General features: G+C 52.0%; 60 protein-coding genes, 1 tRNA gene, 1 other RNA gene and 1 riboswitch (1 of these 63 cut by a window edge). Of the genes, 19 read left to right on the forward strand and 43 right to left on the reverse strand.

Features of this window, described 5'->3' with window-relative positions:
• Positions 1–167: 167 nt before the first annotated feature.
• Positions 168–469: RNase P RNA component class A (gene rnpB / locus BLP45_RS12755), an RNA gene on the reverse strand.
• A gap of 181 nt (positions 470–650) precedes the next feature.
• Here rnpB and BLP45_RS12760 point away from each other — a divergent pair.
• Positions 651–1124, forward strand: coding sequence for an LEA/WHy family protein (locus BLP45_RS12760; RefSeq protein ID WP_090372875.1), 474 nt, complete (start codon positions 651–653; stop codon positions 1122–1124).
• Between the two features lie 98 nt (positions 1125–1222).
• Here the strand turns inward: BLP45_RS12760 and pyrE are convergent, their stop codons facing one another.
• Positions 1223–1864 (reverse strand): orotate phosphoribosyltransferase, encoded by a 642-nt coding sequence (gene pyrE, locus BLP45_RS12765; protein WP_090372876.1) that lies wholly within the window; start codon positions 1862–1864, stop codon positions 1223–1225.
• Between the two features lie 26 nt (positions 1865–1890).
• Here pyrE and BLP45_RS12770 point away from each other — a divergent pair, with 26 nt between their 5' ends.
• Entirely contained in the window at positions 1891–2682 is a 792-nt protein-coding gene (locus BLP45_RS12770; protein ID WP_090372877.1) for an exodeoxyribonuclease III, read from the forward strand.
• 50 nt (positions 2683–2732) lie between these two features.
• Positions 2733–4151: an AmpG family muropeptide MFS transporter gene (locus BLP45_RS12775; RefSeq protein ID WP_090372878.1), complete on the forward strand. Its 1419-nt coding sequence runs from the start codon at positions 2733–2735 to the stop codon at positions 4149–4151.
• Here BLP45_RS12775 and metW read toward each other — a convergent pair whose 3' ends face one another.
• The 9 genes from metW to BLP45_RS12820 all read right to left on the reverse strand — a co-directional run bounded on the left by metW (position 4152) and on the right by BLP45_RS12820 (position 12788).
• Positions 4152–4763: a methionine biosynthesis protein MetW gene (gene metW / locus BLP45_RS12780; protein WP_090372879.1), complete on the reverse strand. Its 612-nt coding sequence runs from the start codon at positions 4761–4763 to the stop codon at positions 4152–4154.
• A gap of 280 nt (positions 4764–5043) precedes the next feature.
• Positions 5044–5739, reverse strand: coding sequence for a HugZ family pyridoxamine 5'-phosphate oxidase (locus BLP45_RS12785; RefSeq protein ID WP_090372880.1), 696 nt, complete (start codon positions 5737–5739; stop codon positions 5044–5046).
• A 140-nt stretch (positions 5740–5879) separates the two neighbouring features.
• Positions 5880–7007, reverse strand: a complete 1128-nt coding sequence (locus BLP45_RS12790) for a homoserine O-succinyltransferase MetX (protein ID WP_090372881.1) — start codon at positions 7005–7007, stop codon at positions 5880–5882.
• 342 nt (positions 7008–7349) lie between these two features.
• Positions 7350–9077 (reverse strand): phosphoenolpyruvate--protein phosphotransferase, encoded by a 1728-nt coding sequence (gene ptsP, locus BLP45_RS12795; protein ID WP_090372882.1) that lies wholly within the window; start codon positions 9075–9077, stop codon positions 7350–7352.
• Positions 9074–9343, reverse strand: a complete 270-nt coding sequence (locus BLP45_RS12800) for an HPr family phosphocarrier protein (protein ID WP_090372883.1) — start codon at positions 9341–9343, stop codon at positions 9074–9076. Before BLP45_RS12800 ends, ptsP begins: the two co-directional genes overlap by 4 nt.
• The gene (locus tag BLP45_RS12805; protein WP_090372884.1) at positions 9333–9737 is read right to left on the reverse strand and encodes a PTS sugar transporter subunit IIA; all 405 of its coding nucleotides are present in this window, start codon (positions 9735–9737) and stop codon (positions 9333–9335) included. The genes BLP45_RS12800 and BLP45_RS12805 overlap by 11 nt, the downstream gene beginning before the upstream one ends.
• 30 nt (positions 9738–9767) lie before the next feature.
• Positions 9768–10712 carry a glutathione synthase gene (gene gshB, locus BLP45_RS12810; RefSeq protein ID WP_090372885.1) on the reverse strand — a complete coding sequence of 315 codons (945 nt, stop codon included), beginning with the start codon at positions 10710–10712 and terminating at the stop codon, positions 9768–9770.
• A 13-nt stretch (positions 10713–10725) separates the two neighbouring features.
• Positions 10726–11040 carry a glutamate--cysteine ligase gene (locus tag BLP45_RS12815; RefSeq protein WP_143002446.1) on the reverse strand — a complete coding sequence of 105 codons (315 nt, stop codon included), beginning with the start codon at positions 11038–11040 and terminating at the stop codon, positions 10726–10728.
• A 170-nt stretch (positions 11041–11210) separates the two neighbouring features.
• Complete coding sequence (locus tag BLP45_RS12820; protein WP_090372887.1) at positions 11211–12788, reverse strand: AAA family ATPase; 1578 nt, start codon at positions 12786–12788, stop codon at positions 11211–11213.
• A gap of 291 nt (positions 12789–13079) precedes the next feature.
• Positions 13080–13180, forward strand: a riboswitch (glycine riboswitch).
• Positions 13181–13182: 2 nt separating this feature from the next.
• Here BLP45_RS12820 and gcvT point away from each other — a divergent pair.
• The 8 genes from gcvT to BLP45_RS12865 all read left to right on the forward strand — a co-directional run bounded on the left by gcvT (position 13183) and on the right by BLP45_RS12865 (position 20670).
• Positions 13183–14313 (forward strand): glycine cleavage system aminomethyltransferase GcvT, encoded by a 1131-nt coding sequence (gcvT, locus tag BLP45_RS12830; RefSeq protein WP_090372889.1) that lies wholly within the window; start codon positions 13183–13185, stop codon positions 14311–14313.
• A 43-nt stretch (positions 14314–14356) separates the two neighbouring features.
• The gene (gene gcvH, locus BLP45_RS12835; RefSeq protein WP_090372890.1) at positions 14357–14746 is read left to right on the forward strand and encodes a glycine cleavage system protein GcvH; all 390 of its coding nucleotides are present in this window, start codon (positions 14357–14359) and stop codon (positions 14744–14746) included.
• Between the two features lie 104 nt (positions 14747–14850).
• Positions 14851–16254 carry an aminomethyl-transferring glycine dehydrogenase subunit GcvPA gene (gene gcvPA, locus BLP45_RS12840; RefSeq protein WP_090372891.1) on the forward strand — a complete coding sequence of 468 codons (1404 nt, stop codon included), beginning with the start codon at positions 14851–14853 and terminating at the stop codon, positions 16252–16254.
• An 11-nt stretch (positions 16255–16265) separates the two neighbouring features.
• The gene (gene tpx, locus BLP45_RS12845) at positions 16266–16760 is read left to right on the forward strand and encodes a thiol peroxidase (protein WP_090372892.1); all 495 of its coding nucleotides are present in this window, start codon (positions 16266–16268) and stop codon (positions 16758–16760) included.
• 115 nt (positions 16761–16875) lie between these two features.
• On the forward strand, positions 16876–18324 hold the full coding sequence (gene gcvPB / locus BLP45_RS12850; RefSeq protein WP_090372893.1) for an aminomethyl-transferring glycine dehydrogenase subunit GcvPB: 1449 nt from the start codon (positions 16876–16878) through the stop codon (positions 18322–18324).
• Between the two features lie 51 nt (positions 18325–18375).
• Complete coding sequence (locus tag BLP45_RS12855; protein WP_090372894.1) at positions 18376–19314, forward strand: carbohydrate kinase family protein; 939 nt, start codon at positions 18376–18378, stop codon at positions 19312–19314.
• Between the two features lie 11 nt (positions 19315–19325).
• Positions 19326–19787, forward strand: coding sequence for an outer membrane lipoprotein (locus BLP45_RS12860; protein ID WP_090372895.1), 462 nt, complete (start codon positions 19326–19328; stop codon positions 19785–19787).
• Positions 19788–19854: 67 nt separating this feature from the next.
• Positions 19855–20670 carry a lysophospholipid acyltransferase family protein gene (locus BLP45_RS12865; RefSeq protein WP_090372896.1) on the forward strand — a complete coding sequence of 272 codons (816 nt, stop codon included), beginning with the start codon at positions 19855–19857 and terminating at the stop codon, positions 20668–20670.
• On the opposite strand, the gene BLP45_RS12870 is transcribed toward BLP45_RS12865, so the two are convergent.
• Positions 20591–21418 carry a symmetrical bis(5'-nucleosyl)-tetraphosphatase gene (locus BLP45_RS12870; RefSeq protein ID WP_090372897.1) on the reverse strand — a complete coding sequence of 276 codons (828 nt, stop codon included), beginning with the start codon at positions 21416–21418 and terminating at the stop codon, positions 20591–20593. The two genes, BLP45_RS12865 and BLP45_RS12870, sit on opposite strands and share 80 nt — an antisense overlap.
• A 254-nt stretch (positions 21419–21672) precedes the next feature.
• Positions 21673–22218: a c-type cytochrome gene (locus BLP45_RS12875; protein WP_090372898.1), complete on the reverse strand. Its 546-nt coding sequence runs from the start codon at positions 22216–22218 to the stop codon at positions 21673–21675.
• A 147-nt stretch (positions 22219–22365) separates the two neighbouring features.
• On the opposite strand from BLP45_RS12875, the gene BLP45_RS12880 reads away from it, so the two are divergent.
• A tRNA-Arg gene (locus BLP45_RS12880) sits at positions 22366–22442 on the forward strand.
• 117 nt (positions 22443–22559) lie between these two features.
• Here BLP45_RS12880 and BLP45_RS12885 read toward each other — a convergent pair.
• From BLP45_RS12885 to BLP45_RS12965, 14 genes are all read right to left on the reverse strand, one after another.
• Positions 22560–23123, reverse strand: a complete 564-nt coding sequence (locus BLP45_RS12885) for a GNAT family N-acetyltransferase (RefSeq protein WP_090372899.1) — start codon at positions 23121–23123, stop codon at positions 22560–22562.
• A 551-nt stretch (positions 23124–23674) separates the two neighbouring features.
• Positions 23675–24259 carry a hypothetical protein gene (locus tag BLP45_RS12890; RefSeq protein WP_090372900.1) on the reverse strand — a complete coding sequence of 195 codons (585 nt, stop codon included), beginning with the start codon at positions 24257–24259 and terminating at the stop codon, positions 23675–23677.
• 14 nt (positions 24260–24273) lie between these two features.
• A complete protein-coding gene (locus tag BLP45_RS12895) occupies positions 24274–24711 on the reverse strand; it encodes a retropepsin-like aspartic protease (protein ID WP_176754750.1) in 438 nt (145 codons plus the stop codon).
• Positions 24711–25772: a hypothetical protein gene (locus tag BLP45_RS12900; RefSeq protein WP_143002447.1), complete on the reverse strand. Its 1062-nt coding sequence runs from the start codon at positions 25770–25772 to the stop codon at positions 24711–24713. Before BLP45_RS12900 ends, BLP45_RS12895 begins: the two co-directional genes overlap by 1 nt.
• Before the next feature lie 271 nt (positions 25773–26043).
• Positions 26044–27327, reverse strand: a complete 1284-nt coding sequence (locus BLP45_RS12905; protein ID WP_090372903.1) for a phage major capsid protein — start codon at positions 27325–27327, stop codon at positions 26044–26046.
• Positions 27328–27631: 304 nt separating this feature from the next.
• Entirely contained in the window at positions 27632–27949 is a 318-nt protein-coding gene (locus BLP45_RS12915; protein ID WP_090372905.1) for a hypothetical protein, read from the reverse strand.
• A complete protein-coding gene (locus tag BLP45_RS12920; protein ID WP_090372906.1) occupies positions 27946–28383 on the reverse strand; it encodes a hypothetical protein in 438 nt (145 codons plus the stop codon). The genes BLP45_RS12915 and BLP45_RS12920 overlap by 4 nt, the downstream gene beginning before the upstream one ends.
• On the reverse strand, positions 28380–28922 hold the full coding sequence (locus BLP45_RS12925; protein WP_090372907.1) for a hypothetical protein: 543 nt from the start codon (positions 28920–28922) through the stop codon (positions 28380–28382). The genes BLP45_RS12920 and BLP45_RS12925 overlap by 4 nt, the downstream gene beginning before the upstream one ends.
• Complete coding sequence (locus BLP45_RS12930) at positions 28919–29230, reverse strand: hypothetical protein (RefSeq protein WP_090372908.1); 312 nt, start codon at positions 29228–29230, stop codon at positions 28919–28921. The genes BLP45_RS12925 and BLP45_RS12930 overlap by 4 nt, the downstream gene beginning before the upstream one ends.
• Complete coding sequence (locus tag BLP45_RS12935; protein WP_090372909.1) at positions 29227–29736, reverse strand: hypothetical protein; 510 nt, start codon at positions 29734–29736, stop codon at positions 29227–29229. Before BLP45_RS12935 ends, BLP45_RS12930 begins: the two co-directional genes overlap by 4 nt.
• Before the next feature lie 592 nt (positions 29737–30328).
• Positions 30329–30937, reverse strand: coding sequence for a hypothetical protein (locus BLP45_RS12945; RefSeq protein ID WP_090372911.1), 609 nt, complete (start codon positions 30935–30937; stop codon positions 30329–30331).
• Between the two features lie 3 nt (positions 30938–30940).
• Positions 30941–32236, reverse strand: coding sequence for a tyrosine-type recombinase/integrase (locus BLP45_RS12950; protein ID WP_090372912.1), 1296 nt, complete (start codon positions 32234–32236; stop codon positions 30941–30943).
• Between the two features lie 696 nt (positions 32237–32932).
• The gene (locus BLP45_RS12960; protein ID WP_090372913.1) at positions 32933–33139 is read right to left on the reverse strand and encodes a KTSC domain-containing protein; all 207 of its coding nucleotides are present in this window, start codon (positions 33137–33139) and stop codon (positions 32933–32935) included.
• A 109-nt stretch (positions 33140–33248) separates the two neighbouring features.
• Entirely contained in the window at positions 33249–35147 is a 1899-nt protein-coding gene (locus tag BLP45_RS12965) for a potassium transporter Kup (protein WP_090372914.1), read from the reverse strand.
• Between the two features lie 505 nt (positions 35148–35652).
• Here BLP45_RS12965 and BLP45_RS12970 point away from each other — a divergent pair.
• Both BLP45_RS12970 and BLP45_RS12975 read left to right on the forward strand, forming a co-directional pair.
• Entirely contained in the window at positions 35653–36162 is a 510-nt protein-coding gene (locus BLP45_RS12970) for a PRC-barrel domain-containing protein (protein ID WP_090372932.1), read from the forward strand.
• Between the two features lie 281 nt (positions 36163–36443).
• On the forward strand, positions 36444–38966 hold the full coding sequence (locus BLP45_RS12975; RefSeq protein ID WP_090372915.1) for an NAD-dependent epimerase/dehydratase family protein: 2523 nt from the start codon (positions 36444–36446) through the stop codon (positions 38964–38966).
• Positions 38967–39066: 100 nt separating this feature from the next.
• On the opposite strand, the gene sixA is transcribed toward BLP45_RS12975, so the two are convergent.
• The 3 genes from sixA to rsmI form a co-directional block, all read right to left on the reverse strand.
• The gene (gene sixA / locus BLP45_RS12980; RefSeq protein ID WP_090372916.1) at positions 39067–39525 is read right to left on the reverse strand and encodes a phosphohistidine phosphatase SixA; all 459 of its coding nucleotides are present in this window, start codon (positions 39523–39525) and stop codon (positions 39067–39069) included.
• A gap of 262 nt (positions 39526–39787) precedes the next feature.
• Positions 39788–40027 carry a thioredoxin gene (locus BLP45_RS12985; RefSeq protein WP_090372917.1) on the reverse strand — a complete coding sequence of 80 codons (240 nt, stop codon included), beginning with the start codon at positions 40025–40027 and terminating at the stop codon, positions 39788–39790.
• Between the two features lie 212 nt (positions 40028–40239).
• The gene (rsmI, locus tag BLP45_RS12990; protein ID WP_090372933.1) at positions 40240–41091 is read right to left on the reverse strand and encodes a 16S rRNA (cytidine(1402)-2'-O)-methyltransferase; all 852 of its coding nucleotides are present in this window, start codon (positions 41089–41091) and stop codon (positions 40240–40242) included.
• A gap of 125 nt (positions 41092–41216) precedes the next feature.
• Between rsmI and BLP45_RS12995 the strand changes: the two genes are divergently transcribed.
• The 3 genes from BLP45_RS12995 (at position 41217) to BLP45_RS13005 (ending at position 43992) form a co-directional block, all read left to right on the forward strand.
• The gene (locus BLP45_RS12995; protein WP_090372918.1) at positions 41217–41555 is read left to right on the forward strand and encodes a YraN family protein; all 339 of its coding nucleotides are present in this window, start codon (positions 41217–41219) and stop codon (positions 41553–41555) included.
• A 254-nt stretch (positions 41556–41809) separates the two neighbouring features.
• Entirely contained in the window at positions 41810–42397 is a 588-nt protein-coding gene (locus BLP45_RS13000; protein ID WP_090372919.1) for a BON domain-containing protein, read from the forward strand.
• Positions 42398–42624: 227 nt separating this feature from the next.
• On the forward strand, positions 42625–43992 hold the full coding sequence (locus tag BLP45_RS13005; RefSeq protein ID WP_090372920.1) for an FAD-binding oxidoreductase: 1368 nt from the start codon (positions 42625–42627) through the stop codon (positions 43990–43992).
• A 90-nt stretch (positions 43993–44082) separates the two neighbouring features.
• Here the strand turns inward: BLP45_RS13005 and BLP45_RS13010 are convergent, their stop codons facing one another.
• The 4 genes from BLP45_RS13010 to BLP45_RS13025 form a co-directional block, all read right to left on the reverse strand.
• Positions 44083–44682, reverse strand: a complete 600-nt coding sequence (locus BLP45_RS13010; RefSeq protein WP_090372921.1) for an SCO family protein — start codon at positions 44680–44682, stop codon at positions 44083–44085.
• A 7-nt stretch (positions 44683–44689) separates the two neighbouring features.
• Positions 44690–45586: a heme o synthase gene (cyoE, locus tag BLP45_RS13015; RefSeq protein WP_090372922.1), complete on the reverse strand. Its 897-nt coding sequence runs from the start codon at positions 45584–45586 to the stop codon at positions 44690–44692.
• A gap of 127 nt (positions 45587–45713) precedes the next feature.
• The gene (locus BLP45_RS13020; RefSeq protein ID WP_256327827.1) at positions 45714–46262 is read right to left on the reverse strand and encodes an SCO family protein; all 549 of its coding nucleotides are present in this window, start codon (positions 46260–46262) and stop codon (positions 45714–45716) included.
• 37 nt (positions 46263–46299) lie between these two features.
• The gene (locus BLP45_RS13025; protein WP_256327828.1) at positions 46300–47022 is read right to left on the reverse strand and encodes an SURF1 family protein; all 723 of its coding nucleotides are present in this window, start codon (positions 47020–47022) and stop codon (positions 46300–46302) included.
• A gap of 61 nt (positions 47023–47083) precedes the next feature.
• Here BLP45_RS13025 and BLP45_RS13030 point away from each other — a divergent pair, with 61 nt between their 5' ends.
• Positions 47084–47272, forward strand: a complete 189-nt coding sequence (locus BLP45_RS13030; protein WP_090372923.1) for a twin transmembrane helix small protein — start codon at positions 47084–47086, stop codon at positions 47270–47272.
• A gap of 22 nt (positions 47273–47294) precedes the next feature.
• Here BLP45_RS13030 and BLP45_RS13035 read toward each other — a convergent pair whose 3' ends face one another.
• The 5 genes from BLP45_RS13035 to coxB form a co-directional block, all read right to left on the reverse strand.
• A complete protein-coding gene (locus BLP45_RS13035) occupies positions 47295–48152 on the reverse strand; it encodes a cytochrome c oxidase subunit 3 (protein ID WP_090372924.1) in 858 nt (285 codons plus the stop codon).
• Between the two features lie 31 nt (positions 48153–48183).
• Positions 48184–48354 carry a DUF2970 domain-containing protein gene (locus BLP45_RS13040; RefSeq protein ID WP_090372936.1) on the reverse strand — a complete coding sequence of 57 codons (171 nt, stop codon included), beginning with the start codon at positions 48352–48354 and terminating at the stop codon, positions 48184–48186.
• A 38-nt stretch (positions 48355–48392) separates the two neighbouring features.
• Entirely contained in the window at positions 48393–48950 is a 558-nt protein-coding gene (locus BLP45_RS13045) for a cytochrome c oxidase assembly protein (protein ID WP_090372925.1), read from the reverse strand.
• Between the two features lie 124 nt (positions 48951–49074).
• Positions 49075–50655, reverse strand: a complete 1581-nt coding sequence (gene ctaD / locus BLP45_RS13050) for a cytochrome c oxidase subunit I (protein WP_090372926.1) — start codon at positions 50653–50655, stop codon at positions 49075–49077.
• A gap of 16 nt (positions 50656–50671) precedes the next feature.
• A complete protein-coding gene (gene coxB, locus BLP45_RS13055) occupies positions 50672–51805 on the reverse strand; it encodes a cytochrome c oxidase subunit II (protein WP_090372927.1) in 1134 nt (377 codons plus the stop codon).
• 1139 nt (positions 51806–52944) lie between these two features.
• Here coxB and BLP45_RS13060 point away from each other — a divergent pair.
• On the forward strand, positions 52945–53517 hold the full coding sequence (locus tag BLP45_RS13060) for a peroxiredoxin family protein (RefSeq protein WP_090372928.1): 573 nt from the start codon (positions 52945–52947) through the stop codon (positions 53515–53517).
• On the opposite strand, the gene BLP45_RS14665 is transcribed toward BLP45_RS13060, so the two are convergent.
• From BLP45_RS14665 to lolA, 4 genes are all read right to left on the reverse strand, one after another.
• Positions 53514–53654, reverse strand: a complete 141-nt coding sequence (locus tag BLP45_RS14665; RefSeq protein ID WP_176754751.1) for a hypothetical protein — start codon at positions 53652–53654, stop codon at positions 53514–53516. The two genes, BLP45_RS13060 and BLP45_RS14665, sit on opposite strands and share 4 nt — an antisense overlap.
• An 80-nt stretch (positions 53655–53734) precedes the next feature.
• Positions 53735–55093: a serine--tRNA ligase gene (gene serS, locus BLP45_RS13065; RefSeq protein ID WP_090372929.1), complete on the reverse strand. Its 1359-nt coding sequence runs from the start codon at positions 55091–55093 to the stop codon at positions 53735–53737.
• Entirely contained in the window at positions 55094–56407 is a 1314-nt protein-coding gene (locus BLP45_RS13070; protein WP_090372930.1) for a replication-associated recombination protein A, read from the reverse strand.
• Positions 56400–56851, reverse strand: partial view of an outer membrane lipoprotein periplasmic chaperone LolA gene (gene lolA / locus BLP45_RS13075; RefSeq protein ID WP_090372931.1) — the 3' portion only. 172 nt of this gene lie beyond the right edge of the window; 452 of the gene's 624 nt are visible here — the last part of the coding sequence; its start codon lies off the right edge, out of view; its stop codon occupies positions 56400–56402. Before lolA ends, BLP45_RS13070 begins: the two co-directional genes overlap by 8 nt.

The following is a 56851-nucleotide window of genomic DNA, read 5'->3' on the forward strand; positions in this document are numbered from 1 at the left end:
CAAGTGGGACAACGATCTCATGGAGCAACTCAAAAAGCCCAATGAGCATTCAACCCCGGCAATGGATCACTAACAACAATCCAGCAGGATCTACCTCCGCGCGGCTTCAACATCACGTTGAAGTCGCGTTTTTCTGTGCAGAGACTTTAGGGGGGAATGCGAAAATAAAAAGAAGCTAGCCGATAAGCCGGGTTCTGTCGTGGACAGTCATTCCTCTAGGCGCACGGTTACCCGCGCGCTCAAGCAACCTACCCGCAGGCTCAGCGAGCAGCATTATCGCCTGCCTATTTGGTCTTGCTCCGGATGGAGGTTACCGCGTTTCACCGTAACTTAATACGCTCGTCTCTGTGGCCCTATTCCTCGCCTCACGGCGGCCGGCCATTAACCGGCATCCTGCTCTGTGGAGCCCGGACTTTCCTCTCCCTGCTTCCATTACTGGAAGGCAAGCAGCGACTGTCTAGCCAGCTTCAATAGAGATGGTATCACCAAATCGGGCGAAAAATGCAATTTTGGGTGCTGTATTCTTACTCCTTCTTCCAGAAGGACAGGCTGCTGGCAAATTTCCTGCTTTTTGCGAAACATGAAACAAGAAGATCCTCGATTAGAAATATTCAAGTTATGATTTGGGATTCGTAAAATCGGTGGATTGTATGAAACGTCGCATATTGCTTATCCTAACGTTGGCTGTCATCCTTTCCGGATGTGCCGTCCTTGGATTGCGCGAGCCGCTTCGCGTCGCAGTGGCTGGAATCGAACCATTGGAAGGGAAAGGCATGGAGGCACGCTTCGCGGTGCATCTTAGAATTCAGAACCACGATGACAAACCGATCAATTACGATGGCATTGCCCTTGATCTGGATTTACGCGGAACAGGCTTCGCAAGTGGAGTAAGCAATCAGGGGGGCACTATTCCGCGATTTGGAGAAACGATAATCACGGTACCGGTAACAGTTCCCGCGACGGCAATCCTTCGTCATGCCTTTGGACTAGCCACCGGCGATCGTACCAAGGCCGATTACCGGTTGCGCGGCAAACTTGGTGGTCAGGGATTGGCTATCGGGCGGCAATTCGATTCGCAAGGAGAAATTACGTTGCCAACCATACCGCCGGAGAAGATGGACTGATTTCGATCGTTTTCGCTTGAACGGTATGGCCGGATATCGGATCAGCGGCCTTGCCATGGTACGAATCAACTATGATTCCTTCTTATGGTTTCCCTGAATCATGCAACACCATATTGTGCACGGTAGCTTTCTATCGCGTGAAGATCGCGTCTTAGATTCTTCCTATCGCGCAGGTAACTTGTAATGTCGTCCAGGTTGATAATACTGGCGACCTGAATTCCATACGCATGATGAACCTCCTGGGTAGCGGAACGCTCTCCATTACCTCTCTCCATGCGGTCAAGGGCGATGACGACTCCACAAGGTACAGCGTCCCAGGCGCGAATATGATTGACAGATTCGCGCACCGAAACACCGGCGGAAATGACATCGTCCACGATCAGCACGCGTCCGGCAAGCGGCGCACCAACCAGATTCCCGCCTTCGCCATGATCTTTTACTTCTTTACGGTTGAAACAGAAAGGATAATTATATCCGCTCTCGGCCAGAGCAATGGCGATAGTGCTAACCAGTGGAATACCTTTGTAGGCTGGACCAAATAGCATGTCAAACGGAAGCTCGGCGGCGAGAATGGCTTTGGCGTAAAATTGCCCCAGCTTTCGGAGAGAGGCGCCGTCATTGAACAAGCCCGCATTGAAAAAATACGGCGACATTCGCCCCGCTTTGGTTTTAAATTCGCCGAAGCATAGTACATTACAGCTGATTGCAAACTTAATGAACTCTTGCCGGAAATCGGGCATCGTTATGACAAACCGGAAAAATAAACGTGAGAATTATAACGCTTAACCTGAATGGCGTACGCTCTGCCGCCAGCAAGGGTTTTTTCCGGTGGCTCCCAACTCAGCAGGCGGACGTCGTATGCGTGCAAGAACTGAAAGCGCAAGCAATCGACATTACGGGAGAAATGGCGTCACCTGATGGCTACAACGGTTATTTCCATTGCGCTGAAAAGAAGGGATACAGCGGGGTAGGTATTTACAGCCGGCACAAGCCTGACAATATTACTGAAGGTTTGGGTATTGCGGAAATCGATGCGGAAGGACGCTTTCTACGCGCGGACTTTGGCTTACTGACCGTGATATCGATCTATTTTCCTTCCGGTTCCAGCGGGGAACACCGGCAAGCTGCAAAATTCTTCTTCCTGGAGCGATTCTTTCCCATGCTCGAAAAACTCGCGAGCTGCGGCAGGGAGATCATATTGTGCGGTGACTGGAATATTGCTCATAAGGAGATTGACCTGAAGAACTGGCGCTCCAACCAGAAAAATTCGGGGTTTCTGCCGGAAGAGCGCACCTGGCTTACTGGAGTTTTCGACCAGCTTGAATTTGTCGATGTCTTCCGGCGAATCAGCCAGGAGCCTGAGCAATACACATGGTGGTCCAATCGAGGGCAAGCCTGGGCCAAGAACGTGGGCTGGCGCATTGACTATCAGATTGCTACACCGAAGATTGCTGACAAAGCGACGGCGGTTTCAATTTATAAGGCGGAACGTTTCTCTGATCATTCGCCACTGACTATCGACTATGATTTCAGCATATGCCCTGAATATGGTGATTGACCGCTCACCTTGCGGCGTTATCCTCCAGCCTAAATGCCGGATCTAGAATAATGCCCGCTGCCCTGTCCGGCTGGCTGCATGCTTTTCGCGTTTACACCCATCCACGCGTGCTGGGAATGCTCTCCCTGGGCTTCTCCGCGGGGCTGCCACTGTTATTGATATTGGGTACCCTCTCATTCTGGTTGCGGGAAGCAGGTATCGACCGTTCCACTATCGGCCACTTAAGCTGGATCGGGTTAGCTTATGGCTTTAAGTGGATGTGGTCTCCGCTGGTGGATCGCTTATCGTTGCCGTTATTAACCCGATTACTGGGCCGCCGGCGCGCGTGGTTGTTGCTGTCCCAAATCGTTATAGCCATCGCTCTAACCGGTATGGCCACCACCGATCCGATCGAGAACCTGTCATATATGGTTTTTTTTGCTCTCGCCGTCGCTTTCGCTTCCGCCACCCAGGATATAGCGCTGGATGCCTATCGAATTGAAGCCGTAGCGCCGAGGCTTCAAGGGGCCATGGCGGCGACCTACCAGGGAGGGTATCGTGTAGCGATGATTCTTGCTTCGGCTGGCGTACTGTGGATAGCTGCGGCTGTAGACCCTTCGGAGGCTACTTATGACTATGCGCCCTGGCGTACCGCTTACCTGGCAATGGCCGCCTGCATGGCGGTAGGTATTATTACCACCCTTATCATTCGCGAGCCGGACGTTCCTGTCACCCGCCTTATCTCGGAAAATGAAGACTATGCCCGGAAAGCCATTGCCCATTGGAATTTGAACGCGCGCATCACGCAAATGCTGGCTTGGCTATATGGAGCGCTAGTAGCGCCTTTTCGGGATTTTATTGTGCGCCATGGACGGCAGGCCTTGTTGATTCTGGCATTAATCGCTACGTATCGCATCTCGGATGTTGTAATGGGAGTGATGAGCAACCCTTTTTATGTGGACATGGGCTACACCAAGGACGAGGTGGCAACTGTGTCTAAGGTTTACGGGGTCATCATGACGATTGCAGGGGCGGCCATAGGCGGAGTACTCACGGCAAAAATCGGCATCATGCGTACGCTGTTTCTGGGAGCGGTATTGTCGGCCGCAACGAATCTGCTGTTTGTCTGGCTGACCGGGCGCGGACACGACGTGACCGGGTTAATATTCACCATCTCTGCCGACAATCTATCAGCCGGTATCGCTTCTTCCGCTTTTATAGCTTATCTTTCCAGTTTGACAAATTCCGCCTACTCAGCCACACAGTATGCATTGTTCAGTTCGGTAATGCTGTTATTGCCGAAATTCATCGCCGGCTTCAGCGGTAATTTCGTTGACTCTTATGGCTACGCTAGTTTTTTTACCGGTACCGCATTACTTGGTTTACCGGTATTAGTGCTGGTATGGCTGGCCGGCCAAGCGAAATTTGAGACCGGGAATTCTACACCGGATAGCAATTCCCCCCGGACCTCAAGTGATGCTGATAAATGATCATTTCTGCTGTTCAAACCGATAAAAAGCCAACATTCCCATCAAGTTAGGAAAGAATTTGACCTGATGGTTCCCATTCATCACCCTGCGTTCGAGAATGCGTGCGCCGTGCTGGCGGCAAAATTCTTCAAAATCACCAAGCGTACAGTTATGAATATTCGGCGTATCAAACCACTGATAGGGCAGGGTCTCCGAAACAGGCATGTGGCCGGAGACAACCTGTAAACGATTTTTCCAGTAACCAAAATTGGGAAACGAGACGATGCCCTCTTTGCTTACCCGCAGCATTTCCTTGACGATGTTCTCGGTATTTTTCACTGCCTGCAATGTTTGCGAGAGAACAACATAATCGAATGATCCCGATTCGAAATTTAGCAGTCCCGATTCCAGATCGCTTTGAATCACGTTTACCCCATTATTGAAACATGCCAGAACATTGGCGTCATCAATTTCCACGCCATAACCACGGACATTACGTGCATCCCGCAAGAAACGCAGCAGGGAGCCGTCTCCGCAACCGAGATCGAGTACTTTCGCACCGGGCTTTACCCATGCCGCAATCGCGGCGAAATCAGGCCGGGAACCGGAGGATGGCATTGTAGACGTGCTCATTGTTCCTAAATTCCGGAGGTGGACGAACTGGAGTGTGCGTTTTTTGGGGCGCAAAGCCAGTGCAGTCCGTTCTGCCGCAAACTGGCGGAAAAGGTGAAGGTCAGGTGGCGCAAGAAACTTTTTCGGGTCATGGTACCGAGTTGAAAAATGAGTTGAGAAGGATATTAGCCCGCGGATTCAGGATTATTGCTAGTATATCCTGAGGATATGTTTACGCGCCAAACCGCCAAAGGAGAATCGGCGTCATAAGCGTCTAACCGTGGTGATATAAACTCTCACCTTATCCCGCTTCCTGGGCCATTTTCACGAGCGCACGTCGAGCCTGTTGCGCATCAAGTACCATTTCCTCAAAATGAAAACGCAAATGTTGGCCGTCCGCGCGCACATCGAAACCGTCGCAGTCGATGCCCAGCATTTCCACATCCAGCGCCTCGCATTGGTGGAAGTGCTGACAATAGCGGCGCATCGTATCGCAATGGTCAGAGTTCATATGTGCAATGACAGCGGCCTCCTGCTCAATCAACGGATAGCATGGCACCAAATAGCTGTTTGCCGCGACCCAGTGAATCTTACCGAAGCCGCCGATATAACGCAGTGTCTGCGGCATGATGCGATAGAAAGAGAAATCGCGCATGGTTAAATAGCATGCTGCTTCCGGAAAATGACGTAGATAACGTGCACCAAGACGGGGCTTATCCATCACCTGCCTCGCCTCCCCGACCATGCTGACACGCCCTTGCGACTGGATATCCACGTTGTTCTGGTCGTACGCGATGAGGCTGACGCGGCAATCATACTTGATGTTCCTGGTGTGTTCCGCCAACGTGCTGATAAGGATGAGCAGGCTACCATCGTGGTCCACGAGATAAGGCGCAATCGAGCCGAACGGATGACCATTGAATTTTCTCGATAAGGTGCTTAAGACACCATAACGATGACTACGTAATAGTTGGCGGGAAGCGCGCGCGTTGCTCATAAGATGGCAATAAGGCCGCCTTTGAAATGTAATCTGAATCTGCGGTTGGGGCGGGTTGGAGGGCGCGATTTCTGCTGTATGGGGCAAGCTGCAGCAACGCGAATGTGAAGCTTTCTGGGACTCACAGCCAGTAATTGTACCTATACGACAATATTATCCATATACGCTCGCACCAAGTCATGATAATGATGGTCTCCCATCAAGAAGGAGTCATGGCCATGGCTGGAACTGATTTCCGCATAGCTGACATTCATTTCATTATCCAGCAATGCTTTAACAATGGCGCGTGAGCGCTCCGGCGAAAAACGCCAATCGGTGGTGAACGACAGCACCAGGAAATTTGCTCTGGCGGCACGGAAAGCGGCGCTCAAGTCGTTATTGTGCTTGTGGGCGGGGTCAAAATAATCCAAGGCCTTGGTCATTAACAAATACGTGTTGGCATCGAATTGGTCAACAAATTTATCCCCCTGGTAACGTAAATATGATTCGATTTCGAATTCCACGTCGAAACCGAATGCCAGCGCTCCATTACGCAATTCTCGTCCGAATTTCGCTGCCATCGAGTCGTCCGACAAATAGGTGATATGCCCCAGCATCCGGGCAAGCCGTAAACCTCGTCTCGGCACTACTCCATGAGAATAATAATCTCCACCGTGGAAATCCTGATCGGTAATAATAGCTTGGCGCGCTACGTCATTAAATGCGATATTCTGCGCTGTTAGCTTGGCGGCTGCGGCGATGACGAGCGCATTCCGCACCTTTCCCGGGAAATCGAGTGTCCATTGCAACGCTTGCATCCCACCAAGACTGCCACCCCCCACTGCGGCAAATTGTTCGATACCGAGATGATCCGCCAGCCGTACCTGGGTTTCCACCCAGTCTTCCACTGTTACCATCGGAAAGTCCGCGCCGTAGCATTTTCCGGTCTTTGTATTGATGCTCGCGGGTCCGGTAGAACCATGACAACCGCCAAGGTTATTCACCCCCATCACAAAAAACTTGCGTGTATCAATGGATTTGCCGGCACCAATCATATTATTCCACCATCCAGCGCTCTTGGGGCTGTCAGCATAAAAGCCCGCCAGATGATGGTTACCGGAGAGTGCATGACATATCAGCACGGCATTGGATTTGGCAGCATTGAGTTCGCCGTAGGTTTCATATACCAACTCGTAGTTTTCGAGCACGGCGCCGCTCCTCAAATGCAGCGGTGCATCGAAGCGAACACGTTGCGGAGCCACAATATCAATCAAGCTGGAATCTTGCATTAACGTAAAGTAATCGAAAAAAACTGCTCACGACTTAAATGACCTGCAAAAACAGGTCTTGTTGTAATGATGCTATACAAATAATTATCGAGTGTTTTCTCCACATCCTTGCGGGTCAGTCACTCGATCGCTTTGATGCTTGATGCGAGCCTTGATCGGTAATTATAGTCAAACAAGCCTCTAAAAATTCAAGTTTTATGAACACCATCTTATAGCTAACCCGCTCCTCCATGCTGTCGTAAACTTGATTACTCCCGGAAAACGCTACTTGCATACAAATTCATTCCGCATCAGCTTTTATTTTCGCTTCATCTGGAATATTTTCAGGTGCTCCCGATAAAATCAGCTATTCAGCTTCGTTAATAATGCGTGAATTTTTCCTGGGTCATCGGCTTTAAGGATTTTTTGCGTGAGCGGTATGATATGTGGCAAATTACTTCTCAGCACCTCTCGTTTCACAGTCAGCAATTGTGCCGGGTGCATGGAAAACAGCCGCAATCCGAAACCTAGCAGTAGCCGGGTAAACAATGTGTCTCCCGCAATTTCGCCGCAGACCGCCACCGATATTCCGGTTCGGTTGGCGCTCCGAATGATGTGTGCGACAAGCCGCAACACCGCGGGATGCAGTGAATCGTAAAGATGCGCCACGGAATCGTCCGCACGGTCGATGGCAAGCGTGTACTGGATGAGGTCATTGGTACCGATAGACAAAAAATCCAGCTTGCGCATGAAAATATCGAGACATAGCGCCGCGGCAGGAATCTCTATCATGCCCCCTATTTGTAATTTCTCATCGAATGGAATATTTTCCTGGCGCAAACTTTGCTTCGCGCTGTCAATCAAGCTCAACGTTTGAATAATTTCGGAAACACTGGAAAGCATTGGCACCAGAATACGAATCTGACCATAGTGGGAAGCGCGCAGGATCGCGCGCAACTGGGTATTGAACATGTGCGGCTCGGCCAGACACAGGCGGATGGCACGCAATCCCAGCGCCGGGTTGGCAGCGACGCGCTTGGCGCTATCAAGATTTTTGTCGGCGCCCAGATCGAAGGTGCGTATCGTCACCGGCAGGCCCCGCATTTTCCGAGCCACGCTACGGTAAGCTTCGAATTGTTCATCCTCGTCAGGCAAACTGCTACGATTGAGAAACAGGAATTCGCTGCGGAACAGGCCAATACCTGTTGCACCGTTCTCTTTCACCTGTTCGATGTCCTGAGGTAGCTCGATATTGGCCTGCAATTCTATCGCGGTACCATCGAGCGTCTTGGCAGCGATCGTTTTGATGCGTTTCAGTTTCTGCTTTTCCAGCTCAAACTGACTCTGGCGCAACCGGTATTCCGACAGAACCTGCTTGTCAGGATCAACAATTACTACGCCCTGATTGCCGTCCACGATCAGAATATCATTGTCGCGGATCAGCCGGCGTGCATGATGGAGCGCCACGATGGAAGGAATGTTGAGACTGCGTGCGACGATAGCGGTGTGAGAAGTTAAACCGCCCAAGTCAGTGAGGAATGCGGTAAACCGGTGTTGCTTGTATTGAATGACATCGGCGGGACTTAAATCATGGGCTACCAGTATGCTGTCGCCGTCACGCTTTAACGAGGTTGGAATGTAGCCTGGATGGCCCAGCAAGACTTTCAATACCCGTTCCACCACCTGGATCACATCGGTCTTGCGCTCGCGCAAATAGGGATCCTCGATCTCCTCAAACTGCGCCATCAATACATCCATCTGCTGGGTAATCGCCCATTCGGCATTACATTGGCTTTGGGCGATATATGCTTTGGCTGCAGTGGAAAGTGTGGGATCATCCAGAATCATCCGATGCAAATCGAGGAACGCTCCATATTCTGCAGCTGCCGGACCGCTGACGACAGAGGCATGCAGCGTCTCAATCTCTTCGCGGACCATTGTGAAAGCAGTGTCGAGCCTGGATATTTCATTATCGACTTGATCCTGCGGCACGATATGATGCGCTACCTCCAGCGCCGCATGGGAAGCGAGATATGCATGCCCTATCGCGATACCGCCGGAAACGCCGACGCCGTGCAATGCAAAGCTCATTCACTTTCCCCGAAGCGATTCCCGATCAAGTTTACCAGCGCCTGCATCGCCTCGGCTTCATCGGCACCGGTTGTTTCGATACCCAGGATGACTCCCTTGCTTGCAGCCAGCATCATCACTCCCATGATACTTTTCGCGTTGACTTTGCGATCATTTCGCGATAACCATACCTCGCTCTGAAATTGACCGGCCAACTGGGTGAGCCTTGCTGAAGCACGCGCATGCAATCCCAATTTGTTGAGGATTTCAACCTCCTTATATTGCATTATGCAACCTTGAATCAATGCGTATGACCCCTTCTCTGCCACCGGTCAATGCTTTATCCCCTGCCACCGCGAGGGACTCGTTGCGGTAGGTAAGCGCTCGCACCAGCATCGGCAAATTGACTCCAGCGAGACATTCCACCCTGCCCGGATTGACTAACCGGCTGGCGATATTGCACGGGGTTGCCCCACAAATGTCGCTTAATACCAGTACGCCGTTACCGCAATCGAGTTGCCCGACCAATTCCAGCGCTTTCGGCATAACAACATCGGGATCATCGTGAATGGAGATGCTCAGTTGCATCAAATGCTGCGATTTCGTCCCCATGACATGGTTGGCGCAATGAATAAGGCTGTCGCCCAGGTTGCCGTGAGAGATAATCAAAATTCCAATCATGTAATGCTCTGCTATTCAATAAATGGTGAATTAAATATGCTTTTCCAGCGCATCCACCATCATTCCAGCTACGTTGAAACCAGTCTGATCAGTGATTTCACGCATGCAGGTTGGACTGGTAACATTGATTTCGGTTAGATAGTCCCCAATCACGTCCAGTCCAACCAACATTAAGCCATCGTTATATAGCGCGGGTCCCAATGCTTCCGCGATTTCACGGTCGCGCGTCGTTAACGGCTGTGCTACACCGGTACCTCCCGCCGTGAGATTGCCGCGCGATTCACCTGGCATCGGAATACGAGCCAGCGTGTAAGGTACCGCCTCGCCGGCTATCAGCAGAATACGTTTATCACCTTGACTGATTTCGGGGATGTGGCGCTGAGCCATCACCGTGCGCGTTCCGTAATGCGTGAGAGTTTCCAGGATTACGCTGATATTGTGATCCGCGCTGTGAATGCGAAAAACGCTGGCTCCGCCCATGCCGTCGAGCGGCTTCAGCACAATGTCGCCATGCTCGCCGAGAAAATTGCGAATCAGATATTCCTGCCTCGTCACCAGAGTAGGGGCGGTAAATTGTGGAAACTTCGCTATGGCGAGCTTCTCGTTATGATCCCGGATCCCTCGTGGGCTATTCATGACACGGGCACCCTGATTTTCCGCCAATTCCAGCAGATAAGTACTATAAACATACTCCATGTCAAAGGGAGGGTCCTTCCGCATCAGCACGGCGTCAAATTCTTGCAGCGGCGTTTCCTCAGGTTCTTCTACTCGATACCAGGAATGCTCATCTGCCTGGCCGACTAACTCCAGCGTACGGGCGAATCCGACCGTTTTGCCACCTTTCCACGCCAAATCCCCTTGTTGCATGGTAAACAGCTGATGCCCGCGAGCAGCCGCTTCATGCATCATGGCAAAGCTCGAGTCCTTATACGTTTTAATCGAATCCAGCTGGTCGAGAATGAAGGCGAGTTTCATTTATGATTATCGATCATCCCGAATCCCGCATGTCATAATCATCCCCTACAATGCAAAGCGACAGGAATTCGGCATCGAGTTTATTGAAGCAGTCGGGAAATAAATTTTGTATCTCCATAGATGCCAGCTTGAAGCCGCTGCTGCGAAAATCGGGGTAACGGTTAAATGGCACGTATTGCCGCCATCGGCCATACAACGCTCGATGGAACAATATGGCATCAACGGCGCATCTTTCCAGATCGAGAATCGGGCCACTCGGGCCAGTCGCAAGACGAGGCACTGGCATGGAATAAAGATAACGTTTGAGGATAACCACATTGTACATCACGTACTGCCGTAGTCCGTGAATATTGAAATCGTTTATCGGTCAGCCTAATCCGGCGGTTGGGGCAAGGTTGAGTATGCAGTTGAGGTACAGGACAAGGCGTAACAATGCCGAATGCGACCGCTCAGGCCGATAAGCTTGAAAATGTTAACCGCTGGGTTCAGGTTGAGAAATTAGCGTAGTTCACCCAAGGTATATAACTCCGGATTGAAGGAGGTTTTGTATTTTTGTGGAAGCTCGTCCATTGCAGCGCTGGCTTCCTCGCGGCTGGGATAAACTCCATATGTCACCCTGAATTTGGCTTTGCCCTCGGTATCCACCGCGTGTACATAAAGGTCAGATAAATTGATTAAACTTTGAGCACGACCCAGAAATCGTTCCATACGGTCGGGCTGGATATTTTCTGTGGCGAATAGTTGAATACTGTAATAACTATTGTCCAGCTTGACCATAACTTTTTTGGTTGCGTCAACTCGCTGCTCCAGCAAGCCATGCCCCGCCAGCTTCACCCCGCCGATATCCAGGCCGGCAGCACGCTGCGATCCGGCCGCGTCAGCTAATCCCCCCTGGGCGGAAGTGATCGTTCCTACCCCGGCCCCGGTGGATACAGGGGGAACCTCGGGTATGGCTGCCAAGGAGGCCGGGGGCGCGGGAGGCACCTTGCTTTTCGGCGGGGCTGCTGAAATTGGGGGAGGGACGCTGGGAACAGCCCTTTCGGTCACCGCGGGGTAGTTGGGGGACGAGACTGGTATTGACGTTATCACTTCACCGGGGACCGAAGCAACGGTAGGGGTAACATGTGTTGACTCTGGGCGCAGGGCCTGCCACCCTAGAACCCCCAGGACAATGACCGCCAGCACCGCGCTTGCACCGGCTCCCCAGTGATTCAGCAAATGGGACCAGCCACGCAAATCAGGCCGGCGCTTGATCCCCGAGTCTTTAATGGCCATCTCGACGTGCTGGGCTTCTACGTTGCGCGTATGGGCACTGAACGCTGCCAGCAGAGATTTATCGGCAAGATTGTTTATCTGCTGCGCGAGCCCGCCGGAAGCCATGGTGATTAAACTTACCGCTTCAGGAGTAAAAATGTCCGGGCCGCGGTATCCCGCCGCGCGCATGCGGAATATCAAGTAATCCTTTACCGCTTTAGCGTTGAACGGTTGGGTGGCGAAGTGATGGGTGATGCGATTCCTGAATTGACGCAGTTGCGGCAAAGCCAGCGTATTTTTCAATTCAGCCTGGCCAAACAAGACAATTTGCAGAGATTTTTGGCGGGACGACTCTAACTCGTACAGCAGCCGCAACGCTTCCAAAGTCTCCGCCGGCAGGGTGTGGGCGTCATCCAGTAACAATACGATTTGCTTGCCGCTGGCGTATTGCTCGATCAGCGCATTCTGCAGTTCCGATATTGCAGCGGTGGGGGGCACTGCGGCGGTACAGTTTTCACTCAGCTTGAATTTTAATGTGTCGGCAATGCAATGGAAAAGCTCTTCTTGCGACAAATTTGGCTTGCCAAGATAAATTGTTTTTATAGTGGCAGGCAACCGTCTCATCAACAACTGGCACAGCGTCGTTTTGCCGCTGCCGTTTTTCCCCGTGACCTTGATGATGCCCTCGATACCCTCGCCATGCGTAAGCATGTAAATGAGCGCGTCCAGCGTCACGCCCCGGCTGGCTCCATCATAAAAACAATGCGTGACCGGAATAGGAGCAAATGGCTGTTCAGAAAGCCCAAAGTGGCTAAGATACATTATTACCTCATGCGTTTAGAAGTGCGCCCATGCGTTTGCAAACGGCGTGTAAATAATGGAATTTATAGCGGCACGTACGGGTGGTCAGTATAATCATCTTAATCGCGGGAAAAGCGGTTTTAACATACTATTTGCCTTGTCTTGATCCCGGTTGCTGGAGTATAGTTCGAGTCTGCCATTATATTATCCAAGCGGAAGAGCGCGCCGGTTTCATCGTCGCCGCCGAAGGCGCAACCCCCCGGAATCGCTCAGGCGTAGATCAGGTTGATCTGATCCTTGAGAACCGCTTGTGACAGGCAATCTGGAGAGCGCCAACATCGAGTTTGGCCACCGAAGGGGCACGCGGGACAGACATTCCGTAATCTCTCAGGTAAAAGGACAGAGGGGTGAAGTCATGGACGTGACTTCGCCTTTTTTATTTTTGGGACGCTCACCTGTGAAAACGACCTCGCTTAATCAAACTCACCGCGACATGAATGCCAAGATGGTCGATTTTGGTGGCTGGGACATGCCTTTGCATTATGGTTCCCAGCTTGACGAACATCACCAGGTACGTAGTGATGCGGGCATGTTCGACGTATCGCATATGTTGGCCGTGGATATCAAGGGGGAAGTGGCGCGTGCTTTTTTTCGGCGCCTCATCGCCAATAATGTGGACAAGCTGACCCAGCCCGGCAAAGCCCTTTATACTTGTATGCTCAACCCCCGGGGCGGGGTGATCGATGATCTCATCATTTATTTTCTGACTGAATCGCATTTCCGCATGGTCGTGAATGCGGGTACTGCTGACAAAGACATGGCGTGGATGCTGGCGCAACGCGACCAGCTCGCACCTGGGCTGGAGATCGTCCCCCGCCGTGATCTAGCCATGATCGCGGTGCAGGGGCCTAATGGTCGCGCCAAGGTTTGGCAGGTTATTGCCGGGGCTCAGGCTGCAACTGAGAACCTGAAGCTGTTCCAGGCGGTAACGTATGATAAATATTTTATTGCCCGTACCGGTTACACTGGAGAGGACGGCTTTGAAATCATGCTGCCGGCGAACGATGCCGCAGGTTTCTGGCACGCGCTTCATGCCGCAGGGGTGGCGCCTGCGGGACTCGGGGCGCGTGACACATTACGGCTCGAGGCTGGAATGAATCTTTACGGACAGGACATGGATGAAACCACCAGTCCGTTAGAGTCCGGGTTGACCTGGACGGTTGATCTGAAAAGTGATCGCGACTTTATCGGTAAGCAGGCACTGCTGGAAATGCCTGTGAAACAGCAATTAATTGGTTTGATTTTACTCGAGCGGGGCGTCCTGCGCAGCCATCAGAAAGTTGCTACGCGGTACGATGGCGATGAAGGCACCGGCGAAATCACCAGTGGTGGATTTTCTCCCACGCTCAATCAATCCATTGCGCTGGCACGCCTGCCACTAAGCGTATCCCCTGGAGATGAAGTGCAGGTATCGGTACGGGACAAGATGCTGCGAGCGAAAGCGGTAAAATATCCGTTCGTGCGAAATGGCAAAAGTCTGGTTTGATTTGGACAGCGGCACAAGTGTCATTTAATTCTGGAGCAAAAACATGAGTATTCCAAATAATTTAAAATATACCAAATCGCACGAATGGGTAAGGCTTGAAGACGATGGCATCGTGACGGTCGGTATTACCCCGCATGCACAAGAGTTACTGGGAGATATGGTGTTCGTGGAAACGCCGGATATAGGGCGCAAACTCGACCAGGGAGAAGAATGCGCCGTCGTGGAATCGGTCAAGGCGGCAGCCGACGTGTACGCACCTATTTCGGGAGAGGTAACAGCAGCCAACCCCGACCTGGAAACGGCCCCGGAAAAAATTAATCAGGATGCCTATGCAGCATGGCTTTTCAAACTAAGGCCGGTAAATGTCGCCGATCTGAACAATCTGCTGGATGCAGCAGGTTACCAGAAACTACTCGAAAGCGAGGAAGATTAATCAAGCCGTGAGCCGTCGAAAATGAAATACGGATAATATTCTCAGACTTTACGTTTTCACTCCCTACGTTTCATTTTTCATGACAATGACCTACGGAACAAATCATGCCGTTCATTCCTCATACTGAAGAAGATATACGCGCCATGCTTGAAAGCATTGGCGCAAACACGATTGATGATCTGTTCGATGAAATCCCTGCCGCCCTGAAAACCGGCACCTTGAAAGGTGTTCCGCCCGGCTTGAACGAAATGGAAATTTCACGCCTGATGCTGGAAAGGTCCGAGGCGGACGGTCGTTATTTCAATTTTATCGGCGCTGGTGCATACGAGCATCATATCCCGGCCGCAGTATGGCAGATTACTACGCGTGGCGAGTTCTATTCCTCGTACACGCCCTATCAGGCGGAAGCGAGCCAGGGCTCCTTGCAACTGCTCTACGAATATCAGACCATGATGGCGTCGCTGACCGGGATGGATGTTTCCAATGCCAGCATGTACGACGGCGCGTCTGCGCTGGCTGAAGCGGCATTAATGGCCGTGCGTTCGCATAAGTCCTCCCGCCGTATCCTGATGCCGGCCACGATCCATCCTGTTTATCGCAGTGTAGTGCGGACCATTGTTAAAAACCAGGGGATTGAGGTCATCGAGCTACCCTATTGCAGGCAGTCTGGCCAGACGCTGCCTGAGTCTCTGGATGAGTTCGGCCAGGAGGAATTTGCGGCGCTGGTCATTCCCCAGCCTAATTTCTTCGGCGTGCTTGAACAGGTCGATGCCCTTACCGATTGGGCGCATAGCAAGAACGCACTGGCAATTGGCGTCGTTAACCCCATGGCGCTGGCGATGCTCACCCCTCCCGGCGAATGGGGCGGCAAGGGAGCGGATATAGCGGTAGGGGAAGGTCAGCCATTGGGAATTCCGCTCTCAAGCGGCGGGCCTTATTTCGGTTTTATGGCCTGCAAGCAGGCGCTGGTGCGCCAAATGCCGGGACGTATTATTGGTCGCACAACCGACCAGGACGGCAAGCCTGGTTTTGTCCTCACGCTTCAAGCGCGTGAACAACATATCCGGCGTTCCAAAGCCACCTCGAACATCTGCACTAACCAGGGGCTGATGGTCACTGCCGCCACCATTTACATGGCCCTTACTGGACCGGACGGACTGCGACGGATCGCCGTCCAGTCGCATGCCAACATTCTGGCTCTGCTGGAAAAACTGGAGCCCCTGAAAGGAGTAAAAAGAATTTTCAGTGGACCAGTGTTTCACGAAGCGGCCGTTGCACTGCCCGCACCGGTTGACGACGTATTGCGCATGCTTAAAGGCAAGCAGATATTGGGTGGCCTGAATTTGAAGGAATATTATCCAGAGCTTGGCAATACGGTGTTGATATGCGCAACCGAAACCAAAACAGCCGCGGACCTGGGGAATTATGCCAATCACTTAGGCCAGGCACTTGATAATATAAGCTCCGTTAATTCTCGCGCAACCTCAGCTACATCACTCTCAACTTAAGGAGAATAGTCATGGTTACTCTTGCAGGCAATCCCATCAAAATTGAAGGCAGCTTTCCAAAGGTAGGCGACAAGGCGCCGGCGTTCTCGCTGGTGAATAAGGACTTGAAGGATGTAACGCTGGCCGATTTTGCCGGCAAGAAGAAAGTACTGAACATCGTTCCCAGTTTGGATACCCCGGTCTGTGCCGTCTCTACTCGCAAATTCAACGAAAAAGCCAGCAACATGGACAATACCGTAGTATTGATAATCGCCGCTGACTTACCTTTTGCAATGAGTCGCTTCTGCGACATCGAAGCGTTGGATAAGGTGGTGGTATTGTCCACCATGCGAGGATCCGGGTTCATGAAAGATTACGGTGTTGCCATTACCGATGGCCCACTGGCCGGTATCACCGCCCGTGCCGTTGTGGTACTGGATGAAGACGACAAAGTGATCCACGCTGAATTGGTGCCCGAAATAAAGGACGAACCCAACTACGATGCAGCTTTGGCTGTACTAAAATAGCCCCCCATACTTCTTGATGCAACGGATATCGTGAAGGCATGTGCAAGCGGGCGCTGGCAAATTTGCATTTTAAAGACCCTTAATAACACTCACCGCAAAGGCTCGGATTCCATCAATGTTGATATTTGAACACTCCCGCCCCGGGCGGCGCAATTACTCTCAATCCCCGGCAACAGCCGCGGAAACGGGAAATATTCCCCAGAATCTGCTGCGAAAAAGGCCGCCGCTGCTGCCGGAAGTATCTGAAATGGATGCGGTGCGTCATTACACAAGATTGTCGCAAAAGAATTTTTCGATAGATACCCAGTTCTATCCACTTGGCTCCTGCACGATGAAATACAACCCGCGGGCATGCAACTCGCTGGCCATGCTGCCGCCATTTCTTGCGCGGCACCCACGGGCGCCGGAAAGCACCGGTCAGGGTTTTCTTGCATGCATGTATGAACTGCAAGAAATATTGAAGGATGTAACCGGAATGGCGGGCGTCAGCCTCACACCAATGGCCGGCGCGCAAGGCGAGCTGATCGGCATAGCGATGATACGCGCCTATCATGAATCGCGCGGGGATGCCGCTCGTACCGAAATTATTGTACCCGACGCTGCTCACGGCACCAACCCCGCCACAGCGGTAATGTGCGGCTACAAAGTGGTGGAAATATCCACCGACAAGGAAGGCGATGTGGATATGGAGGCGCTGAAAGCGGCGGTTGGTCCGCAAACCGCGGGATTGATGCTGACCAATCCTTCCACGCTTGGTGTATTTGAGAAGAACGTCGCCGAAATGAGCAGGGTTGTCCATCAGGCGGGGGGGCTGCTGTATTACGACGGCGCAAATCTGAACGCGATACTGGGCAAGGTAAAACCGGGCGATATGGGTTTTGACGTCATTCATATCAACCTGCACAAAACTTTCTCCACTCCCCATGGCGGCGGAGGACCAGGTTCAGCCCCAGTAGGTGTCGGTAAACGTTTGTTGCCGTTCATGCCCGTACCGGTGGTGGCATTTGAAAAAGGCGCATATCGCTGGCTGGCGGAAAAGGACATCCCCCAATCCATTGGCAGGCTTTCGGCACATATGGGCAATGCAGGCGTACTGCTGCGGGCTTATGTATATGTACGCCTGCTAGGAGAGGAAGGAATGCATCGCGTTGCCGAGTTCGCCACGCTTAATGCCAATTATTTGATGGCGGAATTGAGCAAGGCGGGTTTTGAAATCGCCTACCCCACCCGCCGTGCCAGCCACGAGTTTATTGTCACGCTGAAAGACCTTAAGGAGAAAACGGGCGTAACCGCAATGAACGTGGCAAAGCGGTTGCTGGACAAGGGCTACCATGCCCCCACCACCTATTTTCCGCTATTGGTGCCAGAATGCCTGCTGATCGAACCCGCGGAGACCGAATCAAAGGAAACGCTTGATGCATTTGTCGCGTCCATGAAAGAAATCCTGGAAGAAGCTCACACCCAACCGGAAATGGTAAAAGGTGCTCCTCATACCACTCCAGTGCGCAGGCTCGACGATGTAAAAGCGGCTCGGGAACTGGATCTGGTTTGGAAGCAGACTTGAAAATCAATTTGATTTAACCTCATACAAAGTAGCCCCCATCCCATCAGCCAGATGCACACACTCATTTGCGGTTCCATTGCGTACGACACCATTATGGTGTTTAACGACCATTTCAAGAATCACATCCTGCCGGAAAAGATTCATATTTTGAATGTCGCTTTTCTGGTGCCGGATATGCGCCGGGAGTTCGGTGGCTGCGCCGGCAATATCGCCTACAATCTGCAAATGATAGGCGGCAACCCGCTTATAATGGCTACAGTAGGTGACGACTACCAGCCATATGCGATTCGATTGAAGGGGCTGGACCTGATGCAAACGCATATACGGCATGTACGTGACACCTTCACTGCGCAAGCGTTCATCACCACCGATCTGGCGGATAACCAGATCACCGCTTTTCATCCTGGTGCGATGAACTTCTCGCATGAAAATCATGTGGCCGATGCGAAAGAGGTGAGCCTTGGCATTATCGCTCCGGATGGGCGCGATGGTATGGTGCAGCATGCGGACGAATTCCATGAGGCAGGGATCCCCTTCATGTTCGATCCTGGCCAAGGACTGCCTATGTTCAATGGCGAAGAGCTGCTGGATATTATCCATAAGGCCGATTACGTCGCTGTCAACGATTACGAGGGCCAGTTGCTGCAGGAGCGCACCGGACGTACGCTGGAAGCGCTGGCAAAACTTGTGAAGGGGTTGATTGTCACAAAAGGCTCACTGGGCTCGGTAATTTACGCCGACGGTCAACAGATCGAAATTCCGAGCGTTAAGGTAGATAAGCTGATCGATCCGACCGGGTGCGGCGATGCGTATCGCGCTGGGTTGCTTTACGGGATCAGCAACGAAATGGACTGGCAGAGCACCGGTCAGCTTGGTTCGCTGATGGGGGCACTGAAAATCGCGCAGCGGGGCGGGCAGAATCACAGTGTCAGCCAGGCCGAAATTGATCAACGGTATTTTGAAGTTTTCGGCAATCGCATTCTTCTATAACGAGGGACGCAATGAGACGGACGGGTATTTTCGCAGTGGCGTTGATATACTCATCTGTGGCCGTTTTGAGCGGCTGCGCAGCGGGGCTGTCGGGTAGCGACTACTCTCGTGGCCAGGCTCGGCAAGAACAAAGCGTGCGCACCGGCGTGGTGGAAAGTGTGCGGGAGGTGAAGCTCGAAGGTACGCGCAGTGGTATTGGGGCAGTAGCAGGAGGCGCGGCCGGCGGCATCGGTGCCAGCACTGCCGCCGATGGCACTTTAGGCGCACTTTTCGCGGTTCTCGGTGCGCTTGCCGGAGGACTTGTGGGTCAGGCAGCGGAACAGGGAGTGACGAGCAGGAAGGGACTGGAGATCACGGTCAAACTGGACAATGGCTCGATGGTAGCGATCACTCAGGCGGCCGATGAGGAATTCAAGCCAGGTGAGCGGGTGAGAATCCTGGGAGGAGGCGGCGTTTCGCGCGTATCGCACTAGTCAGGCTCCGGCGCAGCGGACTTGTATCGAGACCATCATTCGTCATTATTGATGCGATAATAATGGCATGCAAAAGGCTAACACCAGCACCACTACCAGCCGGCCGACACAAATTTTCCGGTCCATCCGCTTGCTGCTGCATATCATTTCGGGCTTGGTGCAATCCGCAGTATATCCACATCTCAATCAATCAGCACAAAGACGCATGGCGCAACGCTGGTCGGCAAGCCTTCTTGCGATTTTATGCGTCAGGTTGCGCTACAGTGGGGCAGTGCCCGGTCCCGACATAGAGCGGGTAATGCTGGCGGCCAATCATGTTTCCTGGATAGATGTATATTCTCTGATAACGGTGTGTCCCGCCCGTTTTATAGCAAAATCAGAGATTCGAAGCTGGCCATTGCTTGGCTGGTTGAGCCGGAATGCGGGAACACTATTCATCGAGCGCACTAAGCGTAGTGATACTGCCCGGATAAACGAGGACATCAGCAATGCGCTGATCATGGGAGACCGGGTTGCCGTGTTCCCGGAAGGCACGACCAGCGACGGTACCATGCTCCGGCATTTTCATGCCTCGCTATTGCAACCGGCGGTAGCGGTCAAAGCGATATTATGCCCGGTTGCGATACGTTACAGCGACGCTGCGGGAGCGATCAGCAAGTCGGCGGCATTCGTTAATATCTCGATGCTGGAATCGCTGCGGCGAATATTGCGGCAACCATGGATTGAGGTCGAATTAATTTTCGCCGAGCCTATTCATAGCAGCGGAAGAAATCGGCGCGAACTGGCACGTTACGCTGAGCAGGCTATTGCCGACGCTTTGTCTCTTCCGCTGCCGCACAAGACACCTGGAAAACCTTTCGATCTTCCAGTCGCACAGCAGTGAGCCTTCCTCCCCATAAACAACCTGTATCCAGTGCTATCAGGTTATCTCTAATTTGCAAACCCAATGCCGACCAGTGGCCGCAAACAACGATGGCTTCCCGGCTCCCACGGTTCGGCACCTCGAACCACGGCAGGTAGCCGGGCGGTATGTCCTGCACCAAACCCTTGTGAGCGAAATCCATCCTTCCTCCAGCGGTGCACACACGCATACGCGTCATGGCATTGATGATTACTCGCAAGCGCGCATAACCCTCAAGGCTGTCATCCCAATGGTCGGGCTGGTTGCCGTAGATATGGGAGCAGAATTTATGGAAGTTTCCGCTACGCAGCACCCCTTCGACCAATTGAGCAAGCAACGTGGCCTGCGCCACGCTCCAGGAAGGCAGCAAACCCGCATGTACCATGACGTAATCCCCGTCCACATACAGCAGCCGCTGATGCCGCAACCAATGTAACAATTCGCTCCTGTCAGGCGCATCGAGTATATCTTGGAGCGTGTCGTCCCGATGCAGTTTGGTACAACCTTCGGCAACCATCAGCAGATGCAGGTCATGATTGCCTAACACCATGATTACGGCGTCATTTAGTTCCTTGACGAAACGCAATACGGCCAATGAATCCGGTCCGCGGTTGACAATATCTCCCACCAGCCACAACCTGTCGTGTGCACGGTCAAAACCGATCAAGTCAAGAAGTTGCCTGAATTCCTTATAGCAGCCTTGCAGATCACCGATTGCGAAAGTAGCCATGTTTTAGAGTAAATCAATCAAGTACTTCTCCGCAAGCAGCGAGCACTCACCGCGCTTCTTACTTCTTACAATCCTCTGGCTTTCAGCCAGCGCCTTCCCCCAAGGGACGGGGAATTAAACCCATTAGGTTAAAGCTGTATCGCGGGAGACCTCGGATTCATCAGTCACATTTAGTGACAGGGGCCCTGTCAAAAAATAGGGCGATATGGATTTTCCCTATCGCCCCGTTATCTCGTACTCCTGTCTTCAGAGAATCATTTTGCCTCGCTCACCATGTAATCCACCACCGCCTTGACGTCAGCATCGGACAGACTGGCGTTTCCGCCTTTGGGAGGCATCGCATTCTTGCCCTTGAGGGCGCTGTTGTAGAGAGTATCCATACCAGTCTTGATGCGCGGAGCCCATGTCGATTTGTCGCCGAGCTTGGGCGCGCCTGCAGCCCCTGTTGTATGACAAGCAGCGCAGCTGGCTGTGTAGATAGTCTTGATTTTGTCTGCGCCGTCAGCTGCCGCCACGGAAGCAACCACCTCATTCGCTGCCTGGCGGGTTCCTTCCAACTTCTCGTCAGCCTGCGGGGAGCCACTTGTCACCAGCACGCCTACCGGTTTTATACGCTTTTTCACGGCTGTATCCGAGAAAACAGGATTATTTTGATCTACCGAAACATCGGTGGTGACAAACCGTGCCAGCAGTAAAATAATCACGACTGGAAACAGAAAAGCGGCCAGAAGAACCGTGACCAGTTGTTTCGGCGTCTTGATACCGGAGGAATGCCCTTCTTCATCTTCAGTGCCGCTCACAATAACTCCCCAAGGAAAAAATGGTTATTGTATAGGTTCGTGCCCGTTCAAGCAAAAACACAAATCTGTTTACGTTGGACGGGGGATATAAAAGAAGCTATCCTATCGGTCCGCGCAATAAAGTAAGAAGTAAGTTTACACCTATATGCGCCCATAGCTCAGCTGGATAGAGTACCGCCCTCCGAAGGCGGGGGTCACACGTTCGAATCGTGTTGGGCGCGCCATAAAATCAATAGCTTATTTAACACATCAATGCGGCAAGCTACTCCGTGTCAGCACAGTGTCAGCAATTGGCTCATTAAGTAGGCCATAAAAAACCCGCCGAAGCGGGCTTGGGTTTGCTACGATATTTTATGTAGGTCTATAAACATCAGAGGGCATTTTCGACTTTTATTTTCTGGCGTATCAAGCAAAGTGAATCCGCATTTCTTGTAAAAACCGATGGAGGCATTTTTTGCATCCACGACAAGAAAACGGCAACCGACGTTTTCCATGACTAAGCCTCTGGTGAGGGAAATCGAGAAGCTAATTAACTCAGCTCCAATACCTTGCCCTTGTAAACTTTGATCTACTGCCAATCGGGCAATTTTTATGCATGGATAACCGATATATTGAAAATCGGGGACAGCGTGCTCGTTTCCCTGCTCAAGCTCAATTTGGCTGCATATGAGAGAGACGTAACCTACAATGATGGCAGGCTTTTCTTCGTCAATTACAACCCACGTCTTAGTGATGTTCTGCTCGTGAAACTTTCGGGCCTCCCGTTTCAGGAAATTTTTCAGCGGAACATAATCTGAGTGACCAAGAGAAAGCCGGGCAACATTGTCACCCGGCTTTAATTGACGCAATACCAATGACAGGGTGTTATTTGCGCTTGATGCTGATCCTTGCAAATCCGTTTGCATTGTATTCTTTAACTAACCTGGTCCCTTCTTCTAAACCTTTTCCTGCCGCTGCGCTAGGACGGCCACGCGTTACCTGATCTCGAAACTTTTTTGCATCTTGGCCAGTTAGTCGCACTCCACCAAGAATTGATGTATGTACCGACATGATGAATCTCCTAGTTATAAATTATAAGTTATTTTTCTTGGGCTACAGCAGATGACGGGCGAGCGAAACCATCATCAGAGATATAAACTAGGGGACGCAGATTAACTTCTAGTCCCCCAAGTATCAATAAGCTACTGTTTCTTCAGGTGTTTATTTATAAAACGGATAACGCCCGAGTTGATGGGCGTTATGAAAGGATATTGTCAAACATAAATCTAGCTTTAGCAAGCGCTAAATGAGGTCTTTGTCAAGCCCCTCTCTGTCGCGAATGAAACGGGTAGCGGATTTCTTAGGCATAAAATACCTTAATTGTTACGATTTATGAAAGGGACCAGATAGGCGCGGTCTGGAGGCAGAGGCTGTGAACATTTTATGGGGGGTGGGTTTGCCATTCATGCTGTCGGCCTCAATTTATGCTTCTCTGGAATTTCTTGCTGAGCCATATCTGAGGATTTGCGATCAGGTCTGTAAGGTAATCAAATCCGGTATCAGTCGGATATCGGCTTTTCTGTTGCGCCGCGTTCAGTCTCAATCCTGGCTGTTTCTTTAGACCGTAGGCACTCGTCTCAGCTTTCAAAGTAATACCACCTTCTTCCCCATCAACCGCTACGGCCATTGTATCCATGATCCCGCGCCAGCAAATTACCGGAGTCCCTACAGGCTGAAATGACTCGTCCAGAGGACAGAAATACATCTTTGCGTTTCTGCCCCGATATTGCTCTACGTCTCCGACAGCCAGAGCCAGGACGGAATGCTGAGCAACGTTCAGGTTGAAGGTCAGGGACTTGGACTCAACCCCTTCCGCTTCTTCGACGGCGCTAATTGCGCCCATACTTCCCAGACCGATCCATTCGTACCCGCCCCAGGTAAGGGTAATATTCGCCGAGCAAATGCGCGCAGTAGAATCGCGAAAATCCAGCTCGACAAAATAAACCGTCCTGGTTACCGGCTTCTCAAGCTCCGACTGTTGTGATGAATCAAGAGTTGTCACGGTTTCAATCCTCTTTAGATGGGTACGCTAAAAGTAAACTCGGTATTCCCGTTCCTGTTCGTTATCGAGAAGTCGCCGGCTGAAATCACATCCATGCCGATTAATAGGTCCCACCATACATCGCCTGGATTCTTCGAGACTACAGTCAATTCATGAATGGTAATCGCAGAGGGCAGAGAGAGGTTTATCACATAAGCCTCACTCTTCTCCAGCCCGTTTACACCTTGTGTAAATACTGACCTTATAGCCCTTATAGGTTTTAAGCCGCAGGCTTTGACGACGCGCTGAGTGATTACCGATTTGGTCGCACCGGTGTCCCAGCAAGCTTTAAATTCAATTCTTGGGCATTCAGGAGTTCCATTGGCCGGATTGAATCCTTGAGAAACATGGCAAGGCGTGGATAGGGCTGTCAATAACCCGCCTTCAGATTTAACAGTAAAGCTTCTGTCCATTAACATAGTCCTTCTATGGGCTCATCGCAGACATTGGCCGCCGTGATGATATGAGGGAGTGGAATATCAGACGGATCGACATTGCACATGGGTGAGGTCAAATAGTCGTAAATCGCCAGCGCCGGGTTCTGACTCCAGGCCGTCAGGCCGGTCCGGGGATCGTAGAGTTTTTTGCCTTTCATCAGCACGCTGATATCCGGTAAGCCGCCCTGAAACTCGGCCTGTCTCAAATCGAGCCGTATCACCGTATATGTGAAGCCGCGCAGCACAGAGGTTGCTGACCACTTGGCGGGACACTCGGTAAGCAATGAAGCATCGGCTGGATCGTCTGACGTGCCTAGGTGCTTCTTTACCCTGACTTGCGATGTGTTTTTCTGGTACTGGTATGTGACCCGGTAATCGATAACCTGCACGCCAACTATCGCCGGGTTTGCCGGGGGCCGTACGGAAACCGTACCGGTCACGGTAATCGTATTTCCTGACCGCGTGTAGGCTGCCTCTCTTTGTTCTGTCCAGGAGACGCTAGGCCTATTCAGATCAGTGAAACGTGCCTGCGCGATGACCTTGACCGCGCTGCTCGGCGCATGCGCGAGCGTGAACGGTGATGTGGCGAAGGTCTCGGTTATATTCTCGGTGCTTGTTGAAACGAAATAGTCGCCGCTCGTGACAAAGCCGTCAGAATCGAGCGGGCCGAGCGGCTTGTTATTGATATAAACCTCTTCAATCGATTCAGACTCATGCGCGGCATGGACGCAGACGAGATGCTTGTATTCTTCGTTCAGCCCGCTTATCAGAATGGCGACTACATCAGAGCCGACCTTGCTCCTGCCATAGACGTATCGGTGCGGTGCATCGGTAGCGACTCGCGTTATCGTCCGGTCTTGCAGGCTATTTAGAAAATCCTCACGGGCCCTCGCAGCTGCACGCTTCGCTTTCTTTGCCGCCTTCTTTTGCTGGACAGCGCCGAATACTGTAGTGCCGATAGTTAAGGCGATAGAGGCGACAGTGACCGCTATTTCAAACGCCGTCATACCCGCTATCGCTAAAATTACTGGTGGCATTTATAAGACCTCTTTCAATGGCGCGTTAAAGGTATATGTGTAGTTCATTCGGTTGCCGGGGTAGTTCAAGCGCCATTTGAATTCTTTTGAAATATGGGAAATTTTGTCTGCGTGAGATGGGGCGCGGTGTCCATGGGGAAACCCCCCAGCCTTTTGAGCCGGGGGTCTCTTTGCCCGCCGCGCAGACAAGGAAGACCGCCGCAGGCATTCGGTGTTATCGCACGAACCGACTAACCGGGCGAGTTTAAGGCCTCGCCTGCCCAGCCTGCGTTTAGGGTTTGACACCAGTCACCACAGAGAGCGCTGCCGGATAAGTCGCCGCGGCATCTACTCGTGTATGGCACATGAAACCTATTTCTCCTGTCCCGGCGAAGTTCTCTTTCAGAAGCTGAATCGAAACGCCTTCACGCATGAAGTAGATAAACTTCGAGAAGTCCCCGATATAAATTTCCGTGCAATCGCTGGATGATCCGACTGTCAGATTGTTGGGTATCTGGCTGGTTGCGATGAACTTGGTATTGTCGAGAATGGCAGGCGCGCGGCGTGGCTGGTTCGTGGTATCGAGTAGCCCTGCCAGTACTGTCATTGAGCGCGGGCTCATAATCGCACCTGTCGGCATTGGTGCATCAGCAGCGAGCAGCGCATTCGTGGCGCTTATGAAATTAGCGTATGCCGTGGTAGCCAATGAAGCGCCGTTGGCGCCGTTCGTTACTGCCTGGATACCGGTTGTGTTGAGCATGCCGCGAATCTCGGGATCTGTTCCTGTGCCACGCAAGCCTGCCCGGTCCAGTTCTTTGGCGAAAGACTGGGCAATGGCGTTAAATAGTGCTTGATCGAGGTTGCTGGAGTCCGCCAGCAGTTCACGGCTGATCTTGAAGTAGAAACTCAGCGATTGAGGGGTAATATCCACACCTCGGAAAACGGGGTCGCTGGCTGCAACGGTACCAGCTTCCAGTCGCCAGGCAGCTGTAGGGATGGTGCTGATTGCCGCGATGCGGTAATTTTTTGCGCCCTGCTCAAGCCGGGCTATACCCGCGCCAGCTTGTAACAACGAGCTGTTAGGAACCATTGCTTCAAGCATCTGAAGCTGCAGGTAATGGGGAAGAGTAAAGCCGCCGGCGGTGTCTGTACAAACGAGCAAGCTATTGCGTACCGGTTCGGTGAGCTTCATGCCGGCCACGCCGCGCATGAATTCGCCTATGCTCGCTTTGGGCTGATGTTCGCTAAATCCATCTGGTACAGGAAAGGCGTCTTTGAGTTGGTCGCGGAAGCTGCCATTGCTTGCGTAGGCCACCGGTATCTTTTTGCCGCTATCGGCATTGCGCCACTCTGTACCCGCCGCCCGAACGCCGCCCCCTAATTTGGCTTCCATGTCGTCGTTGAGCTTATCCTGTGCCGCGTTTATCTGCCGGTCGAGTGAATCAATATTCGCCATATTCACATCAAACTCTTTTTGAACGGCATCAAAAGCTTTGCCTGGATTCTGGTCTATCAGATCACGGTTTGCACGGGCCAGCGCGTACCTGCTTTCGCGCAACTGTTTAATGTTCGACATAAAAAAAATCCTTACGAGTTAGAAAGTTATATTTTCTCGTAAGGATAGGGCGCACTGCAATTATGCAAAATGGTTCAATTTGTATCAGAATGCGCGCCTCCGCTCCTTTCACGTGCTTCTAGCTCCTTCCTGGCTATCCATATGCGAATCTCTCGCGCCTGCACCATTCTTATACCCGGCGCCAACTCTATAAATCGTGGGAACGTCGGGTCTCTTTTCATGATTCGCCCCAAGGTGTGCCGGCTGAATCCGAGCATATCGGCCACGCCTTTTTTTCTGAGGAGTTTGTCGTCAGATATAGTCATCAGTGAATATTCCTTCTGGGCGCCTTTGCGGTCAGCGTCGCCTTTGAAGAACCTAACCGGGCGGTGTGTGCCTTTAACATAGCGGTAAATGCAGCATGTCCCAGCGCTTCAAAAGACTTGTCGGCAGCCATGACGGAAAGGGCGGCCGTTACCTGCTCCATAGGCTGCTCGGCATCGAGTAAAAAGTTTTGCAGTAGCGTGTCAATGGCAGATTTATTTGTCATTTTTTTCCTTAGTTTGTGGCTGCGGCTTATCAGAGCAAAGGTGAGCTTACGGTTGCCGACTGCCCTTGCTATGCTTTTAAGAGTAGGCTTCATGCTACTTTCCTCTGCTCGTCAGGAAGCCCAAGGCTGCGTTCTTTTGCCGTGGTTGAGGGGTTGGCTTCACCGACTATCTTTAATTCGCTCTCTGTGCTGTATTGCTCAATTACTTGCAATAGCGCGAGTCCGTCATAGTTGACCTTTGGTATTTGCATATCGAACGTGCCTTTACCTCTAATCCCAATGGTCACCAGGACAGGATCGGTGCTAGCGTCATTGCAAAGAATGGCGTACTTTTTTTCTGGCTCATGTTTGAGCATTGCCAGTACGCGCTGATCTCGCAATTCAAAGAGAATGGCCGGTTTATTTTCCCTGATTGTTTCTAACCAGTTATCTATTACAGCCTGGTCTCCAATGATGTCGATGTTGCCTTCAGGGGAAACGGATAAGGTCAGTCCGTCAGCAGTGAGTCGCTCAAGGATTGCACTCATACTGTTACCTTTACTTTGTTGAGTTCTGCTTCGTATTCAGCTATCCAAGGATCGGGATCAACTTCTTTTACTAAAGACGTATTTGATTGAAGAGTATTGGATCGAAGAGTATTTAAAGAGCCTATTGGGGTAGGTAATGGGCTGCCTATTGGGGTAGGTAATGGGGTAGCTATATCATCAGAAGTCTTACTCCATCTGCGTTTCGCGCCTTTCTTGCCTCCATCAGAAAGCTTTGATCTCCGTTTTGTTTGTTTTGCCCAATATTCCTCTAACTGAGGGGAAATAAGCTCACCTTTGACCTCTCTAAAGAAGGAAAGCACTCTGTCGGTGAGGCCGGCTTCAACTTGCTCAACGGGATACCCCAGGTACTTTGCAAGCGATTCAGGGTCAGCTGGGACAGATCCATTGGACCAGCACTCCAATAGAATGGATATCCACACGAACCGCTCGAGAGGCGACATTAGGCGGTAACGCTTATCGGACAAGATATTGCTGGCATACAGAGGAAACCAGGGCAAGTCATCACGGTATTGGCTCATGGCTTACCTCCCATCAAGTTCTCGTACCGGTCCCTCCAGTATCGGGCAAGCCTTTTTGCTTCTCTTGCCTCGTTCTGCATCCCCCGGTGCCGCTCTTCCAGTACAGTTACCAGAGCGGCTAGCTTATTCTTCTCTTTAACTGCAGAAGCCAGCAGATCCTCCGATTCCAAAATCTTGGTCATGGAGTTGCTGTCTTTGATCGCTCCATCGAGTTGGCTGACAATTTCGCCGAACTCTTCTTTGCTATAGAGCGCCATGCCTGTGGGAATATCGAGTTTTGCGTCGCCGCTCAAATTATTCTGGTTCATTGATTGCCTCTCCTTTCTTCAGGGAAAGCCGATATAAATGACTCCGTGGTTTGACCGGGCTTGACGAGCGTTATCTTTTTCCTCAAAGAGCGTTTCCGCTCCTCGACAAACATGTGATGCACATCTTCAACAATCCGGTCAACTTTATCCCGGGCTTCATCGTCACCATCCATGCCGCGCCATTGCGTCCTATAGCAGTCAGCCTTAGGACTTGGAAAAATTCTAAATTCCTCAATAATTCTTTTATCTTGCTTGCGCTCTTCATGCCATCTTCTTAACTGGAATCGCCCACCCTTGATCTTTCTGATTTGAAAATCAAGCTCAGGTTTGAATCCTCCGGCAGGCCAGCCATAAGTAAGCCGTTTGGGTGCTACAGGAAAATCGTGATCGAGCGCTAGTCCAAGGGAAATTATTTGATCCTTGGTTCCTGTGTAATCTGTATATCTGGGATGATCTGCGGAAATAACGAGGAATGCTGGCGCGGTCGCGCGTTTAGACTTGCTCATGGTATTTCTCCTAGCAAAGCGGTTTATGTTTTCCGCTCTCCCCCTGTCAAAGGGGCGGGCGGACACGTGCGGGTTGACAGACCGGGCTAGGACCGGCAGGGATCTCTCCCTCCCACACGAGCCACCCAAAAAGGGCATTTCATGTATGACGGACGTAAAAAAACCGCTCAGAGGCGGTTGTCCGCCTAGCTTCCGGGCTGTCAAACCCGGCCACTGATATTCAGTGACGAGGAAAGCATAATCCCCAGCTGATGAAGATGTCAAGAAATGATTTTCTCTGACCATCCTACGCCTCTACTGCCGACGTCATTGGCTCGGACAGCCTAGATTGAGCCCAGGCGTTTAAATCGGAAGGGGTATAGACGGCACGATGTCCGAATCTGCGATAGGCGGGGCCGCCTCCGACGCTGGCGTATTTTTGAAGGGTAGTGCGGGAAGTCCTGAGACCAAGATTTACAAGGTAAGCTGCAGCCTCGGCGCGGTCTAAATATCTTTCTTGCATTTACTGGTAACTCCTATCATTGATCGGAGTCGCCAGCTTACATAGAGAAATATTTCCTATCTAGAAGGAATATTTACCCGGTTTTACGGGTTATTTTTTCCCTTTGAGCGTTTTCAGATACTCTTCAATAGCGCTACGGGAAAGATGTCGATCGCAGCTTGCAAATATCAATTCAAGGCAGGACGTGGCCGGAGTCACCGCTGAGCCTTCCCACTGATTTATGGTTATGGGCAGACCGTATGATTCAAAACACCGCACAAGTGAGTTGGCCGCGTACCAATTCGCAGTTGCTCGTTTTCTCCCTGGCTTACCCGGCTCTTTATCAAGCGCTCCCTCTATCTCATCGATAAGGTAACCCAACATTATTTTTAAATTTTCCATCACAGGTGGGGAATCTCGTCTATAGCTGAGTCCCCATAATACCGCGTCAACACTTTGCGGAATCTTTTCGAGTTTTTCCGCTAACGTAGTTGCGTCTTGCTTCAGATCGGTCAGAGTAGCGCTGAGCTCGCCCGCGCTCAGCTCGTCGGCCTCGCTTCTACAAAGACAACCATAGACCGTAGCAATATTGCCAATATCATTCACAAAAGAGGTGTCATCCTTTATGGATCGCAGCATTGCGACTTCCGATTTATCGAACTGAATATCTTTCACCAACTCGCCAGTTTGCGGTTCATAACGGGGTTTAGCGGTTGCCATTATTTAACCCTCCTTCTTATTGCGTTTAAGGCCAGTAACCTCGGCGAGTGAGTTTTGACCGGCAGCCCCAGCAAGCCCTGCGGTAACGACCGACGCCGCACGCTCCGCGAGGCCGCTTCGCGCATCCTGGGCCCAATGAACATATTTCTGTGCGGTCGATAGCTGGCTATGCCCCAGCGCCGTCATAATCTCAGCAGCTTCGGCTCCCTGCATTGCCATATGCGAGGCTAAACTGTGTCGTAGTCCGTGTAAACCAATTCCTTTCGGCAAGCTGGCCTCGTCTCTAACCTTTTGCCAAACTTTTGAAAGCGCCACTGCTCCAGAGCCCTTAGAAGGCATAAAAACGTAATCGGTAGGGCTGCCCCCCGGCTGTTGCGAAATAATCGCTTGAGCGGCCGCTGGCAAGCCTATTATTCGCGGCTTCCCGGTCTTTCGGCCTGTCTTGTGCCGTATTGGGGGCAACGTGATAATACCTTTCTGCAAATCGACATTTGAATGCAATAAATTCGCTATCTCCCCCCGCCGGGCGCCTGTAAGGGCAATCACACGAATAGCATCAGCGTGTACAGAGCGAATACGCTTCTCGTTCACCATTCTTTCGAGCGTGCGGAACATACTGGCGTAGTCATCCGCATTCCGCATGATAGTGTCGCGTTTGCCATCACTGCCGACTGAAATATCCCTGGCAGGATTAACGGTGGCCAGGCCCTCATCGATCGACCATTTCATAATTGCGCGAAAAAGACGGACAGACATACGCGCAGCGCCCTCACCACCCCTCACAATGGATCTGCCCCTGCTGCCTGTCTTTATGTCGCGCGCGGTCTTCCCGTCTCGAATGTCAGCAAATGCACGGCGCACATCCTCTGCCGTTAATAGCTTTACTGACTTGCTTCCGAGCGTGGGTTTAAGGTGACTGTTTATCCTGCCGCGGTCGACTGCCCGGGTCGAATCTGCTTTCTCCGAAAACTTCGATGATTCTAGATACAGGTCTAGCAGATGAGCAACGCGGATAGCTTGCCGGTTGGATTGTTTGACGGCTAACGGATCAGCGCCATGCACCACATCATGCTGCAATTCACGTGCTTTTTTTCTTGCCTGATCTGCAGTGAGTTTATGGCTTTGCCCTATAGTAACTCTGCGCGATCGATTCTCTTGTGTCCGGTAGTTGTAGACAAAAGACTTTGTGCCCGAGGGCAAAACAAGGAGACCAAAACCTTTAACTTCGGTATCCCAGATTGTGCGACGTTTCGGCCCGGGTGTAGCGGCACTGACACTCTTCTTAGTAATTTTCTGCATAGCGTGTCAGCACAGTGTCAGCAGGAGATAGTAAAACAATGTTAACCCTCGTATGCTTTTGTCAACTAGCAGTAAGGATATTCTATAATAGAATCAAAGGGAAGGTAAGGAGTAGTATTTTTCGGTAAAGAGGGGTAAATAGCTGGGGTTCGCCCTCCGAAGGCGGGGGTCACACGTTCGAATCGTGTTGGGCGCGCCATTCTTGTCTCACCCATTGAAAAATCTGCTGAGGCCTTGAAAGGCAAGGCCAGAACGGGGTTTGAAAGCCTTCGCTGCGAGATGTCCGCGCTCCACTCAAACGCAATAACCGCAGACTGGTAATCCCATTTTTCCGGGAAGGTAGAGAGCAATATGGGAGGCAACGGTAAGGGAGTGCACTCCCGGCGCTATCTCATCCGCTCAAATGACGCCGGACGATAGGCTCAGTTTTCTCAGAGCAAGTTTGGGCCAGGCGCGAGTTCTTGCGCGCCTTATTAGCCTCTGCACGCATTCTGCAAAAAGGCATGGGCAGGAAATTTTCAGGGGCGGAGTTCGGAGCAGTATAAAAGCACTCATGACCCCTTGGTGCTTTTCGTAGCGATGAATATGCCCGCTGCGTTCGTCCTTGAGCACTGCTCTAGCAAGATACGCAGCGGCACGGCGAAGTGGCCTTCCGACCGCTTGACCTGCCGCTATCCTGTCGACCTGGGCCCTGCCTCAGGTTACGCGGATGTAGGAATAGTACGGCTTGACGTACCAGTTCACGAACCGCCCCTTGGACGGTGCATCCAGAAGATCATCAAACACAGCGCTCGGCACGTTCCTGTAGTCGTAGGTGTCCCCGTCGACGTAGCGCAGCCGCAAGGTTCCACTGCGCGCGTCGTAGCCCCCGGCCACAACGCTGCTCGAATTGAACGAGATCATTTGTATCCGGCGCGTCATACCAAATACTTGAGGACCATCACAGCCCCTTCCCCCATCAGCTCACATGGGCGCCGGAACCAAGGAACCGTGCCGGTCGTCAAAAAACCGATCAGATCTGGACGCGTGCCCCCAACTCGAGGACGCGATTAGCAGGTAGCTTAAAGTATTCAGCGGCGCTACTGGCATTGCGAGCCATGGTTGCAAAAAGCCGCTCCCGCCACGATGCCATTCCGGCACCGGGACTCGGCACGACGATGTCGCGGCTAAGAAAAAAAGAAGTCTTGAGTGGCTCAAACACGAGTCCGTAGGGTTCGCACATTTCAATCGCATACGGCAGGTTGGGCTGGTCTTTGAATCCGTATCGGACAGTAATCTGGTAGCAGTTATCGACCAATTGCTTTACTTCTACGCGCTGGTTCGCCGGAACGCGCGGAGTTTCCATATAAACCACTGTGAGGATCACCACGCGCTCATGCAAGACCTGGTTATGGGCGAGATTATGCAGTAACGCATGCGGGACTCCATTCGGATCCGCAGTCAGAAAGATTGATGTCCCGGCCACCCGCGTCGGCGGATTGGCAATCAGCGACTCGAGAAAGGGCTGAAGCGGTATGGCGGCCGAGCGCAGATGGTCGAATAAAATCTGGCGCCCGCGATGCCAGGTAACCATTATGGTAAAGATCACCATCCCGATCGCGAGCGGAAACCAGCCGCCCTGGACGAGTTTCAGAGTCGTGGCGGCGAAGAATATCGTATCAATCGTGAGAAAAACCCCAGTCGCAAACAGGCACAAAACCCAGGAATAATTCCAGGCATAGCGCAGGACGAAAAATGTGAGGAGTGTTTCAATCACCATCGTGGCGGTAACGGCAAATCCATACGCCGAGGCGAGGCTGGACGATGAGCCGAACCCCAACACCGCCAAGACGACGGCTACGAGCAGTGTCCAATTAACAAAGGGGATATATATCTGGCCGATCTTTCGCTCGGAAGTGTACTTGATCTGCATGCGTGGTAAAAACCCCAGCTGGATAGCCTGTTTGGTTACCGAAAACACACCGGAGATAACAGCTTGCGATGCGATCACCGTAGCGACTGTTGCCAGTCCTACAGCCGGGTAAAGCGCCCAGGCGGGAAACAACAGATAGAAAGGATTGGAAATTGCCAGCGGGTTGGAGAGCAGCAGTGCCCCCTGCCCGAGATAATTCAACGTAAGCGCCGGCAATACACATCCGTACCATGCCAAACGAATAGGTTTCGAGCCAAAGTGCCCCATATCCGCATAGAGCGCTTCTCCCCCCGTCACCGCGAGCACCACAGCGCCAAAGGCAACGAACGCCAGCCACCCATTGTTCAGGCAGAAAGCAGCGGCGTGCAGCGGATTAAGTGCCGACAATATTTGCGGTGCGGCACCGATATTGACAAGTCCGGCAATCCCAAGCGTACTGAACCATATCAGGGTGATTGGCCCGAACATGGCGCCAATTCCCCCTGTTCCCCGCTGCTGGAGCACAAAAAGCGCAATCAGCACAGTCAATGTAACGGGCAGCACGTATGGTTTAAGCAGCGGGGTTGCCACCTCCAGCCCTTCCACCGCACTCAACACGGAGATGGCCGGAGTAATCACTCCGTCTCCGTAGAACAGCGCGGCACCAAAGCCGCCGACAAGAAACAGGGTATTGTGCAGCTTGGGATTGCTTGCGACAGAGGAGCTGGCGAGCGACAGCAACGCCATAATACCGCCCTCCCCCTTGTTGTCCGCGCGCAGGATCAACGTTATGTACTTGAGCGACACGACGATCATGAGCGCCCAGAAAATGAGCGAGATAATGCCGATTATGTTGCTGTCGTTGACGGTTAGCCCGTACATTGGATCAAAAACCGTCTTCATGACGTATAAAGGACTGGTGCCAATGTCGCCGTAGACCACTCCTAGTGCGGCCAGGCTTAAGACGCCCAGAGACTGTTGGCCAACAGTCCTTTTCGGTTCAGCGTTTTGACTGGTCATAATTGACGCATCGGAGCAATACGGAGTCTGTTTTTACGCAGTGACAACGGCGAGGCGGTGGTAAGCGAGAAGTTCATATGCCAATAAAAAACCGCTACTATCCGAAATGCTTTCTTGCTTTAAAACAGATGTGGCAAGCATTATAAATTTGGAATCCTCTTAAAGAGCTGATTACAGTGGCCTGCCGGCGTTCTTGGAAAGCGCTAAAGCACATCCGTCCCCATGGCGTTTAAGGATTGTACACGACCTGCATCCTGACGACGCAAACGGCTCGCCCTGAACCATGTGTCAGAAAAATCGGCTGCATCCGAAAAGCGGCATAATTTTGCCTTTCGGCACCACTCACGGTCAGAAAATTTCCTTTCAAAGTTTCCTTTCGGTAAACATTTCGCTCTGTGTGAGTTACCGTACCGATCAGAAACATTCCCTTCCCTATTCTGTAATTTGCTGCGATGCCGGGAACCAGCTGGCATCAGTTATCAAAATTCATTGTGAGGAGGTAAACATGAGCTACGAAGATCGCGATACCTATGGTATGTACAAAAACTACGACGAAAAGGGGCCGGGGCCTCGCTTGATGGGTGCGGATACGCTCATCGGAGACGATGTTTACAACCATAAGGAAGAAGATCTGGGCGATATCAAGGAAATCATGCTCGATATAAACAATGGCAAAATCGCTTATGCGGTATTGTCTTTCGGGGGATTTCTCGGCATGGCCAACAAGCTGTTCGCCGTGCCATGGAGCGCACTGACGCTGGATACCGTGAACAAGCGCTTCCTGCTCAAGGTGGACAAGGAACGTCTCGAATCCGCACCGGGCTTCGATAAAGATAATTGGCCGGATATGGCAGATCCGACCTGGCAAAATACCATCCATTCCTACTACGGGACAACACCCTCCACAGGCCCTACGGATACACCTGACATACCCTATGACGACACACCCTACACAAAACCCTATACGGATAAACAATCCCAAAAGAAGAATTTGGATTCCGGACGAATAAGTTGAGTAAATGACGTGGCTCCACCTGTCTTTGCCGTTTACTTTTGGGTAAACGGCATTGCTGTTTATCCCGGCGCCTGCCATTGATGAGCAGTGTCATTCACGACGGCAGGGGGCCAGCGTAAAGCTGCAGGTAAGATTTCAGTACCGCGATCCTGAAGCTCCCGGGATTTTTACACTTGGAGATTGATAAAGAGACAGCGGAGTTACTGACTGCCCCCCCTACTTGATCCATCGATGCGCGGCATCGTATCCATCGTCCATCGCGATTTAAATTGGAAAATCGCATGTCTCCAGAAAAACCACTCGTTCTCATTACCGGCTCGGAAGGCCGGATTGGCAGAGGGATTGCCGCAGCATTGGGCGACGGCTACACGATTGTCGGTTTCGAGCAGAAGTGTGACGAGAGCCATCATTGCATTACCGTTGACATCTCATCCGATGACGCGATGGCCAGCGCATGTGAGCAATTGCGGCGCCGTTACGGGCAACGGATTGCGTCCGTCATCCATCTGGCCGCCTTTTACGATTTCTCCGATGAGCCGAATTCCTTGTACGATGAAGTCAATGTTCAGGGAACACAACGCCTGCTGAAGGCACTTGCATCGTTCGAGGTCGAGCAGTTCATCTACGCAAGCACCATGCTGGTGCATGCGCCTACCGAGCCGGGTCTGCCAATCAACGAGGAGCAACCGCTGGAGCCGAAATGGCCCTACCCGCGTTCCAAGGCGGCGGCCGAAAACGAGGTTCGCGCCCATCATGGAAGCATACCGATCGTGATATTGCGCCTCGCCGGAGTCTATACGGATTGGGGGGAAGTGCCATCGCTGACTACTCAGATTCAGCGCATTTATGAGCGGCAACTGCAGAGCCACGTATTTCCCGGCAACGTATCGCATGGGCAGTCATTCGTACATCTGGATGACGTGGCACGTGCATTTCGCCAGGCGGTCGAGCGGCGTGCCCACCTGCCTGATGAAATTACCCTGCTGATTGGCGATCCGGTTACGGAAAGCTATGAAGGACTACAGAACTTGATGGGGCAATTGATCCATGGGGAAGCCTGGAGCACGTATCAGGTTCCAAAAACAGTTGCGGTTGCCGGGTCCTGGTTGCAGAACAAAATGGAAGACGTTGTTCCGGATGCCATTGATCGCGGCGTCGAACCTTTCGTCAAGCCATTCATGGTGGCCCTGTCGGATGATCATTTCGAACTGGATATTTCCCGCGCCAGGAAATTGTTGAACTGGCGACCCAGGCATACGTTGCGTGAAACGCTGCCGCAAATTATCGGCCATCTAAAACACAGCCCAGGTGCATGGTACAAGCGCAACAAAATTCCTCTGCCACTCTGGTTGGAAGATATTGAAGATAGCCCGTTCCCAAGTCCGACGCTGATCGACGACAATCGTAAACAGGAACACACTGAGCACTTGCAAACGCTGTGGTGCCATTTTGCCAATGTCGCACTAGGGACATGGCTGATATCAAGCCCGTTCATTTTCGGTCTTGCGGAATCCTGGATGTTAGCCGAGGAACTTGTTTCCCCCACAGGGCGCGGGCTAGCGTTGTCGTCTACGTGGATGACCGCAAGCGATGTCATCACGGGCTTGCTGATCGTGATTTTCGGGTTGCTATCTCTGTCGCGCGACTACGGCTGGGCACGCTGGATCACGGCGTTTTTGGGGACGTGGCTGTTGTTCGCACCGCTTGTTTTCTGGACCTCGAGCGCGGCAGCGTATGCCAATGACACTCTGGTTGGGGCGCTCGTCATTCTTTTTGCGGTAGGCGTACCGTCAGCGCCCGGCGTTAGCCCGATTGCCCGCATGTCGGGACCGGATGCCCCCCCAGGCTGGAGCGGCAACCCCTCCACACTGATTCAGCGCATGGCGGTTGTGGCGCTTGCGTTTGTGGGTCTGTTTCTTTCCCGTTATATGGCCGCATTTCAGTTGGGCCATATTGACAGTGCGTGGGATCCGTTCTTTGGTGACGGTACCATGCGGATCGTAACTTCCGACGTGTCCGAGGCATGGCCAGTCGCCGATGCCGGCTTGGGCGCTACGGTCTATGTACTGGAAATTGTCAGCGGCATCATTGGCGGCAGTCGGCGCTGGCGCACAATGCCGTGGATTGTGTTGTTCTTCGGAATATTGATTGTGCCGCTGGGAGTGGTCAGTATTTTTTTCATCATTATCCAACCCATTGTCATCGGCACCTGGTGCACGCCGTGCCTGGTCGCCTCGTTAGCCATGCTGTTGCAGATCCCCTATTCGCTTGATGAGATCCTGGCGACACTACAGTTCATGAAAGACCGGCGACAAAAAGGAAAATCGTTATGGCATGTATTGTGGCACGGAGATACCATGGAAAGCGGCAGCACCGATGAGTCATCCGGCTTTGATGCGCCGCCTATGACCGTGCTACGGGAGATAATGCAAAGTGGCGTTATCTTTATGTGGACGATGTGGGTCAGCGTTGCCATTGGCATTGCGCTGATGCTTACGCGCGTAATTTTCGATACCGGCGGTTCTGCTGCGGACAGCGATCATGTGATCGGAGCGCTGGTGGTGACATTCTCAATCATGGCGATGAGCGAAGTTGCTCAGCCCTTACGCTTTGTCAACATTTTATTCGGCGCATGGTTGATCGCGGCGCCGTGGCTGTTGACCGGATATTCCGGCATGGCTGGCGCGGCAATTGTTGTTGCCGGAGTGTTATTGATTCTGCTTGCATTGCCGCTCGGCCCGATCCACAACCATTACGGCGCGTGGGATCGATGGATGTCGATCAGCGTGGTGAAGAAACACTGAATGAATTGCATGCCGGACGACAGGCGCCGCTCTGGAACGTACAAGTACTGATAACACCTATACTTGCTGATCTGCGGATGAATCCTGTTTTTACGCGGGGTCAGGATTCCAGCATATCCGGAGAAATGCTGGTGCGTAAAACCATTTCCACAACGCCTCCCTTCGTTTTGTGACTGAACCACCATACCGCCCCTTTCCGGACATTCCATTCCATTGGATCACCGGACATAAGCAAAGCAGCGACTTCCCCCAATGTAGGCTGGTGGCCTACAACCACGACCGCACCTTTCGCGTCTGGCCACCCGGCGGCTGTGAGAATCGCTTTCGCGGAGACACCGGGTCCGATTTCCCTGACAGTCTCAAAATCCTCGTCAAGAGCTGCCGCGGTCTGTTGGGTCCGCTTGGTGGGACTGACAATAATGCGCGTGTGTTTTGGTAATCGTGGCTTTAGCCATTCAGCCATGATCTGCGCTTGTTTTAATCCCTTGCTGGTGAGCTTGCGGGCGCTATCAGGTACCCCGTCCTCAGCTTCGGCGTGACGCCACAGAATGAGATCCATTTTCCCCTCACTGAAAAATCATTGACTATTTTAACCTGTGCAGATTAAACATAATCCGCTTGGGTGCGAAGGCTGGAACGCGCTTGCGGTTACACATTGATCTTCGCTAGGCTGGAAGTGTTCTACGAACAGACGGACTTAAAGACGGACTGAAAGAGGGTATTTTTAATACAGCTACCAACAATTGTATCAACAGCTCCGTGTAGCGGGCGGAAATGAATACGCGGAAATGGCGGGCTTATTCGCCCGCCATTTTCCGCAATTAGGACTTCAACGCTGAAATCGGAGCGCCAAAGTTGATGTGGAAAGGTGCTCCGTTAATCACGATTGCCGGTACCGACTTGACACCAGCCGCTTCTGCGGCCGCAATTTGATCCGCGTTCTCGCCGAGATGGACGAGTTTCACATCGTAGCGGTCGGGATCAAGCGCATCAGCAATCTGATGCTCGGCTTCGACACATACAGGACAGCCAGCGTGATAAAAGGTAGCAGGTGTTTTCATAGTCAATATCTCCAAAGATTTAGATGTCAGTGGGGGCTACCCACGTTCGCAAGAACCAGTCAAGCTGTGACCATGCGACAAGATGATTATAACCGAAGAGCTGAAGGGTATCAAAGATAGGGGGCGATGGCCTTCCAGTTTACTCAATTTCCGCAAACTACTTTCTTCGGCGATTTTGCCCGGATATCTCATCTCAAGAAGGAGTGATATGTTCAGGATCCGGTTCCCTCCTTTAGCGCCAATGCCCGTGCATAAAGCATATTTTTGCTTTCACCGGTTATTTCCGTGGCAAGCCTGACAGCCTGTTTCAGTGGCAGGTCCCGTAGTAGCAGCGTCAGCGTATGTTGCGCCTTGTCGCTGATTCCACCCTCAGCCGCGGGCTCCGCACCGGACAGCAGGAGTACGAATTCGCCCTTTTGCCGGTTAACGTCAGCTTGGAGCCAGGCGATCGCATCGCCCAGGGAGCAGCTGTGAATGGTCTCGAATAATTTTGTCAGTTCTCTGGCAATGGTGAGTTGGCGGTGAATACCAAGCACCTCCGCCAGAATCGCCACGCATTCGAGGATGCGGTGGGGCGCCTCGTAAAATACCAGCGTGTAAGGCTGCGATTTCAGTTGTTCCAGTTCTCGTCTGCGCGGCCCGGCACTGGGCGGTAGAAAACCGTAAAACAGATAGTGTGGGGCAGCGATCCCGGAAGCCGATAAAGCGCACACTGCGGCGTTGGCGCCGGGAATCGGCACGACCTTGTATCCCTGTTCCCGCGCCAGGGCTACCAGAATGCTTCCCGGATCGGAATTCCCGGGTGTGCCGGCGTCAGTGACAAGGGCAACTGATTTCCCGCAGGCGAGCAAATTTACGGCTTGTTTTGCCGTCGCCCGTTCATTGTGCTGATGCAAAGACATCATCTTCTTGATCAAGCCGTGGTGCGCCAGCAGATGCGAGGTGGTACGCGTGTCCTCGGCGGCAATCACGTCCACGGCTGCAAGTACGTCCAATGCTCGCAGACTAATGTCACGCAGGTTTCCTATCGGCGTGGCAACGATGTATAACGTACCCGGTATCATATTTTGCTGTACCTTCAGATCGGTGGTTTGATGGCTAATAATAAGCCTTATGAGTGGATTGGGTTGCATTGTAGAATACATCAATGCGGTGACTATACCTGTTGGAATAGCCAGGGCGATCGACCATGAAAGGTAGCGAGGCCGAAAGGTATGCGGAGCAATTTCTTCTACGCCGGAACCTTGTTCTGCTGCATAGAAACTACCGCTGTCGCTTTGGAGAGATTGATCTCATCATGGGTGATGGAGCGACGCTGGTATTCGTGGAGGTCCGGTTGCGCGCAAGTCCAATTTATGGCGGCGCCGCGGCAAGCATCACGTTATCCAAGCAAAGGAAACTAGTGCTTACTGCACGGCATTACCTCGCTTCATTGAAAGCCGAGCCGCCTTGCCGCTTCGATGCGGTGCTATTATCCGCCTGCGATGACCGGAAAATTGAATGGCTCAAGGATGTTTTCGGCGAATAACAGCCGTGGATCTTGAGTTTGCGCCGGAGCTGGCGACCTCGGATGACTGACGGATGTGGTCACCCGCGACTCTCGGTAAATCGGCATCGCTTCGCTGGTCGCTATCGTCGGTTTTTATCATATCCATTGCGAACCGCGATAAAATGGCGCGACAGTTATATTCGTGACTATGCTTCCTGGATATTCCGGGCCTTGAGAAATGTATCCGTGGTAGTGAGATAATGCGGTTAACCAACTATTATTAGAGGGAATTGATGAAAAACTTGAATCGGAAGGGGCTGCTGCTGCTTGTGTTGCTGGTTCCACTTCTTCCGGGCTGCGCACTGCTCATCGCAACTGGGGTTGCGTCTGGCGTCGGCACCGGTGTGGCAGTATCGCAGGATCGGCGCACAGGTGGTACTTTCGTAGAGGATGAAGGCATTGAGCTAAAAAGTGCTCGGCGCATCAGCGAAAAATTCGGCGGCAATGTTCACGTCAACGTCACGAGCTATAACCGTAACGTATTGCTTACTGGGGAAGCCCCGACCGAGAGCGTAAAAAAGGAAATTGGCAACCTTGTTAAGGGTGTTGAAAATGTGCGCAATGTTACCAATGAAATTGCGGTAGCCGGAATCAGCTCGTTTATGTCTCGCAGCAATGACGCGTTGATTACATCTAAAGTGAAGGGCCGTTTTATGGATGCCGGTAAATTTCAGGTCAATCATGTAAAAGTCGTGACAGAGAACAGCATGGTCTATCTACTGGGATTGGTAAAACGTGCGGAAGTCGAAAGCGCGGTAGAAATTGCCAGTTCCACCAGCGGCGTACAGAAGGTGGTGAAAGTATTCGAGTACCTGGATTAGCAGGGCCCGGTGGCATCTACATCTCCACGCCTTTGACTGCCACAAACGGTGGGGATTAAAGACCGCTTGCGTCCTTTTGTCCACGTTTACGCGTATCTATTTTCTAAAGCGGCCTCAACGGTGATGGAACGGCCAGTAGGCATTTCGTGCAGGTGAGCCGGAAATTTTAACGGCATCTCACCATTCACCGGGATATCAGGAATTCCTGTCAGGTTTGACATTCTCCTATGCTCCCCATCAGCTTTATCACCCAACTTGGGAACCTTCTTCCCCCTGAGCGGCTTCTCACCGATCCGGTGGATTGCTATGCTTATGCTTATGACAATAGCCGCAAAATTTTTCCACCCGGCGCGGTCGCATTTCCCATTACATCCGCGGAAGTGCAAGGAATTGTGGCGCTTTGCAATGGCTATGAAATTCCGCTCACGCCGCGTGGGCGCGGCACCGGTACATCGGGGGGAAGCCTTCCCGAACAAGGTGGCGTGGCGTTATCCCTGGAGCGCATGCTGCGTATTATCTCGGTTGATCCCGCTAATCGCGTGATTGTAGCCGAGCCGGGTGTCCTCAATCAATCGGTGCAGGATGCAGCGAAACCCCATGGTTTTTTTTGGCCGCCGGACCCCTCCAGCGCAGCCTACTCGAGTATAGGCGGAAATCTGGCTACCTCCGCCGGCGGTCCTCATGCAGTAAAATACGGGACAACGCGTGATCATGTGCTGGGGTTGAAAGCAGTCACTGGGGGAGGTGAGTTGATCAAGACTGGCTGCTATACCACGAAAGGGGTGGTGGGCTACGATCTCACGCGGCTTTTAATCGGCTCAGAGGGGACTTTGGCCGTTATCACCGAGGCAACGCTCAAGCTTACTTCCCTTCCTCAAACGCGCGCCGGCCTCATCGCATATTACCGCGATGCCAGAAGTTGTGCGTCGGCAATCGTTCAGATTATGGCCCTTCCTCAAGGTCCCAGCGCACTCGAGTTTCTGGATGCCGGTTCACTCGATTTGATACGTCGCCGCTCTCCCGACATGCTGCCGCCCAATGCCCTGGCAATGCTGATGATCGAGGTGGATGGAGCGTTCAGCTATATTGCGGAATCACGGGCGGTAATTCTTGCTGCCTGCCGTAATACCGGCCTCATCCATGCGGAAGAGGCTGCGGATGCCAGCGCCTTATGGCGCGCTCGCAAGACGTTATCTCCATTATTGCGTGATATCGCGCCCAAGAAAATTAACGAGGATGTCGTTGTGCCGGTTTCCGCATTACCTGAATTTCTGGATGGATTGGCGCAACTGAGCAATAAATACCGGATTGCCAATATTAATTTCGGTCACGCCGGGAATGGTAATATTCATGTTAATCTTCTAGTGAATCCGGATATCGCGGATGAAATGGATCGGGCGGAGAGGTGCCTGAACGAGATATTCGATCTGGTAATCGGGCTTAACGGGACCCTGTCAGGCGAGCACGGCGTTGGCAGCGAGAAACGCGCTTATATCGGCAAGGAGATTGATGCGCCGACGCTGGCGTTGATGAAGGAAATAAAGCGGGTATTTGATCCCCGCAATATTCTTAATCCGGGAAAATTATTCCCATGATGCCATTAAAAGTAAAAACACGGAACGGACGTAGTCTCTTGAAGCAAAGGCGCCGTACTTCCGGCTTCGATTTATTCGGCGATAGGTTTACTACCCTGATGTTCTCAGTAATTCCGCGATATCTTGCGCAAAAACATCGCTGCCGGCGCCATTACTTACGTATAACCTTATTCTTCCCGTTGTATCAAAGATGTAGGTGCCAGTGGAATGATCCACGGTATGGTGGTCCGGCGACTGCCCCGTCTGTTTCTGATAAATAACTTTGAACTCGTTGGCCATGTCCTTCGTCGCCTGCGCGTCACCGGATAGACCCAGGAATGCTGGATTGAATGCGGATAGATATTGCTTGAGCTGCGCAGGGCTATCGCGTTCCGGATCTACCGTAACGAATAATACCTGCACACGTGCGGCATCCTTGCCCAGCTTTTGCATCGCTGCGGCAAGTTCCCCCATGGTGGCGGGGCACATATCGGGACAATGGGTATAGCCGAAAAATAATACTAGCGCTTTGCCCCTGAAGTCTCCCAAGGACCGAATTTCGCCCGCATGATCGGTAAGCTTGAAATCTCTGCCGAAATCCGCGCCGGTGATATCCGTTGAAAGGAATGTTGGTTTTACAGTATTACCACAACCCGCCAGACAGAATACCACCGACCATACTACAATCGCATAGAAACGATGATGCCTCATGAATCCGTCAGAAGCGGATGTAATGATCTACTAATAGCACCGTAAACAAGGCGGCCAAATAAAAGATTGAATAGCGAAATGCTTTTCGCGCAAGCTGATCACTATAATCAAGATAGATTTTTACCGCATAATACAAGAACACAGCGTCCAATATCACCGCGCCGATAAGGTAGATAAGTCCGCTCATCTGGGTTGCATAAGGCATCAATGTCACGGCGATGAGTATCAGCGTGTACAGCAGCACATGCAGACGGGTAAATTTGTCGCCATGGGTTACGGGCAACATTGGCATTCCCACTTTCGCGTATTCCAGCTTGCGGTAGAGCGCCAATGCCCAGAAATGCGGAGGAGTCCACGCGAAGATGATCAGAAACAGCAGCAGTGCGTCGGAAGTCACCTCGCCCGTTACCGCCGCCCACCCCAGCACAGGTGGCATTGCGCCGGAAGCTCCGCCAATGACGATATTCTGCGGCGTCATGGGCTTCAATATGATGGTATAAATGATTGCGTATCCCACGAATGTACCCAGCGTAAGCCACATGGTCAGCGGATTCACCAGCTGATGAAGAATCAATAAACCCGATCCGCCGATCAATGCCAGGAAAAACAAGGTTTCGGGCGAAGTCACTTTGCCCCGTGGCAAAGGCCTGCCACGTGTGCGCGCCATAATCGCGTCGAACTTTTGTTCCACCAAACAGTTTACCGCCGCGGCCGCGCCTGCTACAAGCGCAATTCCCAAGGTGCCGAATATCAGTGCGTTTAATGGCACGGCACCAGGGACCGCGAGAAACATGCCGATAAATGCGGTGAAAACGATGAGTGATACTACCCTCGGTTTCGTTAACCGGTAAAATTCCTGCATGCGCGAAGCAGTTTGCTGCCAAGCCAAATTCGTAGCCATCATTTTCATCTCCTAATACATCACAGGTGAAATGCCTGCTCATAACCGATTGAGGAACCAGGGCAGATTGCCTTGAGGTTTTCTTCGTGAATTACCCGACCCTTCCTGATTGTGACCGTTTAAGTTGCTCTCAATGCTTCATATCGGCCGAACCCATGGCATGTTCCATCTGAGAGACCTGAAGCAATCGTTTAAGGTCTTTTGCCATTTTCGTGGGATCCGGATCTTTAGGAAAACGCATCATCAGATTTCCCATCGGGTCGATAAGATAAATATGGTCGCGTTGCGATTCCTTTCCAGGGATCGATGCGAGTATTTCGCTATCTTTTGCACTAATAAACCAGCTGTCCTTGAAGTCATCCAGGATTTTCGGGGCGGGCGTCTCGCCATCGTCAATCAGCCACACCCGTTCTATCCGGTTCATTTCCTTATTTTGAACCAAACGTACTTGACGCATGTAATAGAGTTTTTTACGACATTGCTCATCGCATTTTCCCGAGTCCACCGTTAGCAGCACCCATTTACCCCGTAGCTGGCGCATGCGAAAAATAGTGTTATCGAGCTGATTCAATCCAGTGCCCGACACAGGCTTAACTTCCAGCAATTCGCCATAATTGATGCTGCCAGGTCTTACCTCCCAAAAATAAAGCAGGTAAGAAGCAATAAATGGCGCGCACATCACCACCAGCAATAAGATCAGCGTACGCCTATTCGTTCTAGCTGCTTTCGGAACGCTCTCGTTTGACACTTAACACCAAATAAATAATGAATACGGCCAACGCCATTGCGAACCATTGAAACGCGTAACCAAGATTCTTGGCGGAACCTGAATCCGGCCGCACCCACTGACGCACCAAACCGTCCTTCACATCGTCCTGCTGCAGTATCATCACCGGCTGCAGCGTCAGGCCCGTGGCGCCTCGATAGCGCTCCAGATCGAGGTTTCCCCATACCTGGCCTGACACCATCTCCTTTGAAAGTTCCAGCGTTTTCTGTACCGCTGAGGTTGCAACTCCCGAGACAACTATCTGCCCGTCTGGCGTTGATATCTGGGGCAACTTGCTACGGTCACGGTCAGCGGCTGCCCAACCCCTATTCACCAGAACATGCATTGAACTTTCACCGATTCTCAGCGGGGTGATGATGTGATAGCCGGCAACGCCATGGTGTATCTTGTTATCCAGATAAATTGTATGCATCGGTAAATACGCGCCCTTTGCCTCAACCCGGCGATATCGAAAATCCTCGAGTTTAACCGGAGTCGTGGGTAACGCTACGGCCGGTTGACGCGAGAGCATATCCAGTTGCTCCTGCCTTGATTCCTTTTCCTGGGCTCGGGAAAGTTGCCAGTTGCCAAGGTTCAGCATGATTATTATGACAACCGCCGCAGCCACCGTTGACCATAATCGTGGCGTGAACCGCCAGCCTGAAATAGTCATTGGATAGTGTGCGGAACTCGGCTAAACTTATTCCCGGACCCAACAATTACTGGAATTTACCTTGAAAATCGTCGTCGTACTATTTCTGTTCTTCATACTCGCCAGCCTGGCATCCGCCTTGTATTACATGATTAAAGACAAGGGGCAAGGCACGCGCGCAGTCAGGTCCCTGACTCTTCGCATTAGTTTGTCGATGCTCCTCTTCGCCCTACTAATGCTGGGAACGTATCTGGGGTTTATTCAGATCTAGCGCGCCATCCTCGCTTTGATATTTATATCAGCCAGTAAACGAAAATAAACAGTCCCAGCCAGACCACGTCCACAAAGTGCCAGTACCAGGCGACGCCCTCGAAGCCAAAATGATTCTCGGGCGTGAAATGACCAGCCATTACGCGACACCATATAACAAACAGCATGATGGAACCCAACGTCACATGGAAGCCGTGAAACCCGGTTAGCATGTAGAACGTCGCGCCATAGGCACCGGTGGTCATCTTGAGGTTGAGGTCGGAATAGGCATGGCCATATTCATAGGCCTGCAGGCCAACAAAGAGAAATCCCAGAAAAAAGGTCAGAAACAACCCCAGCTTGAGTTGCCCGCGCTTGTTCAGCTTGAGCGCCCAATGTGCCCAGGTAACTGTTACGCCCGATGTCAGCAGTATCAGGGTATTGATGGCTGGAAGGCCCCACGGCCCCATCGGCATGAATTTCTCGGTGATCCACGGACCCGCTGTAGGCCAACCTCCCGTGAAATCAGGCCACAGGATCTTATGCTCCAGGTCGGCAAGCTCAGGAACCGTATGGACCCGCATATAGTACAACGCCCCAAAGAAGGCCGCGAAAAACATCACTTCGGAAAAAATGAACCAGCTCATTCCCCAGCGGAAAGATTTATCCACCTGCGCGCTGAACTTGCCACTCTCGCTTTCCCGCGCTACCGCGCCAAACCAGCCGAAAAGCATGTATACAAGTATGGCAAAGCCGATTGCCAGCAGACCATAGCCGAGCGGAAGCCTGTTGACTGAGAACGCTGCACCAAAACCCATGAAAAACAGCGCTATTGCCCCGACCATAGGCCAGGTAGATGGCGCTGGAACGTAATAATGACCGTGACCTGCTTCTTGGCTCATGTTCAATCTCCCGCGTATAATTAATTGATTTCTAACTTGTTGCAAATTTAACCAGCAATATCACACCCGCCACGAACAGCGCCGCACCAACGATGCCTGCGATGATCACTTGCCCCATTGTCAACGTTGCCGCATCATAATCGTGATCGGTATGTTTTCGCACACCAAAAAACGCCCATGACACCGCCTTCATTGCTTGCATGAATGTCCCCTTGGCCGGTTTATCGCTGTCGCCGACTTTCAACTCTTATTCACCCGTTCACCCGTATCCGCGGCACTATCGCTTCCGAGTTCAAAGAACGTATAGGAAATGGTCACGGTATCGAAATCAGCCGGCAGGCCGGGTTCAATCATAAATTGTACCGGCATCTGCCTGACCTCATTCGGTTTTAATACTTGCTTGCTGAAACAAAAACACTCCAGCTTCTTCAAATGCTTGGCAAGCAACTGTGGGCTGTAGCTAGGTATCGCCTGGCCGTTGATCTCCCGATTCGAGTCATTCCGGATTTCATACATTACCTCTACCAGTTCGCCAGGATGCGCGCGCACACTGGATTGCAGGGGCTTGAACTGCCACGGCAGACCGCGCGTATTGGCGTCCAACTGGATCGTTACCCAACGGCTGGTATCTACCTGCGTATTTTCTGTTAGCGTATCTGCCTGTAGCAGATTATTAATGCCTGTAACCTCGCAGATCTTCTCATAAAATGGTACCAGCGCAAAACCGAAGCCAAACATAACTACCGTAAAAATCAGCAGTTTTTTCATTATTACCGAATTGGCTTGGAGTGCGCTCATTACCAGTTTCTTATAATAACTGAAAGGAAAAGTACTACTACGACTGCCAGCAGAATCAGCGCTGTTCTGATTGCTCCACGCTTTCGTTCCGCATCATCTGCTGACATATTCGTATCCCGTTGTTCTACCTGACCACCGGGGGTGTCTCGAAGCTATGGTAGGGCGCCGGTGACGGCAAGGTCCATTCTAGCGTTTTCGCACCTTCCCAGGGCTTGGCCGGTGCTTTCTCGCCGCCACGGATGCACTTTAGCACCACGTAGAGGAATAGCAGCTGGCTGAAACCGAAGCCGAAGGCGCCGATACTGGAAATCATATTGAAGTCGGCGAACTGCAGCGCATAGTCGGGAACACGACGCGGCATGCCCGCCAACCCCAGGAAGTGCTGGACAAAGAAGGCGAGATTGAAAAAGAACATCGACAGCCAGAAGTGCGTTTTGCCCAATGTTTCATCATACATATGCCCGGTCCATTTCGGCAGCCAGTAGTAAACGCCGCCAAATATGGAAAACAACGCTCCCGACACCAGCACATAGTGGAAGTGCGCAATCACATAGTAGGTGTCCTGCACCTGGATATCTATCGGCACGATCGCACAAATGACGCCGCTGAAACCGCCAATGGTAAAGAGAAAAATGAAGCCGATGGCGAACAGCATGGGTGTTTCGAAAGTCATGGAACCCCGCCACATGGTAGCGGTCCAGTTGAAGACCTTCACTCCGGTCGGTATCGCGATCAGCATCGTTGCATACATGAAGAACAACTGGCCGGTGACAGGCATGCCCGCACTGAACATGTGGTGCGCCCAGACGATGCAGGAAAGGATAGCAATGGACGCCGTGGCGTAAACCATCGATGAATACCCAAATAACGGCTTGCGCGCAAACGTCGGAATGATTTCTGAGACGATGCCGAATGCCGGCAGAATCATGATGTAGACTTCCGGATGCCCGAAGAACCAGAAAATATGCTGGAACATCACGGGGTCGCCGCCACCCGCCGCGTTAAAGAAGTTGGTGCCGAAGTTGCGGTCGGTCAGCAGCATGGTGATGGCTCCAGCCAGTACCGGCATCGCCATGACCAGCAAGTAGGCGGTGATCAGCCAGGTCCAGACGAACAACGGCATTTTCATCAGCGTCATGCCCGGCGCCCGCATGTTGAGAATGGTGGTGATAATGTTGATCGACCCCATAATGGAAGCAGCACCCATGATGTGGAGAGCAAAAATAGCCATATCCATGCCCATCCCCATTTGCACCGACAGAGGCGGATAAATCGTCCAGCCGCCTGCAGCGGCACCGCCCGGAACAAAGAACGAAGCGATCAGCAACAGCGCCGCCGGAATCAGCAGCCAGAAACTCCAGTTGTTCATGCGGGCGAAAGCCATGTCCGGCGCGCCGATCATCATCGGTATCTGCCAGTTGGCAAAACCGACAAAGGCCGGCATGATCGCGCCGAACACCATCACCAGGCCGTGCATGGTGGTGAGCTGGTTGAAGAACTCGGGATTGACGATCTGTATACCCGGCATAAACAACTCGGCCCGGATAGTCAGCGCCATCACGCCCCCTGTCAGGAACATCACGAAGCTGAACCACAGATACATCGAGCCGATATCTTTGTGGTTAGTGGTGGTTAGCCACCGCATCATGCCAGTGGGGTGGTGGTCGTGCGCGTGTGCAATGTCGTGATCGTGTACTGCTGCCATGGTTTTCTCCTTGATGCTATTTTCTGAGTTCGATGATTTCGGATGGCTGAACTACGTCGCCCGTCGTATTGCCCCAGGCATTGCGCTCGTAGGTGACCACCGCCGCGATTTGCACATCCGACAGGTGCTTGAAAGCCGCCATGGCTGTGCCGGTCTTGCCGTTCATTACGATGTTGATATGGTCTGCCTTGGGACCGGTGGCAACCTTTGATCCGTCCAGTGCAGCAAAGGTCCCTGGTATGCCCTTGCCATTGGCTTGATGGCAGGCAACACAGTTAGCCGCATAGACATTCTCGCCTTCGGCCTTCAGTTCGTCCATGGTATACACTTTGTTGACGTCAACAGCCGCCACAGCGGATTTCTTGGTTTGTTCAGCTACCCACTGGGTATACTTCTCCGGTTCCACCGCTTCCACGACTATCGGCATGTAGCCGTGCTCCTTGCCGCATAGTTCGGCACATTGGCCGCGATAGATGCCGGGCTTCTCAGCCGTGAACCACGTATCGCGTATGAATCCGGGGATGGCATCTTGCTTGACGCCAAAGGCGGGCACCCACCAGGCGTGGATCACGTCGTTGGAAGTCAGAAGAATACGGATTTTCTTGTTGATCGGCACCACTACCGGGTTATCCACTTCCAGCAAATAATTCTCGCCCTTGGGCTCCCTGTTCTCCAACTGCGCCCTGGGGGTAGACAGGCTGCTCAGGAAGCTGATTCCCTCGCCCTCGCCCGTCAGGTAGTCATACCCCCATTTCCACTGGTAGCCGGTGGTCTTGATGGTGATGTCCGGGCTCGAGGTGTCCTTCATGGCGATGACGGTCTTGGTGGCAGGGTAGGCCATGCCGATAAGTATGAAGAACGGGATGGTGGTCCAGATGATCTCGACCGTAGTGCTATGATGGAAATTCGCAGCTTTGTAACCCTTATCCTTGCGGTGCTTGAGCACCGAGTAAAACATGGTGCCGAATACGCCGATAAAGATTACCAGGCAAACCCATAAGACCATCGTATGCTGATCATACGTCTGCCTGGCAATGATTGTCTGCGGCTCCTGCAAATTTAACTGGTAAGGATCCGCCGCCATGCTCAGTCCGGAATACAAGGCGAGCGTAAGAACTCCTACCAGGGCTGCTGTTGCTTTACTACTCATATTTTCCCCCACTTGATGACTGATTACAGTACGACCCAATAATTATAAAACCCGATATTGGCCCCGGCTTCCATGGACTGTTTTCTCTTTCCAGAACATTTTTGCTTAGATCGGTCCTGCCGGATATCCCGCTACCAACACTTTTCGCCACAAGATTTGTCCTGCGTAAATAACCATGTTGCTAATGTCGGTAATTGTGTTATTCTATGACCTCATAGTAATTCCAAACACTAAGAATAAAGGGCTTGTCTATAAGTTCAAAGTTTCAACTAAAAAATTTAGAGCTCAGTTTTTTATCAACGGCCGAACTATGAGATTTTCTTGCGTAATATCGAATGCGATTGAAGACAATAACAGCGTAATGCACGCGAAAATATCATCGTAATTTCCAGTTACACGATATGCTTTTCGCTTATTTTATTAAGCATAATAGTATCGCCCTGTTAAATTATTTGATTTTCCTTATTCAAATAATTTACTTTTTTTCAGAAGCTTATCGCTCTTGTGTTGTCCAGCAAACCGAGTTGGATTCTTTCAGTACTCCCATCAGTTTCTTTTTATCGCCCCGCTGCTTACTCCATTAGCCGGGAATAAAATAGAACAAAATTCTACCACACCAAAATTGGGCGTACAAGAAAGAAACACGATCTTGTTAACCCAAATTAATAATGCCCCTATTCTAAAAAACGGTATTTTTCCCTCTTCGGAATGTGGTGATTTTACCCTATTTGAATTATGGTAATGCCCGTTAAAAATGTGTAATTTTTCCTCTCGCGAGACAGCCGGTTCCCCCTCCTGCCTTCCCAGATTACAATCCAAGGCAACGGCACTGTTGCAGAACTCAGAATATATCCAGCCATGATTATTCTATTGTCAAATCCCTACTGCCAATCTGGTTAATAAAAGCCGGGATATCTAAATAGCATAGCCCGGCCGACGAGCGTGAACCGCGCGCATACCCGGTACTTTTGCTGCTTACCCATGAAAGAATCATCCTTGACGATATAACCGGCTTCTGCCTATTATTACCGCGATAAGACGCATGCAACCTGCAATCTGCAATTTTGCCGGATTATTTAACGGGCAATCCCACGTATTCATTTCACGAAGATTTCTGCAATCATATTAGGGGGATAGAAATGGCGGCAGCCAACAATACCATTACTGCAAGCAAAGCCCCGGAGCTACAGACATCGTCGTGGCTCAACACCCCGCAGCCGCTTACACTTGCCGCCTTGCGCGGCAAAGTGGTTGTGCTCCATACTTTTCAAATTTTCTGTCCGGGGTGCGTACAGGTCGGTATTCCGCAAGCCCAGAGAATATATCAGGAATTTGACTCGAAGCGGGTAGCGGTGATTGGCTTGCATACCGTCTTTGAGCATCATTCCGTAATGGGTCGGGACGCGCTTGAAGTGTTCGTTCATGAGTATCGGCTGAATTTCCCGATCGGCATCGATAAATATGAAGGGCCGCCCCAAGGCGTGCCGCTCACCATGCACGCATATCAAATGCAAGGAACGCCGACCCTCATTCTGATCGACAAAACAGGGCACATTCGCTTGCATAGATTCGGCCATGTAAGTGACCTGACAGTTGGATTCTCGATTGGCGCATTGCTGGCGGAGGAAATCGATGAATCCGCACAAGTGCCGACGTCAACCCGGGAAAATGACGGAAGTGCTGCCTGTAATTCGGACGGATGCAGCGTCTAATCGAAACGGTGCGCTAGCAGCTTCGGTTTTGTGGGGCTGAGCGCCTTGATCGTCAGTTCCCGAGCCGTCTGGCGAACATAATCCCCGTGCAGGGTGCTACGTATCTTCGAGTACGGGAAAGTCCGCGGTTGCGTCATGAAGGGCTACTCCATATTTTTCTACACGCTAAAATCTCCTTTCATGATGAAATAGCCGATGCCATTTGCTTTTCCGCTCTCTACGCTGTAAGCCGGTCAAGGCCATCCATGTAGTGCTGCAGGGCCTTTGGAATCGACACGCTGCCGTCGGCGTTTTGGAAGTTTTCAAGAATCGCCACTAGCGTCCGTCCTATCGCCAATCCGGACCCATTGAGGGTATGCAATAGTTCCGGCTTGCCTTTCTCATTGCGGAAGCGTGCCTGCATGCGCCGGGCCTGAAATGCTTCGCAATTACTGCATGAAGAAATTTCGCGATAGGCATTTTGCGCGGGCAACCACACTTCGATGTCGTAAGTCTTGGCTGCCGAAAAACCCAGGTCGGCGGTACACAACGCCATCACGCGATAAGGCAGCTCCAGTTTTTGAAGGATCTTTTCCGCATGCCCGGTAAGTTCCTCCAGGGCTTCATAGGATTGCTGCGGATGCGCAAGCTGCACCACCTCCACCTTGTCGAATTGGTGCTGCCGGATCATTCCGCGTGTGTCCCTGCCATAGCTTCCCGCTTCGGAGCGGAAACACGGGGTATGGGCCGTAAGCTTAACGGGAAGCGATTCGAGAGCAATAATTTGATCACGCGCGATATTCGTGAGCGGGACTTCAGCGGTGGGAATCAAGTACAAATTATCATCTTCCAGCGGATATTGCCCTTCGGTCGACAACGCGCCTTGATCAGTCCCATTCTGGGAATGAACGTCGGTTGGAGTCATTTTTTTTCGGGGAATCTCGAACAAATCCTCCTTGAATTTTGGCAATTGGCCGGTTCCCCGCAAGCTCTCCGCATTAACCAGATATGGCACATATGCCTCGGTGTACCCATGCTCGCGCGTATGCGCATCCAGCATAAGCTGCGCAAGTGCGCGATGAAGACGTGCCAGTCCGCCCGTCATAAAACTGAAACGCGAACCGCTGAGCTTGGTGGCGGTCGGGAAATCGAGCAATCCCAAACTTTCGCCAATACTCACGTGATCCCTTGCCGTAAAATTGAAGGAGCGCGGCGTTCCCCAGCGCCGCACTTCCCGGTTATCGGTTTCGCTATTGCCCTCCGGTACGCTGCTGTGCGGCAGATTGGGAATTTGCAATAGCATTTGCTGCAATGCCGTTTGAGTTTGCGCAAGCTGCGCCTCGGCCTGCCTCAGCTCGCCGCCGAGGTTGGCCACTTCCGCCAAAATGACGTCAACGTCTTCCCCTTTGCTCTTGGCATTGCCGATCTGTCTCGAGACGGCGTTACGCCGCGCTTGCAGGTCCTGGGTATGGGTCTGCAGCATCTTGCGTTCCGCCTCCAGCGCGTTGAATTCCGTTACAGAAAAAGCATATCCGCGCGCCGCGAGACGTCTGGCAACATGCGCCAGATCGGTGCGCAATAACTGAATGTCTAACATCTATGACTTGTCCTTCGCCTGTTTGTCCAGTTCGCGCAAGTGCGCCAGCCTTGTGGAAATTTTCCCTTCCAGCCCGCGCACCGTCGGTTCATAAAATTTAACCTCCGGCATGCCTTCCGGAAAATAATTTTTTCCCGCGGCGTAGGCTTCGGGATCGTCATGGGCATAGCGATAGTCACGTCCGAAGCCGAGATCCTTCATGAGTTTGGTGGGCGCGTTACGCAAATGCTCAGGTACGCGATGTGATTTGCCGGTTCCAATAAAAGACCGGGTCTTATTATATGCAGTGTAGGCGGCGTTGCTCTTGGGCGCGGAGGCGAGATACAGTGTTGCCTGCGCCAATGCCAACTCACCCTCGGGGCTACCCAGGCGTTCGTACGTCTCGGACGCATCCAGCGCTACTCGCAGCGCACGCGGATCGGCCAGACCAATGTCTTCCACCGCCGCCCGGATCAGCCGCCGGCCGATGTAAAGCGGATCGGCGCCACCGTCCAGCATGCGGCACATCCAGTAAAGCGCGGCGTCAGGGCTGGAACCGCGTAGTGATTTATGCAGTGCCGAAATCTGATCGTAAAATTCGTCTCCCCCTTTGTCGAACCGGCGGATGCCACGAAAAAGCGCGTTACGCACATAATCCACGCCGATATCGGAAACACCCTCTATTGCCGCCGCGGTTTTTATTTGCTCAAGAAAATTGAGTAGACGCCGGGCGTCGCCGTCCGCGTATCCAACCAATAAATATTTGGCATCGTCGGTAAAACTCAGGCCCCGCAATGCCAGATTATTGGCTCGCTCAAACAGAATAACGAGCTCATCCTCGGACAAGGCGGTGAGCACATAGACCTGTGCCCGCGACAATAGGGCGCCGTTGACTTCAAATGAAGGATTTTCGGTGGTGGCCCCAATGAACGTCACCAATCCCTGTTCGACATATGGCAGAAACGCATCCTGCTGCGACTTATTGAAGCGGTGCACCTCATCCACGAATAGAATTGTGTGGCGGCCCGATTGCTGCAACACCATCTGGGCCCGCTCTATCGCTTCACGGATATCCTTGACCCCCGACAATACCGCCGATAGCGCGATAAATTCAGCATCAAATGCTCGCGCCATTAGCCGTGCCAATGTCGTTTTGCCGGTACCGGGAGGTCCCCAGAGTATCATTGAGTGGGGCTTGCCGGATTCGAACGCAAGGCGCAATGGTCTGCCTGCCCCGAGCAAATGCGACTGACCAACAACATCCTTCAGTTCTTGAGGACGCAACTGTTCGGCCAGCGGTGCCGCTGGCTCCCGCTTTTCGAACAAATCAATCACTGATCACGTCCGCGCCTTCGGGAGGACTGAACTTGAACAACTCCGGCGAGAGCTTGGGGTTTTGCTCCACGCGGGAGAAAGTAAGCACGGTCGTTTGACCAAAATTATCATGCAGCTCCATCGCTTTCAGTATACCCTCGGGGGTAAATCCCAGGCGTACCCATTCAAATGTTCCCTCTTTGGCTTTGGGTTTTGCTTCGAGCCACTCCGTATCTCCCTTCAAGCTGATTTCACTCAGATCAAAATTGGTTTCGATATCGCTGCTTCCCGCAAGCAACGCCGCTGGACTACTACCGATAGCAAGATCGAGCTTGCGTACCGTCACCTGGTCAAGATCGCGGTCGTAGAACCATATCCTGCTGCCATCGCCGACAATCAACTGCTCGTATGGTTTTTCATAAACCCACCGAAATTTGCCCGGACGCTCGAACTGCATGGTACCGC

Origin of the sequence: Nitrosospira sp. Nl5, assembly GCF_900102495.1 — a bacterium.
Classification (GTDB): Bacteria; Pseudomonadota; Gammaproteobacteria; order Burkholderiales; family Nitrosomonadaceae; genus Nitrosospira.

Coding starts and splice junctions, on each gene's coding strand:
- BLP45_RS12915 (WP_090372905.1), bottom strand. CDS start 27,949: ATGAAGCCTACTCTTAAAAGCATAGCAAGGGCAGTCGGCAACCGTAAG.
- BLP45_RS13020 (WP_256327827.1), bottom strand. CDS start 46,262: ATGTGCGCGCCATTTATTGCTTCTTACCTGCTTTATTTTTGGGAGGTA.
- ctaD (WP_090372926.1), bottom strand. CDS start 50,655: ATGGCAGCAGTACACGATCACGACATTGCACACGCGCACGACCACCAC.
- BLP45_RS12945 (WP_090372911.1), bottom strand. CDS start 30,937: ATGGCAACCGCTAAACCCCGTTATGAACCGCAAACTGGCGAGTTGGTG.
- BLP45_RS13045 (WP_090372925.1), bottom strand. CDS start 48,950: ATGAGCGCACTCCAAGCCAATTCGGTAATAATGAAAAAACTGCTGATT.
- gcvT (WP_090372889.1), top strand. CDS start 13,183: ATGGACGTGACTTCGCCTTTTTTATTTTTGGGACGCTCACCTGTGAAA.
- gcvPB (WP_090372893.1), top strand. CDS start 16,876: ATGTTGATATTTGAACACTCCCGCCCCGGGCGGCGCAATTACTCTCAA.
- BLP45_RS12785 (WP_090372880.1), bottom strand. CDS start 5,739: ATGAGCAACGCGCGCGCTTCCCGCCAACTATTACGTAGTCATCGTTAT.
- pyrE (WP_090372876.1), bottom strand. CDS start 1,864: ATGCCCGATTTCCGGCAAGAGTTCATTAAGTTTGCAATCAGCTGTAAT.
- BLP45_RS12805 (WP_090372884.1), bottom strand. CDS start 9,737: ATGATTGGAATTTTGATTATCTCTCACGGCAACCTGGGCGACAGCCTT.
- BLP45_RS14665 (WP_176754751.1), bottom strand. CDS start 53,654: ATGACGCAACCGCGGACTTTCCCGTACTCGAAGATACGTAGCACCCTG.
- BLP45_RS13005 (WP_090372920.1), top strand. CDS start 42,625: ATGCTCCCCATCAGCTTTATCACCCAACTTGGGAACCTTCTTCCCCCT.
- gcvH (WP_090372890.1), top strand. CDS start 14,357: ATGAGTATTCCAAATAATTTAAAATATACCAAATCGCACGAATGGGTA.
- BLP45_RS13010 (WP_090372921.1), bottom strand. CDS start 44,682: ATGAGGCATCATCGTTTCTATGCGATTGTAGTATGGTCGGTGGTATTC.
- BLP45_RS12775 (WP_090372878.1), top strand. CDS start 2,733: ATGCCCGCTGCCCTGTCCGGCTGGCTGCATGCTTTTCGCGTTTACACC.
- sixA (WP_090372916.1), bottom strand. CDS start 39,525: ATGGATCTCATTCTGTGGCGTCACGCCGAAGCTGAGGACGGGGTACCT.
- rsmI (WP_090372933.1), bottom strand. CDS start 41,091: ATGATACCGGGTACGTTATACATCGTTGCCACGCCGATAGGAAACCTG.
- BLP45_RS12760 (WP_090372875.1), top strand. CDS start 651: ATGAAACGTCGCATATTGCTTATCCTAACGTTGGCTGTCATCCTTTCC.
- serS (WP_090372929.1), bottom strand. CDS start 55,093: ATGTTAGACATTCAGTTATTGCGCACCGATCTGGCGCATGTTGCCAGA.
- BLP45_RS12865 (WP_090372896.1), top strand. CDS start 19,855: ATGCAAAAGGCTAACACCAGCACCACTACCAGCCGGCCGACACAAATT.
- cyoE (WP_090372922.1), bottom strand. CDS start 45,586: ATGATGGCTACGAATTTGGCTTGGCAGCAAACTGCTTCGCGCATGCAG.
- gcvPA (WP_090372891.1), top strand. CDS start 14,851: ATGCCGTTCATTCCTCATACTGAAGAAGATATACGCGCCATGCTTGAA.
- BLP45_RS12960 (WP_090372913.1), bottom strand. CDS start 33,139: ATGATCTCGTTCAATTCGAGCAGCGTTGTGGCCGGGGGCTACGACGCG.
- BLP45_RS12995 (WP_090372918.1), top strand. CDS start 41,217: ATGAAAGGTAGCGAGGCCGAAAGGTATGCGGAGCAATTTCTTCTACGC.
- BLP45_RS12925 (WP_090372907.1), bottom strand. CDS start 28,922: ATGAGCCAATACCGTGATGACTTGCCCTGGTTTCCTCTGTATGCCAGC.
- BLP45_RS13035 (WP_090372924.1), bottom strand. CDS start 48,152: ATGAGCCAAGAAGCAGGTCACGGTCATTATTACGTTCCAGCGCCATCT.
- BLP45_RS13000 (WP_090372919.1), top strand. CDS start 41,810: ATGAAAAACTTGAATCGGAAGGGGCTGCTGCTGCTTGTGTTGCTGGTT.
- BLP45_RS12970 (WP_090372932.1), top strand. CDS start 35,653: ATGAGCTACGAAGATCGCGATACCTATGGTATGTACAAAAACTACGAC.
- BLP45_RS12920 (WP_090372906.1), bottom strand. CDS start 28,383: ATGAGTGCAATCCTTGAGCGACTCACTGCTGACGGACTGACCTTATCC.
- BLP45_RS13040 (WP_090372936.1), bottom strand. CDS start 48,354: ATGCAAGCAATGAAGGCGGTGTCATGGGCGTTTTTTGGTGTGCGAAAA.
- BLP45_RS12930 (WP_090372908.1), bottom strand. CDS start 29,230: ATGAACCAGAATAATTTGAGCGGCGACGCAAAACTCGATATTCCCACA.
- BLP45_RS12820 (WP_090372887.1), bottom strand. CDS start 12,788: ATGTATCTTAGCCACTTTGGGCTTTCTGAACAGCCATTTGCTCCTATT.
- BLP45_RS12950 (WP_090372912.1), bottom strand. CDS start 32,236: ATGCAGAAAATTACTAAGAAGAGTGTCAGTGCCGCTACACCCGGGCCG.
- BLP45_RS13060 (WP_090372928.1), top strand. CDS start 52,945: ATGGCGGCAGCCAACAATACCATTACTGCAAGCAAAGCCCCGGAGCTA.
- BLP45_RS12855 (WP_090372894.1), top strand. CDS start 18,376: ATGCACACACTCATTTGCGGTTCCATTGCGTACGACACCATTATGGTG.
- BLP45_RS12900 (WP_143002447.1), bottom strand. CDS start 25,772: ATGCCACCAGTAATTTTAGCGATAGCGGGTATGACGGCGTTTGAAATA.
- BLP45_RS12935 (WP_090372909.1), bottom strand. CDS start 29,736: ATGAGCAAGTCTAAACGCGCGACCGCGCCAGCATTCCTCGTTATTTCC.
- BLP45_RS12860 (WP_090372895.1), top strand. CDS start 19,326: ATGAGACGGACGGGTATTTTCGCAGTGGCGTTGATATACTCATCTGTG.
- BLP45_RS12885 (WP_090372899.1), bottom strand. CDS start 23,123: ATGCAAACGGATTTGCAAGGATCAGCATCAAGCGCAAATAACACCCTG.
- BLP45_RS12895 (WP_176754750.1), bottom strand. CDS start 24,711: ATGGACAGAAGCTTTACTGTTAAATCTGAAGGCGGGTTATTGACAGCC.
- ptsP (WP_090372882.1), bottom strand. CDS start 9,077: ATGAGCTTTGCATTGCACGGCGTCGGCGTTTCCGGCGGTATCGCGATA.
- BLP45_RS12905 (WP_090372903.1), bottom strand. CDS start 27,327: ATGTCGAACATTAAACAGTTGCGCGAAAGCAGGTACGCGCTGGCCCGT.
- BLP45_RS12800 (WP_090372883.1), bottom strand. CDS start 9,343: ATGCAATATAAGGAGGTTGAAATCCTCAACAAATTGGGATTGCATGCG.
- gshB (WP_090372885.1), bottom strand. CDS start 10,712: ATGAAACTCGCCTTCATTCTCGACCAGCTGGATTCGATTAAAACGTAT.
- BLP45_RS13025 (WP_256327828.1), bottom strand. CDS start 47,022: ATGACTATTTCAGGCTGGCGGTTCACGCCACGATTATGGTCAACGGTG.
- BLP45_RS12975 (WP_090372915.1), top strand. CDS start 36,444: ATGTCTCCAGAAAAACCACTCGTTCTCATTACCGGCTCGGAAGGCCGG.
- tpx (WP_090372892.1), top strand. CDS start 16,266: ATGGTTACTCTTGCAGGCAATCCCATCAAAATTGAAGGCAGCTTTCCA.
- BLP45_RS12790 (WP_090372881.1), bottom strand. CDS start 7,007: ATGCAAGATTCCAGCTTGATTGATATTGTGGCTCCGCAACGTGTTCGC.
- metW (WP_090372879.1), bottom strand. CDS start 4,763: ATGAGCACGTCTACAATGCCATCCTCCGGTTCCCGGCCTGATTTCGCC.
- BLP45_RS12985 (WP_090372917.1), bottom strand. CDS start 40,027: ATGAAAACACCTGCTACCTTTTATCACGCTGGCTGTCCTGTATGTGTC.
- coxB (WP_090372927.1), bottom strand. CDS start 51,805: ATGAGTAGTAAAGCAACAGCAGCCCTGGTAGGAGTTCTTACGCTCGCC.
- BLP45_RS12965 (WP_090372914.1), bottom strand. CDS start 35,147: ATGACCAGTCAAAACGCTGAACCGAAAAGGACTGTTGGCCAACAGTCT.
- BLP45_RS12870 (WP_090372897.1), bottom strand. CDS start 21,418: ATGGCTACTTTCGCAATCGGTGATCTGCAAGGCTGCTATAAGGAATTC.